Origin of the sequence: Shewanella sp. Isolate8 (genome assembly GCF_022398495.1) — a bacterium.
Classification (GTDB): Bacteria; Pseudomonadota; Gammaproteobacteria; order Enterobacterales; family Shewanellaceae; genus Shewanella; species Shewanella aquimarina.
Genome location: NZ_JAKEVI010000001.1, coordinates 173015 through 230685 on the forward strand (window position 1 = coordinate 173015; position 57671 = coordinate 230685).

Genomic DNA, 57671 nt, shown 5'->3' on the forward strand with positions numbered 1-57671 from the left:
GTCGAAGTCGGCAAAGCGAACCGGAATCATCACCGTCTCTATCTGGACCTTCTTGCCGTCGACGCTAAACTTGTAGCCGTCTAATGCGAGTGCAGTTAATCCCGAGGGATTGCTCTGATCTATGTGACGATCCAGGAAGAAGGGGTCGAAGCCGGTGAGCAGAATACGGATCTGGCTGTCCTCATCGAAGTGGATGTCGCTGAAGCCGCGGGAAGATTTCTCTACCGCCTTGAGTAATATGGTGCGCTGCCAGTCGGCCATGTTAAAGGCGGGCTTCGACTGCTTGAGCGTCTTCTTCATCGCCAGACGGCTCCAGTAGAGGGATCTGTCATCCTGTCCGCCTGATTGCACGTCTCTGACGGCCTGTTGCCATAGACGCTCGCCTTGGTGGGCCACCATCTGTGTCATGATGAGTTCATCTTTCTGCTGGCGATATTTCTCGTCCAGACTGTCGACCAGGGCTTGATAGCGATTGACGACGTCGGGCATGGCCTGTGTCGCCTTAGGCAGGCGCAGTTCTTCGAGATCCAGACTGGCGAAGGCGCTGGTACTCAGTAAGCTGGTCATCGCCAGGGCTATGGCTGTTTTACGCATGAGATGGTTCCTTTGCAAAAACCTCTTACCCTGACATTCAGCCAATGGCCGATGTTGGGCAATGATGGCTCAGGGCGGTTATCAATTTGAAATTATTATAGTCAACAACTGAGTATGCACGACATCTGCCTGCAAATAAAGACTTGAGATGGCTTGATAAAATGCCAGATTCTTGACACAAATCATCATGAGTTTGCCCGCTTGGCTATGAGATGACTTGCTAGACTTGAGCCTGGTAATCTGATGGGCCTGATGGTGAATTTTGGCTAACTGTTTTTTGGGGAGGAGGGGCGATGACAATGCGGGTTAGTCTAGGTCAACGGCGGGGTGACAGCCTGAGTAGTCGCCTTACTGGTGGCTTGAGTTATGGCCTGAGTAATGGCTTGGCTTATCGATTGATTTGCACCTTAAGTTATCTGGGGCTGCTCAGCTTAGGCCTGTTTATCTGGGCGGGTAGTGCGGCCGCGGCGTCTCAGGCGCAGGCGGCTTCACTATCTGTGTTCGAAAATAAGGTGGGCGAATATAAGGTGGTTGAACATAAGTCCGCCGAACATGAGGCGGCCGAGCCGATCGAGCTAGACGGTGAGATACAGGCGGCATTCGAAGCGCTCGGTGCAAGGGGCGTCCTGGTATTGATGGATGATAACAGGGGAGCCCTAAGCACCAACGATCTCGCCCGCAGCCGCCATGCCTATATACCCGCCTCTACCTTTAAGATCCCCCATAGCCTGTTGCTGCTCGAGGCGGGCATAGTGAAAGACGAGCATAGCCAGTTTGCCTGGGATGGGGTGAAACGCACCTATAATCCCTGGAATCGCGACCACAGCTTTACCGGTGCGATGAAGTATTCCGTGGTGCCCATCTACCAGAAACTCGCATTGCAGCTGGGGTCCGAGCGCATGGCCCAAGGCCTGGCTCATCTCGGCTATGGCAATGCCAATATCGGCGGCGGACTCGACAGCTTCTGGCTCGACGGTGACTTAGCGATTTCGGCCCTTGAGCAGGTGCACTTCCTGCGGCGCCTGTATCACAATCAACTGCCGGTGTCCGAGCGCAGTCAGCGTATCGTCAAGACTATGATGCTTAACCAGGCCAACGGCGAATGGGTGCTCAGAGCCAAGACAGGCTATGGCGTGCGCCAGGGACAGAAGCTTGGCTGGTGGGTCGGCTGGCTCGAGCGAGAGGAGAACACCTACTTCTTCGCCATGAATATGGATATTGCCACAGATAATGATCTGGCGTTACGCAAGCGCGTGGTGAAACAGCTCCTCACGGCCAAGGGCTGGATGTAAGGATAGGATGTGATGGCAGAAGCTAGGAAGCTGTTAAGGCTGCCAGATGTAAGACCATAAGCTACATCATCAAAGATTGCAGCGACTCGTGGCTGTTGAAGCGTTTGGTAAAGAAATCGAGGAAGACGCTGATGTTGGTGGCCAGCTGTCGTCGACTGGAATAGACGCCATACACCTTGAAGGGTTCCATGGGCCACTCCTGCAGCAGAGGCACCAGGCTGCCGCCAGCCAGCTCGTTCTTACACACTGAGTTAGAGAGCATGGCAATACCGAAATCATCCAATACTAGCTGTTTGACCATGATGGCGCTATTCACCCTGACCTTACGCTTGAAATTGACCATGGTCTTGCGATCGCCCTTGCCCAGGGGCCAGATGGGCGCCGAGCGTGAGGTCCCCAGCAGTATGCCGCTATGCTCCCTGAGATCTTGGGGAGTCGCCGGGGTACCTTTGGCCTTGAGGTAGCCTGGGCTGGCCACCAGTATGGGTTGGCGCTCAAACAACAGGCGGGCGACTAAGTCGGAGGATTGCAGCGGCCCGTACTTGATGGCGATATCATAGCCTTCGCCTACTAGGCCCACATCGCTATCGGTAAATTGGACATCGAGATCCACGTTAGGGTAGAGACGCATGAAGCTGCTGCAGAGACTGGCAATCAGCTCCTGGCTGAAGGAAACCGGGATGGCGATGCGCAGTGAACCCGATACGTCATTATGCGTATTTTCTATGGTCGCCTTGGCAGCCTCGATTTCATCGCTAATACTACTGCAATGCTGGTAAAAAAGCGCCCCAACCTGAGTCAGGCTAAGATTGCGGGTATCGCGCTGTAACAGGCGCACGCCGAGCTGCTCTTCGAGCTGAGCCACCTTACGACTAATGGTTGATTTTGGCATGCCCGTATTGCGGGCTGCCTGGGAGAAACCCTTGGCGCGAACGACGGCCGCAAAGAGCATCATACCGTTCAAATCTGGCATTATTTATCACTGTCTCAAATATGGAACAAAGCGTCTAAGCCAGTTTAATAGCATTTGACCCTATAACAAAGCTATATTTATGGGCTAAAAATTTTAGAGGCTAAAGCAGAGGATCTATTGATGACCAGCAACAATCAGCCCACAAACACGACTCAGGTTCAAACAGCCGATCCGCTTTTTCTTCAAGCTGAACATTTGGCACAGGATTTTTCTCTGTTTCCTAAGCATAGCAAGCAGAGTCTTTCACAGCAGATCAACGGTCTGCTCAGCGACGATGAAATACAAGCTAACTTAAAAGAGTTAGAACAGTTGGATGTTGACGGCTATGTGGCCAAAGTCATTCAACCTACCTTAGATAAGAGCCGCCCAGGCGCCAAGCGCGTGATTGCGGATCTGAAAGGCAAGTTAATTGTCGAAAAACATATGGGGCCTTTTTATAGTGCCGAGATCGAACTGAATTTTGGATCTCGCACTCGCCGCATCGGTTTTATCGCCCAGGAACGTACCACGAGCAATGGTGCCTGGATGCCAGAGCATCACCTGGCGGCCTGCACGGCCATTCGTCATTTTGCCGAACTTTCAATGCCTATCGTTTACCTCATCGACACACCGGGTGCCGATGCTGGTGAAATTGCCAACAGCCAGAACCAGGCGCACTCCATCTCTAAGGCGATTGCCGAGAGTGCTAATGTCGACGTGCCTACCGTAGGTATCGTTATCGGTGCCGGTTACTCTGGTGGTGCCATCCCACTGGCCGCGGCTAACATTCTGTTGTCCCTGCGCGACGGTATCTTCAACACCATTCAGCCACAGGGTCTGCAGAGCATCGCCCGCAAGTACAACCTCTCTTGGCAGGAGTGTGCTAAGTCGGTAGGCGTGTCGCCAGAGGAGCTTTACACCTCAGGTTGTATCGATGGCATCATCGACTTCTCGCCATCTGACAAGGATGAGCGTCAGCACAACCTACGCCGCGCCATCATCAGCAGTATAGAGGCGGTTGAGCAGGCGGCGGTTCAGTTCGTTCGCGAATCTAAGGATCTGCGCGAGCACTATGATCGCAGCCTTAACCGTTTCCTTGAGCCTTCAAAGAACCTGGAAGCGCTTGAGCATCACGCCGAGCTGTCGGTGGCCAACAACCCCACCATGCACCTCAACCTGTTTGGTAGCTCATACCGTTACCTGCGTTATCTGACGCTGCGTAGCCGTATCCATTCGATCTCTCAGGAGCAGTACGGTCGCCTGTCTAAGGTGAGTGTGCCCGAGGGTGACCTGCTGGCGCGTATTCAGCAGGAGCAGGACAAGGTGTTCCAGTCTTGGCTCTCTAGCCCAGACAAGCTGGTATACGATGAAGAGCTGAACAAGCTGTGGGGCAACTTCACCGCCAAGCGTGACGAAGTCTCTACCGAGCGTAACATGCTGACTCGCCTCATCTTGGGTGAGCCGAAGCAGAACTATAAGAAGGCCCGTAAGGCGCTGTTGTTTAACATCGGTTGGTCGCTGTACCACAGATGGAAGAGCAACGCCGAGAACAACTTCAAGGGGCTGATCCACTACCTTGAGAGCCTTCCAGACGAGGTGACTCAGGCAGACTGGCCTGAGCTGAACCAGCTGACAGTACTGGACGTGATCGTGCACGAAGAGCTGCGCGAAGACTTCATCTGGCAATGTCATAACATCCTGATCTTCAACGCGCTGTACGACAACGTCGTGGGCAACCTTGCCTCTATCGCGAAAGAAGCCATGATGTCTAAGAGCCTGTCGCGCGCCTCGGTTGACGGCCTGCTGCATGACTCTATCGACCGTGCTATCTCTAAGCAGGATACCGCGAACGACAAGAACAAGTTCTACAAGTGGCTGAAGTACTTCATGTCTCAGTCTAACCGCGCCGATCTGCTGACCAAGACTGAGCAGTGGAAGAGTGTTGGTTTCCCTCAGCTTAACGACTCTCTATTCGTTATCCTGACCTATTTCTTCGAGCGTCTGCTGCCAGAATACTTCGCCAGCGAAGAGGAGAGCAGCGAGTACACGGGTGCCATCAACCCAGTGCGTATCGGTCGTCGTAAAGACTTCTGGAACCGTTTGACCATGGGTTATCAGGATCTGCTGATCCAGAAGGTGCTGCGTGACGAGAAGCGCGCCGGTAAGATGAGCTGGGATAGTGTGATTGCCAAGTTCTTCACCGAGTTTGAAGAGCTAAACGGCGACAAGATGTCGGCTAACCTGCTGAACTTCCCTGGCTTCCGTCTCTCTATCGAAGACGCGCTAGACAAGGGGATTCGTCCTTGCGGCCTGATCACAGGTACCGCGGACTTCGAGCACAATGGACAAACCATGCGTGTCGGTGTCGCCGTGTCTAACACCGCCTTCCAGGCCGGTGCCTTCGATATGGCTTCTGCAGAGAAGTTCTCAGCACTGCTGATCGAATGTGCTAAGCGTAAGCTGCCGGTGATCTGCTTTATCAGCTCTGGTGGTATGCAGACCAAAGAAGGTGCTGCGGCGCTCTTCTCTATGGCGGTAGTGAACGACCGTATTACCCGTTTCATTCGTGACAACGAATTGCCGGTATTGATGTTTGGTTTCGGTGACTGTACCGGTGGTGCACAGGCGAGCTTCGTGACGCACCCGTTAGTACAGACCTACTACTTCTCTGGCACCAACATGCCGTTCGCCGGTCAGATGGTAGTACCTGCATACCTGCCGTCTACCTCGACCCTGTCGAACTATCTGTCTAAGGTACCTGGCGCCATGAACGCCCTGGTCACCAACCCATTTAGCGATACTATTGACGATCAGCTCAGCAGCATAGATCCACTCATGCCTAAGCCAACGGCCAAGGTTGTGGATGTGATTGGCAACGCCCTGTCGACCTTGGTGCCTGAGATGTTGATCACCGAGGAAGAGTTGGTACAGGACGATCCGCGTCAGCTGATGAAGCCGATCGACAAGGTACTGGTACACGCCCGTGGCTGTACTGCGGTGAAACTGATCCGCAAGGCTCACGACAACGACATCAAGGTGGTACTGGTGGCGTCAGATCCTGATATGACCTCGGTACCAGCCGACATGCTGAACGAAAACGACAAGCTGGTCTGTATCGGTGGTAACACCTCAGACGAGAGTTACCTCAATGCCTACTCGGTATTGAAGGTTGCCGAGTACGAGCAGGTCGACGCGCTGCACCCAGGTATCGGTTTCCTATCGGAAAGCCCGCAGTTTGCGGCTCTGTGTGTGAACAACGGCGTTAACTTCGTCGGTCCAAGTGTGCACTCAATGACGACTATGGGTAACAAGTCGAACGCGATCAAGACCTCGCAGTCGCAAAACGTGCCTGTAGTACCAGGTAGCCACGGTATTCTGACCAATGCCGAGCAGGCGGTGAACGTGGCTAACGAAATTGGCTACCCAGTGCTGCTTAAAGCGGTACAAGGCGGTGGCGGTAAGGGTATCCAGGTCGTTGAGCGTCCAGAAGATATGATCTCTCTGTTCCAGAAGACCTCTACCGAAGCGGCTGCGGCCTTCGGTAACGGCGACCTCTACCTAGAGAAGTATGTGACCTCACTGCGTCATATCGAAGTTCAGTTGCTGCGTGACAAGTTTGGCAATACCAAGGTACTGGGTCTGCGTGACTGTTCGGTACAGCGTAACAACCAGAAGGTGATCGAAGAATCTGGTTCAACCATGCTGCCTGAAGAGCTGAAGCAGAAGGTGATGGAATACACCCGTGCCCTAGGTGACGCGACAGACTACATGGGTGCAGGTACCGTAGAGTTCATCTACAACCTGGATGCCAACGAAGTCTACTTCATGGAGATGAACACACGTCTGCAGGTTGAGCACCCAGTGACCGAGGCTACCTCTGGTATCGATATCGTGAGCGCCGGCTTCGACATCGCCGCGGGTCGCTCTATCGAAGATCTCGAGCCACAAGAGATTGGCTACGCCATCGAGGTTCGTGTGACTGCCGAGAAGGCCGCGCTGGACAGCAACGGTGTGCTGCAGCTACTGCCGCATCCAGGTCTGATCACCGAGTGTGTGATCCCAGAACGTGACGATATCGAGATCATCTCTATCGCCGGTGAAGGCAAAGAGGTTTCACCATACTACGACAGCCTGATCGCCCAGATCATCTGCCGTGGTGAGAGCCGTGAAGATGTGATCAACAAGTTGCATGACTACCTGGCTAACCAGGTAGTGATCAAGGGTATCGCGACCAACATCCCACTGCTGACTCGTATCCTGAAAGATGGCACCTTCAACGAAGGCGTTTACGACACCAACTACCTGCCACGCTTCATGGCCGAGCTGGATATTCCGGCACTGATCGCCGAGATGGAAGCCGCCGCCGAGACAGTAGGTGTAGATACCGAGTCGCTGCGTGTGGGTGAGAGTAACGAGCTTAAGGTACTGGCTCAAGGTGCAGGTATCTTCTACACCTCTCCGGCACCGGGTGAAGCCGACTTCGTTAAGGAAGGTGACATAGTGACTGTGGATCAGACACTGGCACTGACCGAAGCGATGAAGATGTTCTCTCAGGTGACACTGGCTGGCTTCAACCGCCAGGGCGCCGTACTCTATCCAGAGGATAAGCAGTACCGCATCGAGCGTATCCTAAACAGCAATGGTCAGCAGGTTTCACAGGGTGAGCTGCTCTTCGTAGTCTCTCCTGTCTAACTTAAGACCCTAAATGCTAAATACCCGCCTGATGGCGGGTATTTTTTTGCCCGTGAGTTAGCGTCGGGTTTTAGACCCGTGTTAGCCATCCTTTCTAACCTCTTTCGCCAGTGCTAACTTGAGCAGCAAAGGCCCCGCCAGCGTGGTGATGGCGATGATCAGCACCAGCTCGGTGAACAGCTTAGGCGAGATGATCTCCATCTGCAGCCCCATCTCGGCAAACACCAGTCCCACCTCGCCCCGTGGCACCATGGCGCTGCCGACGATCGTTTTAGATCTCAGCGAGCCAGGCACTCTAAGACCGGCCATCATCTTGGTGATTATCGCCAACACGGACAGCATCAACAGGGTAAACAGGCCAGTCCAGCCTAGGTCTATCTGGCTCAGATCTAAGCTTATCCCCACATAGACGAAGAAGATGGGGGCGAAGATGTCTACCAGAGGCTTGGACTCCACCTCCATCTCGTGGGTGAAAGCGAAGGGGTTTTGCAGGTAACGATTGAGGGGCGAGATAAATTGGCGACTGAGCGCCAGGCCGACGGCGAAGCCACCGAGCAGGGCGGGGGCGTGCAGGGCGTGGGCCAGCCAGGCAAACAGACAGATGAGGATCATGGTGACGATCGCCTCATAGCCTGTCTCTTCCTCTCTGGGTTTGACGGCGCGAAACAGATATAAGAGCAGCCGCGCCATGGGCGGTGCCAGCAGCAGGAAGCCGACGATCTTGAGGATCAACAGGCCGCTCGAGATCAGTCCCACCTCGCCCGAGCTGGCAAAGTTAAACAGCAGGCTAAGTAGGATCACCCCGGCAATATCGTCGATCACCGCGGCGCCTAAGATGATGTGACCCTCCTGGCTCTGTGACTGATTGGCCTGCGCCATTACCCGTATCGATATGCCTATGCTTGTGGCGGTAAGGGCGCAGCCCAGATAGAGGGAGGTAAAGCCAGGCAGCTCCAGATAGAGGAGGCATACCAGGCCAATGACCACGGCGGGCAGGGCGATTCCAAGCAGGGCGACGCCGACCGCGCTGTTACCCGCCTGAAACAGACGCTTGATAGAGGTTTCGCAGCCGATAGAAAACAGCAGCAAGATCACGCCGAGTTCGGCCATCACGGCCAAGGTCTCGTTGGGGGCTATCCAGCCCAGCAGGCTGGGGCCGATGAGGATCCCGGCCAGGATCTCACCGACCACGGCGGGGAGTTGCAGCCGCTTAAAGGCCTCTCCGAGCAAGCGACCAAAGAGCAGAATCAAACACAGGGACAAGACGAAGTTATCTATGGCCATGGTAGGCGAGACTCCCCGGCAGTGGTGATAATGTGATCTTGATCATTTTGATGACCGAGATCAAGGCGTAACTCACGGAGTGTGACTAAGCTCAAGTGGATACTTGCCGACAGGAGATGACCATGGACAAGGTGTTTATTATTTCCCAGAAAGCCGAGCAGCAGGCCGATGCCATCGAGACGGGGATCGCCTTGGCCAAGAGGCTGAAGAAGGAGGCGGAGGTGTTTGCCTACAGCTACGAATCCTTTGCGGGTAAGGAGCATTACAACCCCAGGCTCGCGGCGGCGGCCAAGGTGGCGCTGATGCGCCAGCGTAGCGAGGAGATCGCCGCCAAGCTGAAACAGCTTAAGGCCGATGACGTTGCCGTACATAGCGTCTGGAGCAAAGATTTGTTCGAACACGCCTGTCATCACTCTATTCGTCATGGGTTCGACCTCATGGTTAAGGCGGTGCATCACAAGACCCATTATCTGCCGATGGACTGGCAACTTATCCGCCATGTGCGTATTCCCCTGATGATGTTATGCGACAACCCCTTGCAGCGTGCCCGAACCGTGCTGATGGCGGTCGATCTGGGTAGCGACAACGCCATCAAGCAGAAGCTCAATCAGTGCGTCATTCAACATGGCCAGCAGCTGGCAGAGGCCATGAATTGCCAGTTGCATCTGGCCTATATCATACGCGTGCCCAAGATCTTGCGAGACATGGATCTTATCGACACCCGCACTCTAGTGAAGGACGCCTATCACAGGTATCAGCCCCAGCTGGATGAGATAGGTCTGCATCAGGAGCATGTCCACTTCCTGGCGGGCGATCCCGATCTCTGCCTGTATGAGCTTTCCTGTCGCCTTAAGGCGGCCTATCTGGTGATGGGCGCCCGCCAGCGTAAGGGGCTGATGGGCATGGTCATAGGCAATACCGCCGAGGCCATGTTAAGTCGCATTCGCAGCAATGTGCTCATCATTCCAGCTGACGATCAGCTGTTGCCTGCCTAACCTTGGGTCTGTGCTGCTGACGCCAGAGACGCTTGTGATATTCATCGATAAACAGCAGCGTCGATGCCGCGCTCAGCAGTATCAGCCACTGTCCCAGCCCTATGGGGCTGATCCCCAGCGCCTGGCTCAAGCCGGGCGTATAACTGGCGCCTATATGGATCCCCTGGGCCAAGACGATACCAAACAGCAGCAGCGGGTTGCTCAGCATCGGCATACGCAGCAGTGAGTTGCGCTCGGAGCGGCTGTTGAGGGCATGCACATTCTCAAACAGCACCATCAGCATCAGGGTCAGGTTACGGGCGTCATTCTCACTATTGCCCATGGCCAGTACCAGGGAGAAGAGGCCGAAGGCCATTATCCCCATCCATAGGGCGCTGACGATAAGCCTTTCCAGCATCAGGCGATCGAAGATGGGCTCGCTGGGCTTGCGCGGCGGCTGGTCTATCTCATGGCCTTCCCCCGGCTCGAAGGCTAGCGCCACGTCCTGCACACCATTGGTGACCAGGTTAAGCCAGAGGATCTGCAGCGGAAACAGCGGTATAGGCTGGGCAAACAGCACGCTTAAGATAAACAGCAAGAGCTCGGCGGCGCCTGTGCTGATCAGCAGATAGATCACCTTGCGGATGTTGTTGTAGACGATGCGCCCCTCGATGATCCCCTTGACGATGGAGCTGAATCTGTCGTCGGTGAGCACCAGATCGGCGCTCTCGCGTGCCACATCTGTACCCTTGCGGCCCATGGCAATGCCCACGTGGGCATGCTTCAGCGCCGGGGCATCGTTGACGCCATCGCCCGTCATGGCGACAAACTCGCCCTGGCGGATAAGGGACTCGGTGATCTCCATCTTCTGTCTGGGTTGTACCCGGGCAAATACCCTGTGGTTGGCGATGAGGCTGTCGAAGTCGGTCAGACTCTGCTGCTGGGCCTGGGTGAGCTGCTCGCCTGTGATCACCCCATCCTGATCGTTGGCCAGCTTGAGCTGACGCGCCAGTGCCAGGGCGGTCACAGGGTGGTCGCCGGTGATCATGGCCACCTTGATCTGTGCCTGCTGACACAGGGCCACCGCCTCGATGGCATCTTCCCGCAGGGGATCGCTCATGGCCACTAAACCCAGAAAGTCCAAGCCGAGAAAATCCGGCTCTTGCACTAGATGGTGTGGGTCGCTGACCTCGCCGCTGGCTAGTGCTAGCACCCGGTAGCCATGCCTCGCCAGCCAATGGGTCTCATCCAGTACCGCCTGAGTCTGTTGCTCATCGAGTTGGCACATGGTCAGCAGCTTCTCCACCGCGCCCTTCACCGAGACCACAGAGCGCCCCTCTATCAGGTTGATGCTGGCGCTGAACTGGTTCTCCGATTCGTAGGCAAATAGTCGCTCCTGGGGCGGCTGCTTGGCCTTATCCATCTCGAGGTTGAGCTTATAGCCCAGGGTCAGGAAGGCGAGATCTACCCCGTCACCGTCGGCATGAATCTGATCCGCATGACCCTGCTCGGCCTCGAAGATAAGGTGGGCCTCGTTGGCCAGTACGCCGGTGAGTGCCAGGCGGTGCAACTGGGGATCGCGCCCGGCCGACACAGGCACCCCGTGGCCATGTTTATGCACCAGCCCGGTCGGCGACAGCCCTGTACCTGACACATGGTAGCGCTCGCCGCTCAGCAGACTGATCTGGCTGATGGTCATCTCGTTGACCGTCAGGGTGCCCGTCTTATCCGAGGCGATATAGGTACAGGAGCCTAAGGATTCCACCGCCACCAACTTGCGGACGATCACATTGGCCTGAGACATGCGCTTCATGCCGATGGCCAGGGCGACCGTGATGGCCGCCGGCAGCCCCTCGGGAATGGCGGAGACCGCCAGCGCGACACCCAGCAGGAACACCTGGGAGAGATCGGCGCCCCGCAGCAGGGTGAGGCCGAAGATGAGGGCGATGATCACTAAGGTGGCGATGGCGATGATCAGGGTGAAGCGCTCGATACGCTGCATCAAGGGGGGCTTGGCGCTGCCGCCCTGACGCACCAGTGCGGCTATCTGGCCTATCTGGGTGCGGGCGCCGGTGGCGACCACTTCGCCCTCGGCCCGTCCATGGGTGACCAGGGTGCCGGCGAAGGCGAGGTCTGTCTTGTTCACCGCCAGCGACTCGCCTGTGAGCGCCGACTCATCCACCTTAAACTGGTTGTGACGCTCGATGCGGATATCGGCGCCAATGCGATCGCCGTTTGTGAGCAGAATATAGTCGCCGGGCACCAGGCTCATGCTGTCGACCAGCTTGGGGTGGCCGTCGCGGATCACCTTGGTTTGGGAGGGCACCATCTTACTCAGGGCGTCGGCCGCCTGCTGGGCCGAGTATTCCTGCACTGTGCCTATGATGGCGTTGAGCAGCAGCACGGCGAAGATAAAGATGGCATTGAGTAACTGACCCAGCAGCAGACAGGCGATGAAGGCCGCGAGCAGCACGTAGATGAAGGCGCTCTTAAATTGCAGGATAAACAGGCGGACGAAGCTGAGTCTTGCCGGCTTGGGCAGGCAATTAGGCCCATGTTGTTCGAGCCGCTCGGCCGCCACTTGACTCGAGAGTCCTGGCCCGGCCACGGAAACTCCTTGTGCATTTAGGCTGAGGTGATGCTAGATCTATAGCTCATCTCAGCCCTCGCTGCCGGGAATCGGCCTAAGGTTTGATAGAGATCAACGGCTTGAGGGCGAGCAAAGGTCTGAATGGCCCGCCATGCTCAGGCTTAGGGTCATTCTTTGAGGGGGTGATCCTCGGGGAGCTGGCGATGGATCCAGAGGATCAACTTGTGTTTCATGTTGGGGCCATCTTCCTTATCCGTGGCCAGTGGCTGGATGAGCTTGTCCTGCACCAACAGGCGGTAGATGCATTCCACCTTGTCCTTGGGGGAGATGCCTTGACCAAAGTCGCTAAAGCCGCGTTTCTTGGCATAGCCTACGCCTATCTCCAGCGCCAGTTTTAACAGCTGTGCGTCGTGCTTACCGTGTTTCATCACCTATCTCCATGGAACCTGATAATGACAAGCTACGCCAATTTTGGGCTTAAGCCTACCGCCAATTACCCGGAGTGGGCGCTTGGCCAAAAATATTAGCTACAACTATTGGCCGAAACGGTTAGCCGAGACTAGCTCGCCACGACTGTCAGTGACAATTAGCGGCGGGCTATACTCATGGGGAGATAAACACAGGAGATAAGCAGAGGAGAGGCGACTATGTTAGCGATCTTGGGGATAGATCATCTGGTGTTTCGCACCACAGATCTGCCTGCCATGCTGGCCTTCTATCAGGGCGTGCTCGGCTGCCTCATCGAGCGGGAACTCCCTGATGAGGGGCTAACCCAGCTGCGGGCGGGCAAGGCGCTGATCGATATCGTCACCTGCGACAGCCCCCTGGGGCGACTCGGCGGTGGGCCGCCGCAGCAAGATGGCCGCAACGTCGACCATGTCTGCCTGCTCATCGAGGCCATGGAGGAACAGACCCTGCTGGATTATCTCAGTGAGCAGGGCATAACCACTCAAGGGTTTGCCAAAAGATATGGTGCCCAAGGGTTTGGGCGCTCCCTCTATATCAATGACCCCGAGGGGAATGTGGTGGAGTTGAAGTTGGCGAAAGGGGTAGCTAAGGAGTAGCTGAGACTCCTCATTCTCAAGTTGGGGATATTTTGGGTTTTAAACGACTAACCTGTAGCGTTAACCTAAGTTGTTTTGAATTGCTTGGCAGCAGGTGCAGTGCATGGATGCACCAATGTCGCGATTGCAGGAATGCAAAAGAGCGACCCTTATGTGCTTACACATTTGTGACAGATTGAATGAAGTGTTGGTTCATTTTGATGTTTTTGCATCTACCTGACTTAGGTACTTGGATGGGAGCTTTAAACCAGAGCTTCATGGTTTATCAATCGCCTGTCCGGTGGGGAATGTGCATGCACTGAGTTATCCATCTCTTCGATTTGGCCGGATTTGATATCCGAACGTATTGGATTTGCGATTGCCTTGAGAGGTCATTGTTTAATTGCAGCCGTAAGTTGTTATTGAAGCATCTACCTGACTTAGGTACTTGGGTGGGAGCTTTAAACCATAGCTTCATGGTTTATCAATCGCCTGTCCGGCGGGGAGTGTGCATGCACTCTTTTGGCACGCTGTGGATATATCCCTATACGCTCCACGGCGGCATCCATGCCGCCGAGGGCCAAAAGCGCGCATACACTGAGTTATCTGTCTCTTCGATGTAGCCGCACTTGGCAGCCATCATCTTCTAAAAGCTAAGTCCTTTTTGGACAGAAATGAGTTAGAACTTTAGATCTATTTCATCAGATTCGGATTCATTTATGTATGGTCAGCGGTTTGTTAGGTATTTATACTCAAGCAGGGTGACTTGCAACGCATCAACTTTTAAGTTGATCGACGCTCCAGTCACATCCTGTACTTTCACTTTCCATTCAGGATCAGAACTATCAAACCACTCTAAAGAAGTAACTAATTCCAATTCCGAATCATAAGTTTCAATCTCTGTGTCTTCAAGAAAATGAACTGTTATCGGGTACTTCGGCTCTCTAGTCATATTTAATTCACTACTACTCCTAAGAATACCAAACGCCGCATTAAGGTGTGAGCAACGCAATGCCAAAGCTCCCGCATACCACCTTAAACACTAAACGCAACGTATAGTAAAAATGCCACGCGTTGCGAATCACTCTTAAACAGATTGTTAGAAGATTTATGGCACGTCGAATATATCTTGCCAACTTGACGGAGAACCTGAGTAAAACATCTGTTCTTCAGAGCCTTCTTCATAATCGTCGGCATCCCAAGCACCAATGAAATCTTCAACCTGACCTTCTGTCATGAATAGCTCTAAATTTAACGGATACGGCTGCTTACGTCGTACATAGCCCATACGATGGCGATCTTCACCATCAAGGAACTCGAAACCTTCGATTTCTATATTACATACTTGCTCTGCATGTTTATTTAGCAGAACGTGATCATCCTTTGAAGTATTTTTCTTAACAGATGACTCGAGTAGTTCAGAGTTAAACTGTGCAACCTCAGCTAATAACGTTGCAAAATGTTCTATATCATAATCAAATCCAAGATTAGCATCCCCACTTGCAGGTGCTTTATAAGATATGAGTTCTCGCTGAGCTTTTAGCTGGTTACAAAAACTCTTAACTTCTTTAGCTTTCTCTTGATCAAACTTAGCAATCCAATCACAGGTTAATCTAATTGCTTTTGCGTGAGAAATTTCAATAAGCTTACCATCTTCCCAGTCTTTATCAGGAAGCATAAAAACCACACCACGAAGCAAAGACAAAATAGCATAATATTCAAGGTATGGAACAACCACGCGTAGATTCGACTTTTGTGCAAACTCTCGCTGCTTTAACAGTACAGTCGCATTGAGGATCATTTTGGTGGACAAGTAAGTTCGTGAGGTCCACTGTGAATTAAGGTCTTCGTTCCAAGATTTGGTTAGCAGCGCATAGCGGCTAGCAATATCATTGGACGCTTTTTTGAATTTTTTCTCGGTACCTATTGAGAATAACTCTCGGTAACTATAATACCAATTACGCCCTGCAAAATTCATAGCTTTATTTTTGCCCACCTTTGGTTGAATATTCTTCTGCAAAAACAGTCCATAAACCCAAAATTTTAATACTCTAACAATTCTAAGAAAAAACTTTTTTGCATTAAAAAAAACGAACACGTATCTAAACAATTTTTAGCCTTACTTAATTAGATCTTCTAACAACTTATTAGTGAGACCTTGCAAGATTCGCTACCTTGTAAGGTAGGGCTCCAAGCATGAAATAAATGGGGTCAGAGTTAACTTTTTGAGGGAGTTGATTGGCGTGTGGAGATTGGCTTTTTCATTCCCTGAATGGCTTGGTCGATGTTTGATTCGAGTTGGCCTAGCTCTGTCCTTGATTGGTTACACATTAAGCTATTTGTCAGATAGCAATCAACAAGCTCTGTCACATTTTTGTACGTTTTTTTCTTAAAAAGAATAACTTGTCTCAATGGCATTCAATTAGGTCAAATCGAAGAGACGTTGGATACCGAGTGTAAGCACACTTTTGGCTCTCGGCGGCATGGCCAAAAATGTTCCCGACATTTTTCGGCATTCGCTACATCCATGTAGGTCAGTACCGCCGTGAAGCCTCCAGGGACGGAACCTCGGCGTGCCAAAAGAGTGCTTGCACAACCCCCGCCGGGCAGGCGTTAGATTGCCATGAAGGTGCGACCTTCAAATCCACTTCGCCAATGACCATGAAGCTTTGCGCTAATATTCAGTTTCTCAGACACTAATTACAAGGTGTCTCCATATTCCCCCGCCGGGCAGGCGATAGATTGCCATGAAGGTACGACCCTCAAATACTTTCAATAAATTAAAATGCAGCCAAATTCGATTAAAGCAAATAAAGGGGGCCACCCTTTTACTTCAAATCTAGCCTTCCTTTGCGACCAGCAAAATATTCAGGCCCTCATCGTCAGTTGGCGGCTCAAAATATTGCGTCACTTGACGGAACACGGCTTCGTTATCGAAGCGGGCGCGCTCGGGCTGCTCCTGGCGTCGCTTGTCTATTTGAGCCAGGCACCGCTGATCGCTGAGATCCAGGTAGATGAGCTGATGCTCGCAAGCTAGCTCGTTGCAGAGCGAGACAAACCATTGCCGCTGCTTTCTGGTGTTGGCGGGAAAATCCATGACTACATTAGTGCCGACGTTTATCAGGCGCGCCACATGGTTTCTGATGAAGGGCTTGATGAGGATTGAATAGTGAATATAGTCATCAAACGATTCAATCTGATCGGGGAAGTGAGCCGCTAACCATTCATCTTCCGACAGTAACAGCGCCCCGTTTTCATCGGCGATGAGCCTCGCCTTGGTCGACTTTCCCGCGCCCATCTTTCCGCAGAAAAGAAAGAGTTTTCCCTTATGTGTCATCTGTTGCCCCTTTATTGTCCCTTATCCGTTTTAGGCCATTCTTACATGCTTATGCCACAGCCACACTAGACCACAGCCACACTAGGTACAGTCGCATTAGGTCACATCCACACTACGTACAGTCACATTAGGCTATCGCCATATACTTGGGATGCGCGGCGATGCGTTTGAGCCAGGCTTGAATTGCCGGGTAGTGAGTAAGGTCGAAACCGCCTTCGTGGGCCACATGGGTGTAGCCATATAGCGCAATATCGGCCGTGGTTAGTTGCTCGCCGGTTAAGTAGGGTGTCTTGAGTAGCTGGGTTTCCATTACTGCCAGCGCCTTATGGCCGCCCTGTTGTTTCGCCTCGTAGTCGGCGCGGCAATTGTCGGGCAGCCCGAGGTACTTAGCGATAAAGCGCGCCACGGCGATAAAGGGTTCGTGGCTGTATTGCTCGAAGAACTGCCACTGCTGCACCTTGGCAAGGGCAAAGCTGTCTTGGGGAAGGAGTTCGCTGCCGGCGGCGAGGTAGTTTAAGATGGCGTTGGATTCTGATAGGCATCGACCATCATCGAGTTCCAGTAGGGGGATCTTGCCGTTGGGGTTCTTGGCCAGAAACTCGCTATTGCCGGTATCGCCCGCAAGAATATCCACATGAATCCACTCATGTTCAATGCCCAGCAGGGCGCATAACAACTTCACCTTGTAGCAGTTACCAGACTGCAGATCGCCGTAGATTTTCACACATACTCCTTATGTTGTTTGTGCCTGCCAAACAGACGCTTTTTTGAATTCGCTAATTACAAAGCACCTGAGGGCGGCTCATCGCCAGCCGGGTCGCCAGACTCCTGATACCGTTTAATCTCTTCTTGTTTGATACGCTGCAGTTTCTTGATCTCAGTCGGCGGTATGGGAAACAGCGAAATCAGAGGAAACAGCGCCAAGGCGAGATAGGCCCCGGCGGGCATCCCCTTGGCCCAACGGATTAACCTTGCCAGCCCTAAAATCAGCAGGATAAACAGAGTACCCACCATAAAATAGCTTAGCAGCGGCTCCCAGCCACCTAATCGCCCAACAAAATCCATTTGCCTAACCTATCAATTCATCGTCTTAATTTAAATGGGTGTCAGATAGGAAAATCAAGTGGACTTACTGCCCTGGCAAACTCCAAGAGCACCCATAATACGAGTGCTAATCACTGGGCTGGTATTCATACTCAGAATAGTATTACCAATGTCACACTCGATTAGAGTGCGAGTCAGGTATGAGTTAGGGCTAAGAGTTGGGTGAGTAGAATCAGATGTCAATCTACCAAAAACACAGCTAAAGATCGCACCGACGACGTCGTCGACAAAGCTGCTGAAACTACATGACGCAGGAAGTCAGGTAGAGTAACTCTTAGAGTGAGAATAGAGGGCCACTCTGGTGTGAGCAACTCAGTAATCTAGGATTTTAGATTGGGGTTAATGGGGAATATGCACTCGATCTAGAACGCCGTCCAGACCTTCTATGTGGTGTAACTCTTGTACTGTGTCCCGTACTCATCTAATTACTCGGCTGTGCGAGTGGTGTTCTTTGGCTTTGAGTAACAATTCTGCATAATTAATTGGTAACAACTATACTGGCTACTAGCATTTTCGAAAAATTATTTAAGAAAATTATAGCATTATATAAAGGCTATGGACGGTAAGTAGATCAACAAGAATTGTGTACCTATGGAAACAACCGATCGGATAGGCAAGTCTAACCATTCAAAGAGTGATATATTTCCTTATTCAGCTTTAATATTAGGGGCGGTGCTTTTTTTTGCCATTGCCGCTCGTTTTTATGTGGCGTTTCGCTACGAAATAAACTGGGATGAATTTTATTTCCTTTCTTTTGTTCACCAATTTATCAATGGTGAAACAATCAGCAATATTCAGACCTTTCATATTCACTTCTTCACTTGGATACGCTATGTATCTAACAATGAAGTCGATCAAATCATTGTGGCCAGATTGGTTATGATCGCCTTTCAAATGGGTACAGGACTGTGTATATACAGGCTCTGTCGCCTCCAATGCAGTGTTTCGGGGGCTTTGTTTGCGGTACTTTCTTACTTTGCGTTTTCATTCAACGTCCGTATGGGGGCAAGTTTTAGAACTGACCCTATTGCGACTTTTTTGATAATGCTTTCTTTGTATTATGTCTTTAGTAATCAGCTTTCTTGGCGTAGCTCAGTTGCCGCGGGCGTTTTCACTTCAGTAGCGGCGTTAATCACACTAAAAGCCTCTTTATACATTCCAACCTTCTTGGCGATGGTGCTTGTTTCTTTTTATTGGGCAGAGGACCGAATGGGTTACGCCAAGCAAATCTTGATTTATGGATGCTCAATATTGGTCTCGTTTGCGGTACTTTACAGTTGGCATAACTTCACCATCAGTGGAGTTATTGGTGGCACAAATACCGGTGCAATGTTGGATGCAGCCGATAAAACGTTGAGCCAAAGACAGCTCTTTCCACGTTGGCATTACTTCCAGTATTCATTAGCGACGGATTTTGGCTATTGGTTTACGTTGGCATTGGGTATCGGCTTTGTTGTGTTCTCTTACTTCAAACAAACGCAATTTAGTCGTGAAATGTCGTTAAAGTTGTTTGGTATAAGTCTGCCGCTTGTAACGCTGTTGTTTTACCGGAATGCCTTTCCTTACTACTACACCTTTATGTTGGCCTCTGTCAGTGTGTTATCCGCCGTTGCATGGGATGGAGCACGAGGTTATTTGAATCATAGGATGTGCCGTTTCACCTTCTTCATTTTAGCAAGTCTCTTCACGGTTTCTATTGTGGCAAATGGTCTTGTTTTACCGACGAAAAGGTCACTTAACTATCAACGCCAATTCATCGATGAGGTTCACAAGGTATTCCCTGAGCCAGTAGCTTACATAGATTGCTGCTCAATGGTTTCTAGATATTCGAAGCAAGGCTTTTTTATGAGTACATGGGGCTATGAAGATTACTACACCAGAGGTATTCCTGTGATTCAGTCTGTAGTAGAAGAAAATACCCCGGTATTCGTCATCGCCAATAGCCATTATCTCAATGCATTAAATGGAGTGAATTCTAGTGACTGGTTATTGGAGCAAGATACCAAGGCACTTAAATCTAACTACATCCACCATTGGGCAGAGCTGTTTGTTGCTGGAAAAGTGCTAAAGTTTGTTAAAGGGGATAAAGAGCAAGCGATGCAAATTAGCATTGAAGGTGAGTACACATTAGAGGGAAGTTTCGATGTCGGGATAGACGGACATACTTGGAAAAGTGGCCAGGTTCGGTTTCTATCAAAAGGCTCATATCTAATGAGCGCTACAGATGTTGGAGAGGTAGTTATACGCTGGGGCAACCATTTGTATCGACCAGAAGCATTGATGCATTCACAAGCGTTGTTTACCGGATTTTGAACTTGGTTGAAGTATAAGAAGGGGATGAATTGATGAAGTTAATAGTCCAGATACCTTGCTACAACGAAGCGGATAATATCGCGGCGGTTATACAGGCGATTCCAAGAAACATTGAAGGCATAGATAAGGTGGAAATCCTAATCATAGATGATGGCTCGACGGATGGAACGGCAGAGCTGGCTCGAACTTTAGGCGTGGATCATATTCTTATTAACTGTAGCAATAAAGGACTGGCTTACTCTTTTCGTCAAGGGTTGGAAGAGTGTGTACGTCAACACGCGGACATTATCGTGAATACAGATGGTGATAACCAATACAAGGGGGAAGACATTGCTCTTTTAGTAAAGCCAATTTTAGAGCAGCGAGCTGAGATTGTGGTAGGAGATCGTGGTGGTTACAGCAATAAACACTTCTCTTTTTTTAAACGCTGTTTACAAGTGTTTGGCAGTTTTGTGATTGCCAGAGCGACTGCGCTTCCAGTGAGTGACGCCGTGAGTGGTTTTCGTGCTATCAGCCGCAGTGCTGCGCAACAAATCAATATTGTGTCTGACTTCAGTTACACCATTGAGATGCTGATTCAAGCCAGTGCGAAGCGTTTAAACGTGCTTTCTGTACCGATTAGAACCAATGAAAAAACGCGAGAGTCACGCCTATTTAGGAGTATCCCGCAATTTTTAAAAATGTCGGTTTCGACCCTAGCTCGGATCTACACTATGTATCGTCCTTTACAGGTGTTCTTGTTTATTGGGCTTGTTGCCATGGCTTGTGGTGTGCTTCCGATTGTGCGTTTCTTATACTTCTTTCTTCATGGGGCTGGCGATGGCCACGTGCAGTCTTTAGTGCTCGGCTCTACCTTGTTGATTTTAGGCTTTATTACTATTTTAATGGGGTTGGTCGCTGACTTAATTGGTTTCAATCGAAAGTTGACGGAGAAGGTACTGCATAGAATTGAAGTGTTGGAAGAAAAGTTAGATCAGAAAGAACATCTCATAGCTGCCCATGAATTGGAGCAGCGAAGCAAGAACGCTAGAAAAAGTGCATAAGGGTTAGGTTATGGGGTAGTAAATAGCTTATCTAAGTGCGACGCTATAGCCTCTGCGTTTACAATAGGCATAGCACGTGTTGCTTCAAGCATTTCATCTGGACATTCCGCGATACTCTCCGCCAAATTGTAAATACCATCTAGTAGTTCTTTATGGCTTCCTTCTCTTACTAAACGTACAGCGATATTCTTTTCTAGACATAAAGGTTTTAGGCCAGCTGTTCTAGCGCTTACAAATGGCTTGCCTGCTGCCATGATTTGATAAATCTTATTTGGAATCACACTCTTAGCTTTATTTGATGTGCCAAATATACCGAGACAAATATCGCAACTCTGTAGTAAGTTGTTAAGTTCTTTGTAATCAACCCATTCTAACCGACGAATGGAGGAGATATTTTCTTGGGCTATCCGATCATCAATCTGTTTAGATAATTGCCCTTTTCCTACGATTAACCAATTTATACGCTTATCATTGTCTAAATCGAGTTTTGCAGCATTGACTATGGTGTCCAGGCCGTGTAGCGGTATGAATTGTCCATAGAAAAGCACTTTTATGTTATTTAAGTCAATTTTAGGAAGGGCTGAATTACGATGAAAGTTATCAGCTTCGACCCCAACAGGAACCCAACTGATTTTTTTGTGTGTGAGCTTGTATATCGATCCGAAATACTCTGCATGAGCAGGTGTATCAAGGAAGCAAGATGTGGCAAGTTTACTCGCTAATAGCTCTATTCTGTAGAGTAGCTTGGCTAATGGATGGTGTTTAGAGATAATTTTTCTATCATTAACGACTGTATCGTAGAGAGATAAAAAAACATCCCAGTGAATTTTTGCATTTCGTAATTTGGACCAAGGCCAAAGTACAATGACATCCAAAAGGCCCAAATAAGGGACAACGATGTGCTTGTGTTTTGGGGTTCGCCAATATTTTACAATTAATATGGGGTATGCTAGTAACAGGTGCCATAAAACTTTCAGCTTCTTATTCCAGCTAGTAATCTGACTTTTATCCTCAACTCCCCGCCATACATGACTATGAACTTGTACGGTTTGATAGCCAAGCGCTTGTGCTGCTTGTACTAACAATCGAACGCGAGGTTTTCCTATATCATAGGTCCCCCAAAATATGATTTTATTCTCAGTTTGCATTTTTCTTTGCTACAACTATGAAACCATCACCTAATTCGGTGTTTCTGAACAAATACTGAGTTTTAAACGCAATGCGCATAAGTGATCTACCCAGCAGATTTGTCTGAAAACGATATAATTTACCTTCTGCAGTGCGCTCAACTCCACTTCGAGCTGTAGCTGTTCTTTTGTCATTTGATTTCTGTTTTAAGCTAGATCTTTTAATTAATGTTTTTAGCACAAACGAGCTAATGTTGGCCAGTGGGAACCCATATGTTTCAAAGTGAATGATGCTTAATCCAGACCTTTCTATTAGGGATATAAGTACGTCTTTATCATATCTCCGACAATGGCCAGCCCATTCGTCTGAAGGACCGAATTTTCTAGAGTGAGATGGGACCGTAATTATTGCGAGCCCACCAACTTTTAAGTAAGAGACCCAGCTTTTTAGAGCCGCTTTGTCATCTTCAATATGTTCTAAAACTTCGCACGATAAAATATAATCAAAATGGGCATTCCAGCTTTCAGATGGCCTCCCAGTTAATTGTACATTTCCCATTCCTTCAGTCATCAATTTGAAAATTTTGCGAGCCTCAGTTGCCGTTTCGTAACCTATACAACTGAATTCTTCTAAAGCTAAGTCCCTCATTAACGAACCAGCTCCAGGACCAATCTCAAGCAGCTTTCCTTTAGGATAAGAGGTTAACAAATTGAGTACTCTTTGGCGGCGCATTGCAAAGCGCGGAGCTGGGACCCAACTATCACTTATATAGCCCCCATAATCTTTGTCATTCTGAACAGATTTAGTCATATTTTTGTCCGTATTAAACTCTGTTTCTTTAAGATTCGATGAATGTAGAACGGAGTCAGTGAACCTGACACTGAAAATATTAACGTGCGATTTATTAGAGCGACCAATAGGGCATCGCTGACATTAATTGATATGTTTTTACTCAGAAAAACAGTACTTGCTTCCACTACCCCCAAAGCGCCAGGGGTTATGCTAGCGTGATACATAACATCTTGATTTCCTCCTAAGTAAAGTGCAGCGCCTAGTGCTTGCGGATTGTCTAAAGCGTAGAAAATAAGTGCGATGGAAGCCGTCGATAGCGCAGTATTAATAAAGGAAAGTAGGCCTATTTTTATAATGACAGTTCTATTTGCACGCAGTTTTTTCCAGCTATCGAGTACGTTTTTTAGTTTTTTTATTTTTTCATTATGAGTGTTATTTATTGTTGGTGACCAACATATAAGAGTGCCAAATATTAGTACTGCACTACTGAAAATAATCAACCCAAGTCGATCTATCTCATTCGTTTGTAAAAACAACCAAGTTAGCCCTGAAAGGCCTAATAAGGATGCGATAAATAGAGTGAGCAATGACTGCCATGCAAATATTGCGGAGAAGTCCGTTAGCGACAAGTTATGTTGCTGTTTTAGATATAATCCCCTTACCGCCGCACCTCCTTTCATAGGTAGAATAATATTTAAGCTTCGTGATACTACAGTGATTCCAAAGTAATCATGGAATGTTAATACAATGCCGTAAGGTTTTACCATTAATAAAGTAAAAAGACCTGATATCCATATTGAGATTAGTTGTATGAATATTAATAGCAATACGAGCGAAAGAGATAGTGAGAAAAGCTTAACGAAATCGTGAGGGTGAGTAGCGATATAATGAAAAGCCCAGGCAAAGAACAGTATAGGGATTCCGTAGGCTACACCTATTTGTAAATGCTTATTAGAGTAGTTGATATTCATTTCGCCTCTGGCTACTGACATTGTAAAAGTCCTACTGTACAAGGTGTTACACTGCTTCTTACTAGTCTAGAACAGAGTGAGAGATTTAGAGTGATTTCGTGTGATGGGGGAATGGATAAAATGATATGGCCTAATAAGACAGTGTCTGTATAAACCTCCTCTAAACTAGCGACATACCATTTTAGAGTTCTTCAACTAAGGCTGAGTAGAGAAGGAGAGCTCGCGATGAAGGAATCGCGTTACTTACAAATACAGAAGGTCAATACCTTAAAGCAGTGGAAGCGGGCCGTAAGGTTAATCAAGTGTGCCACGAATGCTGTATTTCAGATGCGACCCTCCATTTCTTGGGTAAACACCATAAAGATCAGATATCTAAAACCCTCAACACCAAGCGTCCCATTGCCGCCAGGTAATAAAAAACCACCCATTATCGGGTGGTTTTATGTTTCAGCGTCTAACGTTCAAGTCTGCAAGACCCGAACTTCAAGCCTTATTGATTCGAGAAGCTATTATCAACCAACTTCTGCTTGTTTTCCGCCTGTGGCACGTGGCACTGAGTACAGTTGAAATACTCATAGTTGAGCTTGCTGTCTGGCAGAATGTGCGATGAGTGGATCTGGGTCGCCTTCATGCGCTTGGCCTTTTCCGGGCTGTGGCAGGTCATGCAGCCATTTTTCTTGATGCTGATCTTATAGTCCGCTTTGTGGGGGATCAGCGGTGGCTGGTGGACGAAGCCGCGCTCAATTGACTGACCTTTCCTAGGATAGGTCGGCATCTCGTCGGCGGCGCGTACCGCGGTGATTTCGCCTTTTCCGAGTGAACTGATGTTCACGGGTTCGGCCGCAGGTTTAGTTTGCTGACCAGAACAGGCTCCTAGCGCCATCAGCGCGACTAAAGTGAGTACTTTTTTCATTGGTTGTTCTCCGCCTTTAGGGCAATTCGATTTTGATACTGGAAAACGCGTTGGGCGCAAACATCGATACATCGGCCGCACTGAGTGCAATCACTGTCGACTATCATGGGGTTGTTGCCCTTGAGGGCTGGCTTCAACACCTGCCGTTCGGGGCAGACCTCGAAGCAATCCATGCAGTTGTCGCATGCACTGGCATTGACCGCAGATATCTTGACCGGACTCGCCTTGCCCAGAAGGGCAAACAGGGCGCCTGTGGGACACAGGTGACCACACCAGGCCCGTTCACTGATAAAGAGATCCAGCAAGAAGATCATCGCCAGTATCCACAGGCCGCTACCGGCACCAAACAGCAGGGCGCGATAGAGGATAGGCACTGGGTTGACCCACTCCCACACAGTGATCCCAGTGACCAGGGGCAACAGCAGCACCAGGGCCAGCAGGTAGTAGCGCAGGTTCCTAGGCATCTCGGCGGTGCGTGGCAGACGCAGCTTGCGCCTTAGCCAGCTTGCACTGTCGGTAACCAGGTTGACCGGGCAAACCCAGCTGCAGAATACCCGTCCACCCGCAAGAAGGTAGAAGAGGGCGATCAGCAGCGCGCCGACAAGCAGCGCTGTCTCGGGTAGGTGTCCCGTCATCAGTACTTGTAGGGTCACAAGGGGGTCTGACAGCGGGATAGTGCCCAGCAGCTCGCTGGAAGAGAGATTGCCTTTGAGTACCCAGAGGCCCATCCAAGGGCCGATGGCAAAGGTGAGCAGCACACACAGCTGACTGGCACGGCGCAGGAACAGGAACTTGTGGGCGCGCCACCAGCCGAGTTCATCGATCGCCGCCTGAGCGAAACGTGTCTGAGCCGCACCTGGCGTCTTCATCTTCGTATTACTCATGCCGTTTGTCATAGTGTGAGCCCCTTGTTTAACATCTCAAGCGTGGTCTCTTCGGTATTGATATAGGTATCGTGTGTTGCCGTCTTACCGAGCGCGATATGGGCCGGCAGCACCTTGATCGTCGCCTCTTCCAACACGCAGGCATGTTCGCATTTACCACAGCCGGTACAGGTGTCGCTGTTGACTGTGGGCAGGAACATGGCGTGATGGTCGCTGCGTTGGTTGTGCTGCCGTTCGAGCGTGATGGCGTTGTCGATCAAGGGGCAGACGCGGTAACAAACGTCACAGCGCAGGCCCTTGAAGTTGAGGCAGTTTTTCTCGTCGATCAGTACCGCTATCCCCATCTTGGCCTCGTCGATATTGGTCAAGGCGTGATCCAGCGACCCAGAGGGGCAGGCCTTCACACAGGGGATATCCTCGCACATCTCACAGGGCACGGTGCGCGCCGTGAAGTAAGGCGTGCCCGTTGGCGCACCCTCAAACCAGCGTGCCAGTTTCAGGGTGTCGTAGGGGCAGGCCTGGACACAGAGTCCGCAGCGTACACAGGCCGACAAGAAATCTTGCTCATCTAACGCGCCAGGCGGTCGAATCGCCATAGGATCAAGGTGCGAGGATTGCTTGGCAACCCCACTGACGCCCAATCCCAAGAGGCCCATGGCGCAGCCCGCCTTAGCCGTAGTGGCTAAGAACTGGCGGCGATTGACCCCCTTGGCTTTGCTATTGCGATTGACCTGGCTCATATCTAGCTCTTCATATCTGATGTTTGACTCAAGCGATTAAAGGGTTCGATGAACCGCTTTAGGCTTTCATCACTTTTACCGGACACTTCTTGAAATCCGTCTCTTTCGAGAGGGGATCCGTGGCATCCAGTAACAACTTGTTGACCAGTTGGCGCGCGTCGAAGAATGGCATAAATACCACGCCTCGTGGCGGTTTGTTCCGGCCTTTGGTTTCAACACGTGTCTTGACTTCACCGCGAGGCGAGGCCACGACCACTTCATCACCACGCTTAAGACCACGGGCCTTGGCGTCGTCCGGATGCATGAAGATCTGTGCATCTGGGTAGGCGCGGTACAGCTCGGGTACGCGGGCGGTCATAGACCCTGTATGCCAATGCTCGAGCACGCGGCCCGTCGACATCCAGAGATCGTATTCTGCGTTAGGCTCCTCGGCGGCTGGCTCGTAAGGCAGGGCGAAGATCACCGCCTTACCGTCTGGCTTACCGTAGAAGTTGAAGCCTTCACCGGCCTTGACGTAAGGGTCGCTGCCTTCGACGAAGCGGCGCAGTGTCTCCTTGCCATTGACCACAGGCCAGCGCAGACCGCGGGTCTCGTGGTAGGTGTCGAAGTCGGCTAAGTCGTGGGCATGGCCGCGACCGAACTGAGCGTACTCTTCGAAGATACCCTTCTGCAGGTAGAAGCCGAAGGCTTCCGACTCATCGTTGAGATCACCCTTGCAGTCAGAGGTTGGGAACTTGTTGATCACCCCGTTGGCAAACAGCACCTCATAGAGTGTCTTGTCGGCGTATTCAGGCTTCTTGGCCACCAGCTCGGCCGGCCAGACTTCCGAGATCTTGAAGCGCTTAGAGAATTCGACCAGCTGCCAGAGATCTGACTTGGCGCCCTCGGGAGCCTTCACCTGTTGATGCCACATGTGGGTGCGGCGCTCGGCGTTACCATAGGCGCCTTCCTTCTCGACCCACATGGCGGTCGGTAGAATCAGGTCGGCCGCCATGGCGGTAACCGTTGGGTAAGGATCCGAGACAACGATGAAGTTGTCTGGGTTACGGAAGCCAGGGTAGATCTCATCGTTGATGTTAGGACCGGCCTGCATGTTGTTGGTACACATGGTCCAGTAACAGTTTAGCTTGCCATCTTTGAGCATGCGGCTCTGCAGTACGGCGTGGAAGCCAGGCTTAGGCGGAATCGTGCCTTCCGGCAGCTGCCACAGCTTCTCGGCAACCGCTCTGTGCTTAGGATTCTTCACAACCATGTCTGCTGGTAGACGGTGGGCGAAGGTACCCACTTCACGTGCAGTACCACAGGCCGAAGGTTGACCCGTCAGCGAGAATGGGCTGTTACCTGGGGTGGCTATTTTGCCGGTCAGCAGGTGAATGTTGTAGAGCATGTTGTTGGCCCATACACCGCGCACGTGCTGGTTGATGCCCATGGTCCACAGGCTCATGATCTTCACCTTAGGATCGGCGTAGGCCTTGGCCAGGGTCTCGAGTTTTTCAGGCTCGACGCCACTCATCTTGGCGGCATATTCCAGGGTGTAGGTGCTGACGAACTTGGCGTATTCGTCGAAGCTGATGGCGGTTGACTTGCCGTTGCCAGGGTTCTTGGCCTTCTGCTCCAGCGGATGGTCGGGACGCAGACCATAGCCGATATCTGTGGTGCCCAGGGCAAACTTAGTATGCTTGCTGACGAACTCCTTGTTTACCGCACCATTCTGGATGATGTAGTTGGCGATGAAGTTGAGGATCGCCAAATCAGACTGAGGGCGGAACACCATAGGGTTGTCGGCCAGGTCGAAAGAGCGGTTTTCGAAGGTCGACAGCACGTGCACGCGGCTGTTTGGCTTGCTCAGGCGGCTGTCTGACAGGCGTGCCCACAGGATAGGGTGCATCTCTGCCATGTTGGCGCCCCAGAGCACAAACTGGTCGGCGGCTTCTAGGTCGTCGTAGCAACCCATAGGCTCGTCGATACCGAAGGTACGCATGAAGCCACCCACGGCCGATGCCATACAGTGACGGGCGTTTGGATCTATGTTGTTGGTGAGGAAACCTGCCTTGTGCAGCTTAGACGCGGCGTAGCCTTCCCATACTGTCCACTGACCCGAGCCGAACATGCCGACGGCGGTTGGGCCCTTGGTTTTCAGTGTGTGTTTCCACTTCTCGGCCATGGTGTCGAAGGCCTTGTCCCAGCTGACCGGGGTAAACTCACCCTCTTTGTCGTACTGGCCGTTCTTCATGCGCAGCAATGGCGTGGTAAGACGATCCTTACCGTACATGATCTTCGACAGGAAATAGCCCTTAATACAGTTAAGGCCCTTGTTGACCGGACTTTCTGGATCGCCTTTGGTGGCAACGACTTTGCCGTTATTGGTGCCGACCAATACGCTACAGCCCACGCCGCAGAAACGGCAGGGGGCCTTATCCCACTTGATGTTGTCATTCTGCTCAGCGGCTTCAACTACTTTCACTGGCAGAGTGACGCCAACCGTGGTCGCAGCGGCAACTGCGGCGTTGGCTTTTAGAAACTCGCGACGGCTAATGCTCATGGTGTTTCCTCACTCTTTTCTTCTAATGGTTCAACTTGGTGATAGACAAGACTGCTTGATAACACCCCGCTAAGGGCGTTGATGGCTTCGACGTTATCGAGGATTGCACCCTGGGTGGCCCCCTCTAGGGTAATGATGAACTTACCCTCGTCGGTAATGGCGTGAATATCCGCACCCGCAAGGGCGTCGATATCCGCTGTAACTTTTGCGAGCTGGCCGGGGGCGGCGTGTACCACCAGGCTGGTCACATGATATTCCTGTGTCATGGGTTAACCTTTCTGTGGCGGCCTTGCTTCCCGGGATATTGGCGATATTTAGGGGTTGGCCGCATTAGGATAGGATTCAGTCTAATCCTTGCTTTTGATAGGGGTATACCTCTTGAGAGGTAACTGAGGTTTTTATAGATCGAGATCAAAGTTTTTCGTGTGACCTGCCTCTCAGTTCGAAATTTAAACAGTTTTTAGGGCTGGACATCTACGGTTTTCAAACACCTTAACCGTGGTTAATTTGCTCAATGTGGCATCGGGGCGTATAACCAAAAGAGGGGCAAAGGTGATATCTGCCCTTGCGGCGAAAGCCCAAGCTTAGTTGGGCTGGCGCTAATTTAGTGATTTGGGTTTTGCCCCGAGAGGAGACCGATATGACGCACGAAAATACGCGGGAGATCCCCGTATGGGATCTGTTTATTCGTCTGTTTCATTGGTCCCTGGTGCTGCTGTTTACCCTGACCTATCTCACCGAGGGTGAGGATGAATGGATGCTGGTGCACAGCTACGGCGGCTATATCATCTTAGGTATATTGGCGCTGCGCATTATCTGGGGGCTGGTGGGCACTCGATATGCTCGTTTTAGCAGTTTTGTCAGGCCACCGGCAGAGGCCATGGAATATCTAAAGCAGCTGTTTGCCGGCAGGTCAAAGGACTATCTGGGCCATAATCCCGCTGGCGGACTGATGATAGTGGCGCTGATCGTCTGTGTGTCGCTGACGGCGCTCACCGGCATTGCGCTCTACGCCACCACAGGTCATGGCCCCCTTGCGGGCAGCTTCATCGCCGCCTGGCCCGAAGGCGCGCTGGAAGAGGTGCATGAGTTCTTTGCCAACTTCAGCCTGACGCTGGTTGTGGTGCACATCGTGGGGGTGATTGTCGGTAGCCTGGCCCACAGGGAAAACCTGGTGAGAGCCATGTGGACCGGCAAGAAGCGCAGGCCTCTGCCTTAGCCGGTCTCAACTCAGTTCATATCCGGCTAGTAACCGGTCAGCTCCATATATCCCTGGCCTCGATGGGAGCCGCTAATCTGTATGGGGCCTTCCCAATAGCGCACGCTTAGCGGCATCAGGCTATCTGGATTGAGGGGGGCGATGTTTAGCTGCAACTGCTCGCTGGGGATACTTATCTGCCATCCCACCGGGTAGTTGGCCTCGTCTATCTGCCGCCAGTCGCTGGGCGTCATCGTGATGGCATGGCTCGCTATGTTGCGGCCGCTGCCGTCGGCGAACATGCGCCGTGCGCTGTAGAAGGGCTCAGCGCTTGATCTCAGCTGAAACAGCATCAGCGCCGAGCCATCATCGAGTCGCAGGGCGAACCAGTCCCAGCCTTGTTGCTGACGGGTGAGAAACTGCGAGCTCCACTCCCTGTCGAGCCAGCCCTGTCCCGTCACCTTGTGAGTTAAGCCCTCGAGTGTGACTGTACCCCTGATGTCGATGAAGGGCTGGCTGTAGTAGTAGGAGGCCACCTCGCCATCCTTACTCTTGATGCTGTAGCCCTCATCCCCCTGTAGTTGCTGTGGCGCCGTGCTTGTCAGTTGCAGTTGATAGCGAAAGTCTTCGCTGTTAACCGTTAGTGTCGCCGGAAACAGATCTTCTCCTTCGCTCTGCCAGCGCCAGTCATCCAGTGCTATGGTCAGGGGCGAGGCCTGGACGCCCGCAATTGGGTCTAGGCCGCGGGACCAAAGTTCACTCGCCTTGTGTGTGGTCGGGCTGGTTATGGCGCCGTGGGCCATATAGAGCTGGTTGGTCGCCCAGGGAGAGTCAGATGTTGGCGCCTCGGGCGAGAGGGCGATGCGAAACTGGGTCCATTGCAGCCCCAGCGGTTCGCCCGTGTCTGTGGTGAGATTGGCGGTGAGATACCACCACTCCTGCCTGAAGTCGTCGTGGGCCAGATGATCAGCAGGGAAGCTGAGCGTTCTTCCCTCGATGACCTCGGCGTAACCGCCGGTGTCTGCGCCCATGAGCTCGCCCATGCCGCCGCTCGACTGCTGCTGGGGCGAGTCGCAGCCCTGTATCAGTAGGGCGAAGAGAGTGAAGATTAGTATCCGCGTCATAGTACCTCCCGTTGCAGGCTGGATACCAAGGGGCGCCTGGTTTGCTGATAGAGGGGGAAGGCGACCGCCAGTGTGCTGGCCACCAGTGCCAGCCCCACCAGTTCCAGGTAGGCCAGCCAGTCCCACACCATGGCGATGGTCCAGCCGAAGGCCTGCAGGGTGACCTTATGGATCAGCAGATAGCCCAGCAGGGCGCCTGTGGGCAGGGCAACCAGACAGGTGAGCAGCACCATGAGCAGCATCTGACCTATGACCAGCCATATCAACTGACGACGATTTACCCCCAGGGCATAGAGGCGCGCGATGGGCGCCAGCCTCGCCTGGGTCAGCATATAGCAGGCGCTGAATAGGCCGATGGCGGCCACCATCAGCGTCAGGCTGTTAAGCACTTGGGTGATGGAGAAGGTGCGCTTGAACATGGTTATCGCCTGGGCCTTGATCTTCTCCTGGCTGTAGATCAGCGCATCGGGCAGGTCGAAGCGTGCCTTGAGTGTCTGGCTAAACTTGGCCACATCCGTGTTGAGGTTGAGGGCCAGGCTCAAGGGCAGCTCACCCAGACCGGCCTTGCGCCACAGGGATGGCGGGATGATCACCTCACCGTAGGGGTTGCCGTAATCATAATAGATGGCGCCTATGGTGAGATCTGTCTCTCCCAGCGCCGCGATCTGTATCTTATCCCCAAGCTGCTTGCCGTGTTTGATGGCGAAGGGCTCGCTCACCAGGGCGAGTGGCTTAGTCTCAGGCTCGGTCGAGAAAAAATCTCGCCACAGATACGGCCTTGCCTGCTTGATGATGGTGGTGTGCTCTATGGAGTAAGGGTCTCTGGTGAGCAGGAAGATGGGGGTCTGTTGATAATGACTCCTTAGCAGCCACTGCTTATACAGGCCGCTCACCTCGGGCGCATCGCTCAGCGCCTTCTCCACCTCGGCCATCTGATTGGCGGGGGGACGCAGATAGAGCTGGGCATGCAGCCTGGCATCCAGCCACTGCTTGAGGGTGATCTCGAAGCTACCCACCAGGCTGTTCATGGCGATGTTGGCGGTGAGCGCCAGTAACATGGCCATCATGGCTAGCGATAGCGGTGCCAGCAGCTCCCGGGTTTCACTCACCTGGTAACTCATCAGCCCTTTGGGACTAATTTTCTGTAGCAGGCCAATAAGCTGTCTCAGCAGATAGGGCAAGGCCAGCGGGATGGCGATAACCACCAGGCCGAGCAGCGCCATGGTGAGCCGGTAGTCCTGGCTTAGCGGCATCAGGATGAGGGCTATGGCGCCCAAGACACAGGCAAGGATCATGAGGCGGTTTTGCGCTTGCTGGCTGCTGCGTTGCAGGCTGAGCTGACCGCTACTCTGGGCCAGGGGCTGATTGAGCAGCTCCCTCAACAGGGAGGTGCAGGCCAGCAGGGCGGCGATCAGGGTCAGCAGGCTTGCCTGGGCCAGCCATTGCCAACGCCAGCGCCCCGGCAGTATGTTTGCGCCATAGAGCTGCTCCAGGGTGACAGACACCATAGGCTGCAACCAGTAGCTCAGCTGTAGCCCCAGGATGAAACCAATCAGCGAGCCTAGCAGCACCAGCAGGGTGAGCTCCAAAGTCAGAGATATCATGATGGCGGCGCGGCGCACGCCCTGTTGCTGCAGCTGGATGATCAGCCGCTTACGCTTGAGCAAGCTGTAACGCACACCGTTATAGGCGATAAACAGGCCGACGATGAAGGCCAGCAGGCTCATGGCGGTGAGGTTGAGGTGAAAGCTGTTGGTCAGGGCCTTCATCGCCTCGCCCTGGTCGCTCTCGATCAGGTTGCCGCGACCATCGAGCAGTGATGTGAGTCGTTGCTGACCTTCGCCGGGCGGGTCAAATAGGGCGATATAGCTGAGCTGGCCGGGTTTATCCAGCAGCTGCTGGGCCAGGGAGATATCCATCAATAGGCGATCGCCGAGGCGGTAACCCTCATCGACGGCCATCACCTTGAGACGCGTATCATTCAAGGTAAGCCAGGGCTCGGGGAGTAGACTCGCCTTTTGCTCACTCATCACAACTAGCGGCTCGCCCGCCAACATGGCCGCCAGGGGCAGCGGGCCCTTTAGCGGCATGTCGGGCTTAGCGGGAGCAGCTGCTGCCCGCTGGCCTGCGGAGGCTGGGGCTAAGGCTGAGGAGGAGGCGGCCGAGAGGGCGGCGATAAGATCGCTGCCGGTCACTTGCCTGCGTTGCTGGGTGTCGTCGACCGCCGTGCCCTCGAGAACTGCCAGGCTAGGATGGAATCCCTGGGCTCTCAGCTCGAAATAGAGCGATTCTAACAGTGGCTTACCCGGTAGCGGCGTGATCAGATGGCTTGCCTGGCCGCTCAGCAGTTCGCTGGCCTGGCCATAGCTTTCGATGGCGCTCTCGTTGGTGGCCCTGACGCCAGTCAGCAGGGTGACCGCCAGCACTATGCCTATGAGTATGGCGCCGGCCTGCAGCGGCGCCTTCCTATAGTGGGCGGCAAAGACTCTGAGGGTGAGGCGGGTGGCGCGCAGCAGCGCCTTCACGCCGTCGCTGGCCTGACAGTTAACAACTAGGCTACTCATGCACCCGCCCAAGATCCAGGTGCCAACGGCGCTGCATGAAGTCGGCGCACTCCATGGAGTGAGTCACCATCAAGATGCTGGTGTCGTGCTCGCCCGCCAGGGCACAGATCAGCTCCATCACCTCCAGGCTGGTGGTCTGGTCCAGGTTACCCGTGGGTTCATCTGCCAGCAGCAGGGCTGGCTTGTGGGCCAGGGCCCTGGCGATGGCGACTCTCTGCTGCTGACCACCGGACAGGGCATCCACATGGCGCTTGAGCAGGGGTCTTAGCCCGAGCGCGTCGGCGAGGTGATCGCACCAGGGATTCCAGTCATCTCCCTGCAGATGCAGGGGAAAGGCGATGTTGTCTGCGACATTGAGAGGGGTGAGCAGGTTAAATTGTTGGAATACCACGCCTAACTGCCGGTGCCTGAACTGGCTCCAGCGGCTGTCGTCCCAGCCTCGGGTATCTTGATCCAGCAGCGAGAGGGTGCCCGAGCTGGGGCGCTCGAAACCGGCGATGATATTCAGCAACGTGCTCTTGCCGCTGCCACTCGGGCCTGTGAGGGCGACCGTTTCGCCAAGGGCAAGCCTGAGGTCGAGCCTGTCCAGCACCAGGTGAAACTTATCGCCATCGTTGAAGCCCTTTGAGATCTCGCTCAGGGTCGCGACACTCGTCATTGCCCGTCCTTATCGTTTAGCTTGCCCAAGTGTAGGGAAACGCTCCTGGCACAATTTCCATTAAACCCATTGATAACCTTATCGATAGCAGATTGCAACCGCCAACCTAGCTCAATTGTTGGGTGATATCTGTTACTTACGCAGCGCCTCGATTAAAGGATCTTTCTGCTGTGACACCCCGGGGAATTTATGCCTGTGGATGACACCCAGAGGACTGATTAAATAGGCTTATTTTTATCTGTTTAGCGGGAGCCTTTCCCTAAAATAATGGATGCGAGAAGCAGGCGGGAAGGCTGGCGAGTCGGTCAAGAGCCATGACAGGCTTCATGACGGGCATCAGTGCAAGGTGATAAGGGCAAGGGGATTAGAGCGAGAAGATTTAGAGCAAGGGCATTAAGGTAAGGGATAGGCGCGCTGCATAGTGCCAAGACCGTGCATTAAAAAGTGCCAAGACTGTGTATTAAAAAAGGCGCCATGGGCGCCTTCTCGATTAAATCGGTTACTCTTCATCTAGCGAGTAGGGCAGCGGTACCAGGGTGAGCGCTGATGCCTCATCGCCCGCCACTCTCAGCTGAGCCGTTAACGACGTATCGTTGGGCAGTACGGCGCTCAGCAGCAGCTGATCGTCACGCTGCACCGCTTCCACAATGGTGCCGGCGCGGCGATAACCCTCATCGTCTTCTAGCTTGATCTCGAGTTGGCTGGTCGCATCGATAGCCACACTGGCCGAGCCCTTGGCGATATAGAGGGCGCGCTTATTGCCGCCACGATACTTCATGCGGGCCACGGTTTCCTGGCCCATGTAGCAGCCCTTGGTAAAGCTGATGCCATCGACCGCCTGCAGGTTACACATCTGCGGCACAAACTGGCTCTGATGACGGGCATAGATATTAGGCAGACCGGCGGTTATCTCTACCGCCTGCCAGGCGCTGGCATCATAGATGGGCTGATCTATCTTGGTCGCTAGCTCAGTCTGTGCCTCGGCCTTGACCGCTATGATGTAGCGCTCGCCGTCTCGCAGGATGACGCCAGCTGGGATGGTGGTGAGTTCAGCATTGAGCTCGCCGAAGTTCTGGCTCAGCCAGGCGCTGGCCTGCTCGCCGGTAACCCCCAGGAGGAACCAGTCGTCGCTGGCATCGACCAGTTCAGCCTTGCTGAACACGGCATATTTCTGCAGCTGCGGCAGGTCGAGCGCCAGCGTGTCTCTTGGCATCATCATCAGCAGGGCATCTTGATGAGCGAAGGTTCTAAAGCTGGCCAGCATCTTACCTTTAGGATCGCAGTGGGCGCCCCAGCGCCACTGGTCGTCTGTCAGTGAGGTGATATCTGTGGTCACCTGACCATGAATAAAGCTCCGCGCCTGCTCGCCGGTAACTGAGATAAGGCCGAGATGGGAGAGTTGGCTGAAAACGATGGCCGGTTGCGCCTCATTGAGGGGCCACTGAGGTTGAGAAACGGTAAGCGTCATATCATGTTCCTGGGCGATTGGGCAGAGGTTTGATTGTACCCTTAATGGGCTCATTGTCATCAATATAGGGGCGCGGGGAAAAATTTAAAGGGGCCAGGGGATGAATCTTTAAAATTATGATCCCTAAACGCTTTTGCCTTGGCGCTGTTAGCGAGAACGGACTGACAGAGAAGTTACTGAGCGAGTCGTCACTAGCGGCGATGGAAGATTCTCAGGCTCCACAGGCCAAACAGAATGATTGCCAGGCCCAAGAGGATGTCGCCGAGCTGCTGAAGTTGAACGCCCCTGATAAGCTGGGATTGGCGCGGATCGTCTGGATCGACATACACGGGTACCTGCTGACCTACGCCATAGGGAACCAGGCGCGCCTCGGCGTCTTCCTCGGTGCGATCGCCGCTGTAGTCCGGGTAGAGGAGCTGGCCATGGTATTTTACGCCCTGCCAGCGATAGCTATAGCTGATCTGGGCAAGATAGAAATCTGTGCCGTGACGGGCACCGCTGGGGTGAAACCGGCCGATATGATTGGTCAGCACCTTGGCCTGAGTCTCCTGCCAGCCGTAGCTGAGCAGACTCTGGTAGCTGTTGAGTCCGCCGCGGATCGAGAGCGCCGCCCCAAACAATATCAGCGCTGTGATCACCAGTGAGACTAACACGTGTTGCTTATCCATGATTGCTCGATTTCCGTTTATGAGTCCAAGATGAGCCCAAGTTGCAAGGCCGCCGACCGCGCGCATCATATCCTATGTATTGCCTGAGGTGCCAGATTCTGCCGAGCGGTCGAGAGACTGAATCGTGAAATAAAGCGCTGTTAAAGAAAAAGGCATCACAGAGTGATGCCTTTATATCGCGATGCTTTTTATCGAAAAGACGGGGGCCGTCTTAGTGCAGCAGACGGGTCCTGATGGTGCCGTCGATTGCCTTCATCTCTTCCAGGGCCTCATCGGCCTGGTCTGAGTTGACCTCCATCACCACGTAACCTATCTCTGCGGTCGTTTGCAGGTATTGTGCGGCGATGTTGATCCCCTTCTCGGCAAACGCCTGGTTAATCTTGATCAGAATACCCGGACGGTTGTGGTGAATATGCAGCAGACGCGAGGTGTCTTTATGCTGCGCCAGCGATACCTCAGGGAAGTTGACGGCCGTCATGGTCGAGCCGTTGTCTGAGTATTTCGCCAGCTTGCCTGCAACCTCGATACCGATATTTTCCTGAGCTTCCTGAGTGCTACCGCCCACGTGTGGGGTGAGCAGGACGTTATCCAGGCCGCGAAGTGGGCTGACAAACTCGTCGTCGTTCGACTTAGGCTCGACCGGGAAGACGTCGATGGCGGCGCCGACGATATGATCGCCGCGGATCGCCTCGGCCAGGGCGTCGATATCTACCACAGTGCCGCGTGAGGCGTTGATCAGAATGCTGCCCTGACGCATGGCCGCCAGCTCTTTGGTGCCAATCATGTTCTTGGTCTGTGGCGTCTCTGGCACGTGCAGGCTCACCACGTCGGCGAGGGATAGCAGTTGCTCCAGCGAGTGGATCTGCTGGGCATTACCCAGTGGCAGCTTGTCTTCGATATCGAAGAAGATGACGCGCATGCCTAAGGTCTCGGCCAGGATCCCCAGCTGAGTACCAATGTGGCCATAGCCGATCACGCCAAGGGTCTTACCGCGGGCCTCGAAGCTGCCATTGGCGCTCTTGAGCCAGCCACCACGGTGGGCCAGGGCGTTGCGCTGTGGAATACCACGCAGCAACATGATGATCTCACCCAGTACCAACTCGGCGACGGAGCGGGTGTTGGAAAACGGCGCGTTAAAGACCGGAATACCCATTTTTTCGGCGGCGGCGAGATCGACCTGGTTGGTGCCGATACAGAAGCAACCTATGCTGACCAGCTTTTCAGCTTTGCCCAGCACGGCCTTGGTGAGTTGGGTACGGGATCGGATGCCAACGAAGTGAGCATCTTTAATCGAGGCTAACAGCTCCTCTTCCCCCAGTGATGCCTTGTGATATTCGATGTTGTTGTAACCTGCACGCTTGAATACATCTACCGCAGATTGGTGGACGCCTTCCAACAGCAGGATCTTGATCTTATCCTTGTCCAGCGAATGTTTCGCCATGATTTAGGTACCCTCTTGCTCAATTGTTGCTAGGTGAGTATCGCTCTCGAGGACAATTTCTACTCGGCTTTCGCTCTGTGGCCTGATACCAATGAATCTTCGTCGTCTCGCTATTGGCCTGGGGCCAGAGACGATGAGCTTCTACGGATGGCAGGACGCTGAGCCCAGTCGGGCAAGGTTATTTGGATGCTATACGGTTTCCGGCTGACTTGTGTAGAATGACTACACAGAGCAAGCGTTTTAGCGCAAAGCCCTTTAAACCTTGGTAAAAATGCGCCCAGAAAGGTCTACAAGCCCTGTTCTTGTGGTGATTTTTATCTGTTGCCTGTCAATGCCTCCACAAAATAGCATCTTTTTTGGTCAGTGTGGAGGGCTAGATGGCTAAAGTTATTATTCTGATATTAAAACAATATCATCTAAGGAGTTCTTATTTTGAATAAAAGCACCGTGTGGCTCACAATTTTCTTCGCCGTGCTGATCTGGTCAGGGATAGAACCAAAAGATAGCTTTACCTGGTTTTTAGAGGTCGTCCCCGCGCTGATCGCCCTGCCTATCCTGTTTCTGACCCGTAAAAATTTCCCGCTGACCTCTCTGGCCTACGGCCTTATCTTGATCCATGCCATCATACTCATGGTGGGGGGACACTACACCTATGCCGAGGTGCCCCTGTTTGACAGTCTGGCCGACTGGATGGGCAGCGAGCGCAACAACTATGACAAGGTAGGGCACTTTGCCCAGGGCTTTATTCCCGCGCTGCTGGCAAGGGAGGTGTTTCTGCGGCTTGAGGTGGTGAAACAAGGCGCCTGGTGTCATTTCCTCGTGTGTTGCTTCGCCCTGGCATTGTCGGCTTTTTATGAGTTGATCGAGTGGTGGGTGGCGCTGGCAACCGGTGAAGATGCCGAGGCATTCCTGGGTACTCAGGGTTACGTGTGGGACACCCAGTCTGACATGGGGATGGCGCTAATTGGGGCCCTGGCGAGCGTGCTGCTTCTCTCCCGCTGGCATGACAGACTGCTGCTGAACCTGAAAAAGTAATAATAATCTGTAGCTTGCCTATCACATCAGAAGTATTATTATATGCTAATGATGTGATTATTCAGCTTTATATAACTAATAGTGATAACTATTCTCACTCGAGTTAGTTAATATAGCTGACATACTTTTTTACTAGTCATGGCTGAATAGATTCAGTGCTATCTATGGCTAGGAGGAATGAAGTTCATAAAGATCAATAACAGGGATAGCTTACTCACATATGGTTAATTGCGTTGAGGTGCTTTTCAGGGAGAGAAGCGTATGAGTAAAATTGATGAACTGGTTTTTCTACACCAAGATTCAACACCGTGCCATCTGGCCGTTCTGGCCGAATCCATCGGCTTAAAGACACGTATAGCACGTCAGGTCAGCGACCTGGACCCCGAGCGTGATCGCAACAGTTTCTACCTTATTGCCCAGAAAGGCGCGGCGCTTGACAGCAAGGGCGTGCCCTTGATCGTCGCGCGTCTATTACCCCATGTGCCTATCGCCCTCTATCAGGTCGAACGTGGCAGCCTGGAGCCTGAATCTGCCCTGCTGCTTGGGGTACGTGGGTTGCTGTTTTCCGATCAGCGTATGGATCTCTCGCTTACCGGCCTGCGTAAGATGGTGAACGATGAGCTTTGGTATGACAGGCCATTGATCTCTAAGGTGTTTCGACAGCTTGTTAGTCGCCAGGATAGTGGCGTCGAACTGACCCAGGATATGGTTGCCATGCTGCAAAAGCTCACCAGTCGTGAGCGCACCATCATACAGCTGGTCTCCAGCGGTGCCCGTAACAAGGAGATCGCCGATCGCCTTTGTATCAGCGAGCATACGGTCAAGGCCCATATCTCCTCTATCTTCCGTAAGACACAATCACGTAACCGGGTCGAGCTGCTGCGCTGGTCCCAGGCAAACGCCTGTCACTTCGAATTTTGTTAATCCATTTGGGATATTAAAGACAGTGAGTTAAAGCCCGGTGGATGCTGGGCTTAGCATTTGGCTTAGTTTTGGCACTTAATTGTCCCAATGCGTTAGGCGCTTGGCCGAAGCTGATTTGATTTTGAGCGCTATTCTGACCAACCCAGGTTGCGGCTTGTCACACTTTCGACATTTCACCTTCTCACCGTTAAAAAAGTTAAATTGACCAAAATTTAAAACCGCGGTTTGTAAATTCATTGAGTATTTATACTAATCAGGTCTGATGGTGAGCGTTTAAATGCTCAGACTTATCTATTGTTTTATTTGATATTCTCTGAACCTGTCACGAATGAATATCGACGGCCTTTACTTTTGTGCCGCGAAACCAATCGCTTAATCACAATTTACTAATATGTATGCCATCTCCTGTATAGATATTAACCGCATTTTATAAACATAATGTTCGCTATTTTGGAATGTGATCTATATCACAAATCGGCTTGGGCACTTCTGTAACAATCTCGCCGCACGTTAATAAAAATTAGCGGCATTATTATAAAAATGGGGTTGAACAATGGATAATGTTAAAAAGTTGTCAGTGCTCGCACTGTCAATAGCCGCGGCTTTGCCCGTTTCTGCGAAAGCCGACCTGCTCATCAGCGAATACGTTGAAGGCAACAGCAACAATAAGGCGATAGAGCTGTATAACTCAGGCGACGCCGCCTTAGATCTTACCGGTTACAAGCTGGTGCGCTACAAAGATGGCGCTACCAATGCCTTAGATATGGTCGCCCTAGACGGTCTCACCATAGATGCCAAAAAACTCAAAGTGATCGTACATCCAAGTGCCGAAATCGCCTTAGGTAGCGATGTCGACAGCAGCACGGGTAATCTTTATTTCAACGGTGGTGATGCCGTAGCACTGGTCAAAGACGGTGCCGTGGTGGACATCATTGGTGCTGTGCCAACGCCTAGTGGCTGGGGCATGAATACCACCATGCAGCGCAATACCGATGCTCTTAGCGCATCAAACGTCTTCGTCGAGAGCCAGTGGAAGGTGTTGCCTGTCGATACCTTTAGCGGCCTGGGTAATCTTGACGCCAGCAGCGCACCGACCGAACCTGAAGCGCCAGCCTTCACCTGCACAGGTGCCAAGATCACTCCTATCTACAGCGTACAGGGCGCCGGTAAGTCTAGCCCGCTGATCGCCGACGGCGAGTATGCTTCTAAAGAGGAAGTCACTATTCGCGGTGTGGTTACCGCTCGTGGTGATAGCCTGTTCAAAGGCTTCTACCTGCAGGAAGTGCAGGGCGACGGTTCGCCTTATACCTCTGACGGTATTTTTGTTTACCTGGGCGAAGCGGCCGGTGAAGAGATCCAGCCTGGCGTTGAAGTCTGTGTTCAAGGTCTGGTAAAAGAATACTATGGTCTGACTCAGCTCGATATTAAAGCCGACAAGAAGATGGAAGTGGGCGAGAACCTGGGTGCGCCAGCCGCAACGCCTTTCTATGTGGCTGACGGCGAAAATCTTGGCGATGCGCTAGAGCGTTTCGAAGGCATGAATGTGGTGCTCGATGCCGGTAGCGACATGAAGGTCAGCCGCACATTTAGCTATGATTATGCTGCGCGTCGTAACAACATGATGTTATCGCACAAGGCGCCGCTGATGAAGCCTACACAGCTTTATCCTGCCATGACAGACGAGGCTATTGCGCTTGAGAAGAAAAATCGTGCGAACCAGTTGTTCGTCGAGTCTGATTTTAAGGCGAAGAACGGTGAAGTGCCTTATTTCCCAACCTTCAATGCCGAGACTGGCTATATCCGTGTGGGCGATCAGCTGACTAACCTCGAAGGTGTCGTTAGCTACAGCTACAACGAATATCGTTTGGTTGCCACAAACGAGATCGTTGCTGGCGACTTTATTCGCGAAGACGATCGTGTCGACGCGCCAGAGGTAGCGACCAAGGGGGATATTCGTGTCGCCAGCTTCAACGTACTGAACCTGTTTACCAGCGACAGCGATGTGGGTGGTGCGTTAAATGCGTCTTGTAAGGATCAGGCCGATGCCGATGCTTCAAGAGGTTGTGGTCGTGGTGCCCATACCCTAGAAGACTACCTGTTGCAGCGTACTAAGATTGTCAGCGCGTTGACCGAGATGAACGCCGATATCATTGGCTTGATGGAGATCGAGAACAATGGCTTTGGCGAAGACAGTTCGATTCAGTACTTAGTCAATGATCTCAATGCTAACCTGCCAGCCGCCGATGCGTATAAGTTTATCGAGATTGCGGATGCGGATAAGTACAAGGGTGAGTATGTCGGCGGTGACGCCATCACGGTAGGCATGCTGTATCGTCCAAGCAAGGTTGAGCCAACGGGTGACGCCTTTGTTATCGAGACGCCTGAACAGCATGCGATGGAAGGCGTAGTAACACGCGGCGAAGGCGACAAGCTTGAGCTAAGCCCTGCGTTCGATAAGTACCAGCGTCACAGCTTAGGTCAAGCCTTTAGCGTTAATGGCGAGAAGCTGACCGTTGTGGTTAACCACTTAAAGTCTAAGGGTTCGGGTTGTATCGAAGACTGGGCTAACTTCGAAGACAGCAGCGATCCTGCGGATCTTCAGGGCAAGTGTAACGAGTTCCGTGTATCGGCCGCTAAGGTGATCGGTGATGCCCTGCAAGATGTTGAAGGTGACTTACTGGTTATCGGCGACATGAATGCCTATGGCCTGGAAGATCCTATCCGTGTGCTGACCGATTATGACGCGGCAAACTCGGATCGTGACATCATGACCGCCTCTTGGACTACGCTGGGCGGTAAGGTGTACGAGCGTGAAGGCAGTAAGATCGAGAAGGGCTACGGTATGGTCAACCTGAATACTCAGGTTCACGGTACTGCAACCTACTCATACAGCTATAACGGTGAGTTAGGTAATCTCGACCATGCGCTAGCCAACACTAGCCTGGCTGCGCGAGTGGTTGATATTCAAGATTGGCATATCAATTCAGTCGAGTCGAACCTGTTCGAATACAGCAGCAAGTACACAGGCGAGCTTGAGAAGTCTGAAAATGCCTTCTCTGCATCGGATCACGACCCAGTGATCGTGGCCCTAAGCTACCCTGCGCCTAAGCCAGAACCTAAGCCAGAGCCGAAAGAAAAGGATGACGGCGGTTCGTTAGGTTACCTAGGACTGATGTTACTTGGACTGGCTGGATTGCGTCGCCGCAACTAGTCTGCCGAGTCTCCCCAAAGCCAGCTGTTCTCCCCAGCTGGCTTTTTTTATGCCTGTTACAGATTGCATTCGCTTGTGTTTCATCTCTTTAGACGTAAGTTTAGCGTCTTGTTAGCGGTTCTCTTGGTTTGTGTAGCGCCGCCTTGCCATTTCTGCGGCTCAGGTAACGCCGTGATAATTTTCTGTTTTTCACTAACTCATCGGGCTTGTTAATTTGCGTTTTCAGGCTAAACTGTCGCGCGTTACCGGCCCAGCTTAAGTGCTGCGTCAGCGCCTTGATTTGGTGCGAGATTTTTACCAGTTACCCTAGGCCTTCATTCGTCACACAAACCCACTTGATGCGGCCATTTGGCGGCAAACGAGACTAATAATTCAGGGCGGATGAAGGCCACTCCCAGCATGTTGAATCATCCAATGCCCAACTTGCTGCCTAAATTCGCTGCTCTCCAGACGGACCATTTTCCCTGGGCATGTGCCGATCTCAGGCCTTGGTTCCCTCAGCTTATTCTCCTATATCTTATTGACCTGTGACCAAGTAGACTATTTGTTGATTTTTGTAAGCAGTGGAAAGAGACATGAGTATTTGGTTTAGACCCGTCACTCTGGAAGATTGCGCCAAGATGGACGCAGGCATGCACGGCAAAGGCACCCTGATGCAGACCCTGGGGATCTCCATCAGCGAAATTGGTGAAGACTACATGAAAGCCACCATGCCAGCCTCGCCAGCGGTGCATAATCCCCTGGGGATAGTTCATGGCGGTGCCAATGTGGCCCTGGCCGAGACGGTTGCCAGCTATGCGGCCAACTTCGTGGTGGATTTTGAGCACTACTATTGTGTCGGTCAGGAGATCAACGCTAACCATCTCAAGGCATCACGCAACGGTACCCTGACGGCGACAGCCAAGCCGGTTCACCTGGGCAAACGCAGCTCGGTGTGGGAGGTGTTGATCCACAACAGCGCCGGTGAGCTCTGCTGTATCTCACGTATGACGGCGGCCGTGGTTAAGCGACAGGCGATGGTCTGATGGCTGGACGCCAGGAGCTGAACGGCTCTGGCGTAAAGCTCGCATTCATCTGACATGCACCTGAATTGGTGAGATAATTTTGAAAGATTGGCTGCCAGCTGAGCAGCCTGGTGCCATAATTAGGGAAGATGTGTTTTAGGGTTAAGGAGTGCCTATGGATACGGCAACAATTTGGGAGTGGGTAGGCTATCTGGCCTCTGTGGTGGTTGCCATCTCCCTCATGATGTCAAATATCAAGAAGTTGCGTTGGTGGAACCTGATTGGGGCCGCATTGTTTGTCGCCTATGGCCTGGCGATTGGTGCCCTGCCGGTGGCATTGGTGAATTTCTTCATCGTGTTGATCGATGCCTTCTATCTGGTGAAGCTGTATCAGGTTTCAAAGGTTAAGCTCGACAAGGAGAGCTGAGCCTAAAGATGACGCCGGGAAAATGCGCTCAGCCTCTGGTTGTAGCCTGCCCGGCGAATACCACTGTCCTATTTATTCATCGATTTCTATTCATCGATTTCTATTCATCGATTTCTATTCATCGATTTCTATTTATCGATTACTGTTTATCTATGCCTGTTTATCGGTTCCTGTTTATCGATGTCAGCTTCTCTATTTTAAGTGACTCAATTCAGACGATTTATTCCACCTGACTTTCCCTCGCTCTTTTGGGCTATCCGCCTACTCCGGCTACATTTGTCTATTCTTGTTGCCTGTATCTGTTGCCTATTTCTGTTACCTATTCCTGTCCTGTCGGGTTTGAGTCGGCATTTATTGTAGGCTGCTCTACCTGTTTTTTAGCTCCCGACTTTAACCTGCTGTTTTCGAGTTAATTTCACACCTGCCATCTAGCGCGAAGGCGCTCGCCGAGATCGATTCGAGAGCATAGCGGCAAGGCTGGTTTTAACTTTAATCTATAAATTAGGTTAAGGTTATTTGTTTTAATCGTTTTAACTTAATCTGTCGCTCGCCTAATCTTACTTCATCGACAAGTTAAATAGCTAAGTGAAGCATCTGGTGCAAGGGCTTATCGCCGGCTTTGGAGTAAGCACTTAGCGGAGTAAACGCTATGGCCACAATATTTGATGTTATCGAAGATTGGTTGAGCTGATTCAAGGCTCAAACCAATCGCTAGCGCAAGACCTAATCTAACCCCGAAAACAAATGCCAGATAAGCTAAACAGGATGGAGCGAATTATGACAACCAACTACTTAACCAGCCAGAGCGGCGCCCCAATTGCCGACGACCAAAACTCACTCTCTGCCGGCGAGCGTGGCCCGCTATTAATGCAAGACTGGCATCTTATCGAGAAGCTGGCTCACTTTAACCGTGAGCGCATTCCCGAGCGCGTGGTGCATGCCAAGGGCACGGGTGTCTATGGCACCTTTACCCTGACCAAAGATCTGAGTGATTACACCATCGCCGACCATTTTAACGGTGAAGGCAAGCAGACTGAGACCTTCGTGCGCTTCTCGACCGTGGGCGGTGAGATGGGCTCGGCCGATGCCGAGCGCGATCCCCGTGGTTTCGGCCTGCGTTTCTACACCAAACGCGGCAACCACGACATAGTGGGTAACAACACCCCGACCTTCTTCTTGCGTGATGGCATCAAGTTTCCTGACTTCATCCACACTCAGAAGCGTAACCCGCTGACGAACCTGAAAGATCCACAGGCGATGTGGGACTTCTGGTCGCTTAACCCTGAGGCTATGCATCAGGTCACCATCTTGATGTCAGATCGCGGTATTCCCGCCAACTATCGTCAGATGCACGGCTACGGCTCGCACACCTTCTCCTTCTGGAATGCCAAGGGAGAGCGTTTCTGGGTCAAGTTCCACTTCAAGTCACAGCAGGGTGTGGTGAATCTAACCAACGAGCAGGCGGATAAGCTTAAAGGTATCGATCCCGACTCGTCACAGCGTGACATGGTGGCGGCGATACAGGATGGCAACTTCCCACGCTGGACGGTGAATGTGCAGATCATGCCCGAGGCTGATGCCAACAGCTATCATATCAACCCATTCGATCTGACTAAGGTGTGGCCACATGGCGACTACCCGCTGATCGAGATAGGCGTGCTAGAGCTTAACCGTCTGCCACAGAACTATTTTGCCGAGGTAGAGCAGGTGGCTCTGGCGCCGAGTAATCTGGTACCTGGGGTTGGGGCCTCGCCCGACAAGATGTTGCAGGCCCGCCTGTTTGCCTATGCCGATGCCCAGCGTTACCGCATAGGTGCCAACTATAACCAGCTGCCGGTTAACTACCCGCACGCCGCTCAGGCGAATCATCATCAGCGTGGTGGCGCCATGGCGGGGACTCAGTGTCCATTCAGTGGCAGTCAGACGGGCGGCGATGCCAGCGCCAACTATGGGCCGAACAGCATGCAAGATGCCCTGGTGGAGCCTACACAGTTTGCCGAACCACCGCTGAGACTCGATGGCGAAGCCGACCGCTACAGCCGTTACGATCAGGACGACTATACCCAGGCGGGCAACCTGTATCGCATCTTCTCTGAGGAAGAAAAGGCAAGATTGGCGGCGACCATCTCGGGCTCTCTGAGTCAGGCAAGCCTGGAGGTGCAGGAGCGCATGTTGGCCCACTTCTTCAAGGCCGATGAAGACTATGGTCAGCGCATCAAGCAGGGGCTAGGTCTTTAGGTCACTAGGTTCATAGCCTATTAGGCTGCTATGCAACTCGATTTATAACAGCCGAAAATAGAAAGCCAGTGATCTGAGTCACTGGCTTTTTGCTATCCAGCAGGGCTAACGTCCTGCGCCTGGCTGACTTAACTTAGTAGAGCAGGGTGGCTACGCCCAGCAGGGCAAATAGGGCGGCGCAGCCGCGGTGGATCCACTTGAGCGGCAGCTTCTCGGCGCTGAAATGCCCGGCGATCACCACAGGCACGTTGGCGATCATCATCCCCAGCGTAGTGCCCAGGACGACCAGCGGCAGGGCATCATACTTGGCCGCCAGCACGACGGTGGCCACCTGGGTCTTATCGCCCATCTCGGCGAGGAAAAACAGGATGAAGGTGGCGATAAAGGGGCCCATCTGATAGAAGCGGCTCTCCTCGGCGTCAACCTTGTCGGGCACCAGTACCCAGAGGGCGATGGCGAAGAAGGAGAAGGCGACGATATAGGTGGCCATCTCTGGGCTTATCCAGTTGATGGCCCATTGGCCTATCCAGGCGGCGGCAAAGTGGTTCGCCAGGGTAGATAGCAGTATCCCCAGGATGATGGCGGTCTTATTCTTGAATCTTGCGGCGAGGATCAGTGCCAGCAGCTGGGTCTTGTCACCTATCTCGGCAATGGCGACGGTGAAGGTTGAGGCGAGTAATGCTTCCATCATAGTTCCTAAGGGGGCAAAAAATCCAAGCACGATCCGCCGCCCCCTAATGAATGAACGGTAACCGTGCTCAGGTCTTGCAAAGTAAGAGGTGCTCCCCTTACCGTGAGTACCATGGCATGTGGCCAAGTATGTTGACACTCACTCAAGGCAAATTGTCTCGCCTTGTTAGCTACTCCCCTGAAGCAGTGGCGGCCATTATACTCAAATCCGTTAGCGGCGCAAGGCGCTGCCAACTCGCCTGGGGTGATCACTCTGTAGACAGCTTGTTTCGGGCCTTTTACGCCTTTGTACAAACTTGCATCCGATCATCTTGCATACCTTGTGCGCCGCCTGTGGCTCTGTTAATGTGCCAAACAGTCAAATTTATAGAGTAAAGGTAGTGATGAAACAAACCTATCGATATTGTTACCGATTTAGGCAGCCTCAGGGGCTTAGCTAGATCGTAAGATAGTAAAAGCTAAGCTGTTGAGGCCAACCCAACGCGTGCTAGGGCAGAGATCCTTAGTTCGGTTAGGAGGCTATCACTTAGCGTGTTTCATGACTAAATCCCGCCTTCGCAGTCGTTCTAAATCTGACCTTCCAAAAAGAGATAATAAATAAAGACAGGACTAATTTGTGAACTTAAAAATGCTTGGCTCTATTGCCATCGTTGCGGGTACCGCAATTGGGGGAGGCATGTTGGCCTTGCCTCTGGCAACGGCTTCTTTGGGGACGATTCCAGCCTTACTATTACTGGTAGCGATTTGGGCGGTGTCCATCTACACCTCGCTACTCATGTTAGAGATTAATTTACGTGCCGGGGTGGGGTTAAATGTTCACGCCATCACGGGCAAGACCCTAGGTAAAGTAGGACAGCTTATTCAAGGCGGCTCCTTCTTGAGCCTGCTATTCGCCCTGACCATGGTCTATCTGATGGGTGGCTCATCCCTGCTCAAATCCCGTTTCGAACCCTTAGGGATCGAGGTGAGTCATGAGGCGGCGGTATTACTCTTTACCTTTATCTTCGGTGGCTTCATCGCCATAGGTGTCTCTTGGATCGATAAGGTCTCTCGGGTACTGTTTACCGCCATGGTGGCCCTGTTTGTCATCGTGGTGCTCTTCCTGCTACCCGAAGTCAGCCCAAACTATATCCTGCGTGAATCGGCCACCGAACTCGTGTCTAAAGGCGAGCTGGGTAACCTCTGGCTGGCGGCCATCCCTGTGGTGTTTACCTCTTTCGGTTTCCATGTCTGTATCGCGACCATAGTGCGCTACCTGGATGGTGATGCCATGTCGCTTCGCAAGGTACTCATGATTGGCTCGACCATCCCCTTGGTGTGCTACATCCTCTGGTTGATGGTGACCCTGGGCACTGTGGGCGGTGCGACCGTGCACGGCTTCGAGGGTTCTCTGCCTAAGCTGGTCGCCGCGCTGCAGGGGATTGCCCACTCGAGCATATTGCAGCAATGTATCGACCTGTTTGCCAACCTGGCGCTGATCACCTCCTTCCTCGGGGTCACCATGAGCCTGTTCGACTATATAGCCGAACTGACCCGCGCCAGAGAAAACCTGCTGGGCCGTGTTCAGACCTGGCTGGTGACTTTTGTGCCGCCGCTGCTGTGCGCGCTCTACTATCCAGATGGTTTCATTAAGGTGTTAGGCTTCGCGGCCCTGCCGCTGGTGGTGATGATCATCTTCCTGCCTATCGCCATGGCGCTGGGACAGCGTAAGCAGAGCCTGGGCGGTTACCAGGTGACAGGTGGTCAGTTTGCCCTGGGTGCGGCGGCGCTGGTGGGGTTGGTGATTATTGCCGCTCAGCTCTGGGTCGCACTCTAAAAAGCGCCTGACAACGGTTGCTAAAGCGAAGGGGGAGGAGGCTGGAAATACCTGCTTACCTTTTCGCTGATTTGCTAAGCTGTTTGTTACTCAACAATTTATGATAAAGTCGGGCCATTGCCCGACTTTTTTGTAGGGATTTTAAGGCCCCAGCAACTGAGGCTTTAACAACCCATTGGGTATTATAAAAATTTTTATAACGATAAAACGGACTTAGCAAATGAAAAAGTTACTCGTGTCAGTGGCGCTTGCCGCTGCCTTCGGCGTCCAAGCCGATGAAGGGATGTGGCAGCCCTATCAACTGCCTGCCATGGCAGATGAGCTGAAGGCTAAAGGGCTGGAGATCGACGCCAAATCTATCTCTAAACTCACCGAATTCCCCATGAACGCCGTGATCAGCCTAGGTGGTTGTACCGCGTCTTTCGTGTCGCCAAAGGGCCTGGTGGTGACTAACCATCACTGTGCCTATGGCTCGATTCAATACAACTCGACGCCTGAGAAGAATCTGCTAAAAGATGGCTTCCTGGCCAAGAACTATGGCGAAGAGCTGCCAGCTACCCCAGGCTCACGCATCTATGTCACCGAGGAAGTTACCAATGTGACCGACAAGGTGAAGCAGGGGCTGGAAAACAAGGTAGGTAACGATTTCTATCAGGGCATCGAAGCCAAAGAGAAGCAGTTGGTTGCTCAGTGTGAGGCTGATGACGGCTATCGCTGTCAGGTCTACAGCTTCCACGGCGGCCTGGAATATTACCTGGTGAAGCAGCTGGAGATCCGCGACGTGCGTCTGGTATACAACCCGGCAGCCAGCGTAGGTAAGTATGGCGGCGACATCGATAACTGGATGTGGCCACGTCATACCGGCGACTTCTCTTTCTATCGCGGCTATGTCTCTAAAGACGGCAAGCCGGCCGATTTCAGCAAAGACAATGTGCCTTACGAGCCAAAGAGCTTCCTTAAGGTATCGGCCAAGGGCGTCAGCGATGGCGACTTCGTCATGGTTGCCGGTTACCCTGGGCGCACCAATCGTTACCGCACCGCCAACGAGGTGGAAAATCAGTTCGAGTGGGCCTATCCAGAAGGTAAGATGCTGCGTGAACGCTTCATCGAGATCATCAAGGAAACCGCGCCTGAGGGCAGCGACGAGCGCATCAAGTACGAGAGCCTGATCGCCGGTCTGGCCAACTATGCCAAAAACTTCACCTCGATGATCGAGTTCTATGGCAAGTCGACCATGCTCGACGATCGCAAGGCGCGTGAGGCGGCGTTGACCAGCTGGATAAACAAAGACAGCAAGCGTCAGGCTAAGTATGGCCAAACCATGGCCGAGCTGGACAAGCTGATCAAGGAGAGCCAGGAGCACCAGGCCCGCGACATCATCTTAGGTTATATCGGTTACACCACCATGCTGCCGACTGCCCGTAAGCTATACCGTCTGGCTAACGAGAAGCAGCTGGACGACATGGCTCGCGAGCCTGGCTACCAGGATCGCGACATGACTCGCTTCAAGTCGGGCCTCGAGCGTATCGACCGTCGTTATGCACCGAGTGTGGATAAGGCCGTGGTACTGGATCTGCTGACCCGTTACGCCAAGCTGCCTAGCGAAGAGCGTATCCCTGAGCTGGACAAGGCATTCGGCATCGGCAAGAAGTTCGACGCCGCCAAGCTGAGCAAGGTGCTGGACAAGATGTACGCCAAGACCGAGCTGGGCGATAAGGCGACTCGTCTTGCCTGGATGGACAAGTCGGTAGCCGACTTCAAGGCCTCTAAAGATCCTTTCATTCAGTTTGCCGTCGCCATGTATGACACAGATATGGCCCAGGAGAAGAAAGAGAAGGAGCTGTATGGCAAGCTGATGAAGGTGCGTCCTCAGTATATGGACGCCATCATCGCCTACAACAAGGAGCTGGGTAAGCCGGTGTACGCCGACGCCAACTCTAGCCTGCGTGTGACCGTGGGTCATGTGAAGGGCTACTCGCCACAAGATGGTCTGGTTGCCGTACCTTTCACTCGCCTGGAAGGCATAGTGGCCAAAGACACGGGTGAAGATCCGTTCGACGCGCCTAAGAAGCAGCTTGAGCTGATTAAGCAGAAGCAATATGGCGACTACTATGTGAAGTCTATCGACTCTGTGCCGGTGAACTTCCTGTCGACTCTGGATACCACAGGTGGTAACTCAGGTTCACCAACCCTAAACGGCCGCGCCGAGCTGGTTGGGCTGCTGTTTGACGGCGTCTATGAGTCAATCATCGGCGACTGGGGTTACGATACCGACACCAACCGCTCTATCCAGGTAGACAGCCGCTACATGCTATGGGTGATGAAGTATCTGGACAACGCCGATAACTTGCTGGCGGAAATGGAGATTGTTCACTAATTCTAGCGATTAGTGGAGGCGCTGGTTGGAAGCTTTTAGTATCTAGTCAGCGTTAAGATCAAAAGGGCTTAGATGAGAATCTAAGCCCTTTTTTGCGTTAAAGGGGTAACTTTTTTGGTGTTAACTCTTTGTATTTAGTTGAAATTCATTACCCTTGTTTTAGCGTTAGCCGTTACTGTTATCAATTGCCTGCGGCAGGCTTTATGTGCAAACATTCTTTTGGCACGCAGCAAGTCCATCCATGGATGCTCTGCGAAATCATCCCTGATTTCGAAGGCCAAAAGCATGTTTACACCGAGTTATCCATCTCTTCGATTTAGCCGAGTTTGGATCATCTGGTTAAAGAAAAATCACTTTCAGATAGAAACGAGTTAGATTATTTGATCAGTAACGCCCAAATCAGGTGCGCCGTAGGCGTCACCTGGATTTGCTTGTTAAGCGCATCCCTCAGGTAAAGCAGGGATTGATATAAAATTGATGGTAAAACTGCTTTCGTACGTTTTAAGCATTTTCAGAGTATTGATATCGTACATTCTGGTTTCGCCATTTTTTGCAATATTGCTTTGAGGTAAAAATACATAATCTCTTACACTTTCATCTAATCCCCACCACTCGCAAACATATATGTTTAAGAACTCGATTACAGCCTTTATGGCTATTTTTGCATCTGAAACTTGCCAATGCTCTGAGTCTGAAGAGATATTTTGTAAATTACGTTTCTTTGGCTCTTTCTCAATACTTTTGTGATGCCATGAAAAATCATCATCACTTTTTTTAGTTTGAATTTTTACGTCCTTGGTAAACACCTTTGGGTGAACGTGTTCATTCCTATGCTCTAGTAATGCCTTTACATTTTGATATTCAGGACAACCTTTATTCATCTTTTTATCAAGATGATGTTCAAGTCCTAATGTAAACTTCCCAAGAGTTGAATAATCTCTCTCACTCACTTTGGGCTCAACTGTCTCCAGAACGCTGTTTGCAGCAGCTTCCAAACTATATGCACAGGTGAGGATTGAAGATGTAATCAAGCAGTTTTTCAAAGTCTCATCATCGCATTTTTCAGCTTCATTCAAAAGCCGAAGAGATTCACCCAATAAGCTAAAGAAACGATTTTTTATAATGATTTTTTGTTCCACGATGCTGACCTTTTCGTAGTAGCGCTTAACGCTTATTAGCAAGAATGCCGCCTATGTAAATCACTTGCTACTAATGTACATCGCGGCAAACTTTTTTAAATATTTGAAATTTATATCAATAACAGCATTACATAACAAGGACAAAATAAGCAGCCCGAAAACAAAGCGAGACTTCATTTAACGAGACCTCCACCACTCCCTATTAAATGGCTGATGCTCAGTTTTTTACTGAATTTAATCAATTGGTTACGAATTTTCAAAAAACAAAGCGAGAACCGCAAGATTACATAGTAGGAAGCGAAAGGGGCGCTTTTTTGCAAAATCCCATTATACCTGTATAGATGCGCAGTCTAGCGAGTAGAGTTTGGCAACCTGCCGAACACTCATCTAGCCCTCCTACTCACATCAAACGAAGCCAAATCGAAGAGATGTTAGATACCGAGTGTAGATACGCCAGTGCGCTTCCGAAACAGGGATGTTTCGGCAGAGCCTAAAGGGACTTATTCACGGCGTCTCACAGGCGTATCTGCACAACCCCCGCCGGGCAGGCGATAGATGGCGATGAAGGTACGACCTTCAACTGCCTCTCCAACATCGATGCTGGCCAAAGGTGCACGCCGTGCCAAAAACGTGTTTGCACATAAGCCCACCGCAGGTGATAGATAGTCATGAAGATAAGGCCTTCATTTACCTCCCCAACATCCATTCAGGTCAGATTGCGCGTAGCGTGCCACAGGCGTATCTGTATATACGTCGTTCTTTCACATCTGACCCATAGGGATATGGGGAATGTAGGCCTGATGTAGGGAGCATCACTGACCCTGTGACCACAACATTGGTACTTCCATGTACTGCATCCGTCGGCAGGCGATATATTGCCATCAAGGTACGACCTTCAAATACCTACCAAATAAGCATTCAGTCTGATATTCGATCACATACCTCACATTCAAACCTCAAATCATAAACCCACAGCCTACTTATATAGGCTACTCACAAATGCATTGGTGGGCTCAGGTAAGAGAGCTTGAGGATGATCACCGCCGAAGCATGACAATCTCATGCTCGGTTAACTCCCTCATCTCGCCCTCGGGAAGATCGCCCAGGGTTAAGGATTCGATGGCGACGCGTTTAAGGTCAATCACGTGATAGCCGAGTGCCTGGCTCATGCGGCGGATCTGGCGGTTGAGTCCCTGGGTGAGGATGATTTCGAAGCTGTCTGGCCCCAGGCGTGTCACCCGGCAGGGCAGTGTGGTGACATCCTTGTAGCTGACGCCTGCCGCCATCTGAACCACAAAATCATCATCGAAGGGCCTGTCTAGCCTGACATGGTAGCGCTTGTGGTGGGCGAAGCTTGGGTGCATCAGCTTCTGGGTCAGTTCGCCGTCGTTGGTGAGTAGCAGCAGCCCCCTCGAGTCCTTATCCAGGCGACCCACGGGGTAGAGACGTGGCTGCGCTGGCAGCAGGTGTAGCAGGCTGGTTGTATCCTCTGCCAGGAGGCGGCAGTCTGTGCCTACCGCCTTGTTGAGTATCCAGTAGGCCTTGTCGGCAATGGGCGGCATAGGTTCGCCATCGACACAGACGCTAAGCGATGCCTGCTTGCCCGCAGGAGTTTGGATAAGCTCGACCCTATCCGTGTGATTGGCCAATCGCTCGCCCAGGCTGACTCGTCCGTCGCGGATCAGTCTCGACGCGGCGCGCCGAGAGCAGAGGCCGGTTAAGGCGATGTACTGGGCGAGGCGCATTGGTGCGCCTAGCCTTGGGCCGAGACTTGGCTGATCAGGTTATCCTGATAGCTGTGTTTGGCTAATTTCTTGATGGTGAGTGCCAGGGTGACGCACCAGATCATCACCAGATTGGTCTGGGCCCACATGGCCACGGCGACGCCGCATATCGAACCGTCCTGGTGATTGCAGGGAGCGAAATCGAGGAGCGCCCAGTCGATCATGAGGGCCAGGCTGCTTGCGGCGATGAGGCCTAGGCCGCTGACGATAAACAGCGGCGTCGAGCAGAGACCCTTATGATTGACCCTGGCCGAGAGGGTTAGGAAGTAGAGGACTATGGTGGCGATCAGGAAGATGGTAGAAAACAGCCTGTGCTCTTTGAGGTAGTTGATGGGGTAAATACCGATAAGGATGATGGTTATTCCCACCACAAAACCCGCGAAGGCGATATAGTTGCCAAAGTGTCCCAACTTGAGTTGTAACAGACCATACATGGCCAGCAGTATGCAGGAACCCGCCAGGATCAGCCCCATGTTGAAGATATAGGCCAGGGGGGAGTCGACATAGTTGCCCAGAAGATCGGGCCTATGGTTTAACGCCTCTAGTCCCATCACCTGAAACTTGGCGAACAGGGAGATAGAGATGCCCAGTGCAGAGATGAGCGCACCGGCTTGAATGGTGAAGACCACCATGCGTTGCAGGTCATAGTTTATGGGTTGGTGTAGGGCCATAGCGATGCCATTTTTTGTTATTTTTTGAATATAAAAAAGGAGCCCATCTTGTGGTACTCCTTTCGTCTCGACGCCTGGTTTATTTCAGTAAATGCTTAACCTACTTCACTGCGTCGCAATTATATCCCTATGCTATTAGTTTAAGTGAAAACCCCCATATAGTGGAACTGCTATAGTGAGGATTGTCACAAATTGATCCGTGCACCCAGGGATAGGGCGCACGAATTTGAGTTTAGTGGCGCTTGCGTAGTACCACTATGGCGATGGCCACGATGGCGAGAATCATACAGTACCAGGCGTGGGCAACCGCCTGTAGCGGGCTGATGCTGAAGGTGGAGGCGATAAGCAGTGCCTGAGCACCGTAAGGGATTAAGCCCTGAATGATGCAGGAGAAGATATCCATGATACTGGCGGCGCGCTTAGGCGTGACTTCATGTTTCTCGGCCAGATCTTTGGCGATATCGCCGGTCACCACGATAGAGACGGTATTGTTGGCCACACAGGTGTTGGTCAGGGCCACTATGCCCGCCATGCCCAGCTCAGAGGCGCGGGTCGAGGCCTCGCCTTTGGCGCTGGAGAAGCGAACGATAAGCTTCTCTATCTGCTTGCTGACAAATGCCAGTCCACCCTGTTGCTGCATCAGGGCCGCCAGGCCGCCGACCAGCATGGAGAGGATGAAGATCTCCTGCATGTTGCTAAAACCTGTGTAGATATCCTTACCAAACTGGATCAGGCCATAGTCCAGGGTGGCAAAGCCTGTAATGCCGGCCAGCAAGATCCCTACCGTCAGTACGACGAACACGTTCAGCCCGGCGACCGCCAGCACTAAGATGGTGAGGTAGGGGATAACCTTAAGAAAATCTATTTGTTGAGGAGCCACCTCGGCCTGACCCTGTCCTGCCAGGGTGAACACCACCAGGGTGATCAGCGAGGCGGGAATGGCGAAGATCAGGTTTTCTCTGAATTTGTCTTTCATCTCGCATCCCTGGGTGCGGGTCGCGGCTATGGTGGTGTCAGAGATGATCGACAGGTTGTCACCAAACAGGGCGCCTGAAATCACAGCCCCGGCCATCAGCGCCAGATCGATCTGCGCCTCTTCGGCGACGCCCAGTGCGATGGGAGCGACCGCGGCTATGGTGCCCATAGAGGTGCCCATGGCGGTGGCGATGAAGGCGGCGATCACGAAGAAACCGGGTAGCAAGAGGTTAGAGGGCACTAACGACAGACCCAGCGCCACGGTAGCATCCACGCCGCCAGTGGCCTTGGCGACCGAGGCAAAGGCACCGGCCAGCAGATAGATGAGACACATGGCGATGATGTTGGAGTGGCCGATACCGCCGATGAAGGTCTCTATGCTTTGATTTAGCTTCTCTTTCGAGATCACTATCGCCAGTATGATGGCGGGCAGGATGGCGATCACGCTCGGCAGTTGATAGAAGGCAAAGTCGACGCCCTGACTCTGAAAGTAGACGCCGGCGCCGATAAACAGGGCCAGAAACAGGAATAATGGCAGTAGGGCGATAAATGATGCCTTGGGGGCCGTGGTTTGTGTTGGTGTTGTCAAAACGCTCTCTCTTCTCACTAAACATCTCTATGGAGACGTGTCATTAAAACTGGATGCTCTTCCCTTGCCCTCCTAGCTGGAACATCTCGCCTGTGGCGAAATGGCACATCTCAATAGGTGAGAGGATATGAGATCGAAAGACGTCTGTCAATTTAGACGTCTAGATGTTTTTACTTCTAAATGTTTGGTTGCTGTTAAATCCTCTGACAGGCTTGTTAACATTCAAAATTAAGCATCTGCTTAACTTGCCTAGCTAAAGCCGAGAGATCAAATTTTTTATCTTGTGAAAACTGTCACTTAACTTATTACTCATGCTAGGCTTGCGCCTCATGTGGCTTAGCCTAAAACGGATTGGAAATCGAAAAATGATGTTAGTCGAGGTGGATAAGGCGCGTTATCGCCAGCACTTAAATAGGGTGATTGCGGTGTTTATTGCAAGTTTGGCCCTGCTGTCTCTGATATCTGGTCAGCTGTTGATCGCC

45 protein-coding genes (2 of these 45 running past the window's edge) are annotated in these 57671 nt (G+C 52.1%); 16 read left to right on the forward strand and 29 right to left on the reverse strand.

From position 1 onward, the window contains the following. On the reverse strand, positions 1-594 hold the 5' portion of the coding sequence (locus L1D43_RS00785) for a hypothetical protein (protein WP_239849556.1). Its footprint begins 555 nt before the window's first position; only the first 594 of its 1149 coding nucleotides appear in the window; its start codon is at positions 592-594; its stop codon lies off the left edge, out of view. Positions 595-887: 293 nt separating this feature from the next. Between L1D43_RS00785 and blaOXA the strand changes: the two genes are divergently transcribed. After that, positions 888-1886 carry a class D beta-lactamase gene (gene blaOXA, locus L1D43_RS00790; protein ID WP_239849557.1) on the forward strand — a complete coding sequence of 333 codons (999 nt, stop codon included), beginning with the start codon at positions 888-890 and terminating at the stop codon, positions 1884-1886. Positions 1887-1947: 61 nt separating this feature from the next. On the opposite strand, the gene L1D43_RS00795 is transcribed toward blaOXA, so the two are convergent. Then, positions 1948-2859 carry a LysR family transcriptional regulator gene (locus L1D43_RS00795; protein WP_239849558.1) on the reverse strand — a complete coding sequence of 304 codons (912 nt, stop codon included), beginning with the start codon at positions 2857-2859 and terminating at the stop codon, positions 1948-1950. A gap of 120 nt (positions 2860-2979) precedes the next feature. On the opposite strand from L1D43_RS00795, the gene L1D43_RS00800 reads away from it, so the two are divergent. Next, a complete protein-coding gene (locus L1D43_RS00800) occupies positions 2980-7530 on the forward strand; it encodes a biotin carboxylase N-terminal domain-containing protein (protein ID WP_239849559.1) in 4551 nt (1516 codons plus the stop codon). Between the two features lie 81 nt (positions 7531-7611). Here L1D43_RS00800 and L1D43_RS00805 read toward each other — a convergent pair whose 3' ends face one another. After that, complete coding sequence (locus tag L1D43_RS00805) at positions 7612-8814, reverse strand: cation:proton antiporter (RefSeq protein WP_239849560.1); 1203 nt, start codon at positions 8812-8814, stop codon at positions 7612-7614. A 122-nt stretch (positions 8815-8936) separates the two neighbouring features. Between L1D43_RS00805 and L1D43_RS00810 the strand changes: the two genes are divergently transcribed. Beyond that, positions 8937-9809, forward strand: a complete 873-nt coding sequence (locus L1D43_RS00810; RefSeq protein ID WP_239849561.1) for a universal stress protein — start codon at positions 8937-8939, stop codon at positions 9807-9809. Here the strand turns inward: L1D43_RS00810 and L1D43_RS00815 are convergent. Together L1D43_RS00815 and L1D43_RS00820 are read right to left on the reverse strand one after the other, a co-directional pair. After that, positions 9775-12396 carry an HAD-IC family P-type ATPase gene (locus L1D43_RS00815; RefSeq protein ID WP_239849562.1) on the reverse strand — a complete coding sequence of 874 codons (2622 nt, stop codon included), beginning with the start codon at positions 12394-12396 and terminating at the stop codon, positions 9775-9777. The two genes, L1D43_RS00810 and L1D43_RS00815, sit on opposite strands and share 35 nt — an antisense overlap. A 149-nt stretch (positions 12397-12545) precedes the next feature. Beyond that, positions 12546-12806: a DUF5062 family protein gene (locus tag L1D43_RS00820; RefSeq protein WP_239849563.1), complete on the reverse strand. Its 261-nt coding sequence runs from the start codon at positions 12804-12806 to the stop codon at positions 12546-12548. A 219-nt stretch (positions 12807-13025) separates the two neighbouring features. Here L1D43_RS00820 and L1D43_RS00825 point away from each other — a divergent pair, with 219 nt between their 5' ends. Then, complete coding sequence (locus L1D43_RS00825; protein WP_239849564.1) at positions 13026-13442, forward strand: VOC family protein; 417 nt, start codon at positions 13026-13028, stop codon at positions 13440-13442. A 706-nt stretch (positions 13443-14148) separates the two neighbouring features. Here the strand turns inward: L1D43_RS00825 and L1D43_RS00830 are convergent. The 5 genes from L1D43_RS00830 to L1D43_RS00855 all read right to left on the reverse strand — a co-directional run bounded on the left by L1D43_RS00830 (position 14149) and on the right by L1D43_RS00855 (position 17823). Next, a complete protein-coding gene (locus L1D43_RS00830; RefSeq protein ID WP_239849565.1) occupies positions 14149-14373 on the reverse strand; it encodes a hypothetical protein in 225 nt (74 codons plus the stop codon). Positions 14374-14529: 156 nt separating this feature from the next. Then, complete coding sequence (locus tag L1D43_RS00840; RefSeq protein WP_239849566.1) at positions 14530-15441, reverse strand: hypothetical protein; 912 nt, start codon at positions 15439-15441, stop codon at positions 14530-14532. Between the two features lie 819 nt (positions 15442-16260). Further along, on the reverse strand, positions 16261-16758 hold the full coding sequence (locus L1D43_RS00845; RefSeq protein WP_239849567.1) for an ATP-binding protein: 498 nt from the start codon (positions 16756-16758) through the stop codon (positions 16261-16263). A gap of 127 nt (positions 16759-16885) precedes the next feature. Further along, positions 16886-17482, reverse strand: a complete 597-nt coding sequence (locus L1D43_RS00850; protein ID WP_239849568.1) for a glutathione S-transferase family protein — start codon at positions 17480-17482, stop codon at positions 16886-16888. A gap of 56 nt (positions 17483-17538) precedes the next feature. Beyond that, the gene (locus tag L1D43_RS00855) at positions 17539-17823 is read right to left on the reverse strand and encodes a hypothetical protein (RefSeq protein ID WP_239849569.1); all 285 of its coding nucleotides are present in this window, start codon (positions 17821-17823) and stop codon (positions 17539-17541) included. Positions 17824-18453: 630 nt separating this feature from the next. Between L1D43_RS00855 and L1D43_RS00860 the strand changes: the two genes are divergently transcribed. Together L1D43_RS00860 and L1D43_RS00865 are read left to right on the forward strand one after the other, a co-directional pair. After that, a complete protein-coding gene (locus L1D43_RS00860) occupies positions 18454-20175 on the forward strand; it encodes a hypothetical protein (RefSeq protein ID WP_239849570.1) in 1722 nt (573 codons plus the stop codon). A gap of 32 nt (positions 20176-20207) precedes the next feature. Beyond that, positions 20208-21218, forward strand: a complete 1011-nt coding sequence (locus L1D43_RS00865) for a glycosyltransferase family 2 protein (RefSeq protein WP_239849571.1) — start codon at positions 20208-20210, stop codon at positions 21216-21218. A gap of 8 nt (positions 21219-21226) precedes the next feature. On the opposite strand, the gene L1D43_RS00870 is transcribed toward L1D43_RS00865, so the two are convergent. The 8 genes from L1D43_RS00870 to L1D43_RS00905 all read right to left on the reverse strand — a co-directional run bounded on the left by L1D43_RS00870 (position 21227) and on the right by L1D43_RS00905 (position 29454). Then, positions 21227-22366 (reverse strand): glycosyltransferase, encoded by a 1140-nt coding sequence (locus tag L1D43_RS00870; protein ID WP_239849572.1) that lies wholly within the window; start codon positions 22364-22366, stop codon positions 21227-21229. Continuing rightward, the gene (locus L1D43_RS00875; RefSeq protein WP_239849573.1) at positions 22356-23156 is read right to left on the reverse strand and encodes a class I SAM-dependent methyltransferase; all 801 of its coding nucleotides are present in this window, start codon (positions 23154-23156) and stop codon (positions 22356-22358) included. The genes L1D43_RS00870 and L1D43_RS00875 overlap by 11 nt, the downstream gene beginning before the upstream one ends. Next, positions 23153-24130, reverse strand: a complete 978-nt coding sequence (locus L1D43_RS00880; protein ID WP_239849574.1) for a lysylphosphatidylglycerol synthase transmembrane domain-containing protein — start codon at positions 24128-24130, stop codon at positions 23153-23155. The genes L1D43_RS00875 and L1D43_RS00880 overlap by 4 nt, the downstream gene beginning before the upstream one ends. A 469-nt stretch (positions 24131-24599) precedes the next feature. Further along, the gene (locus tag L1D43_RS00885; protein ID WP_239849575.1) at positions 24600-25022 is read right to left on the reverse strand and encodes a nitrate reductase cytochrome c-type subunit; all 423 of its coding nucleotides are present in this window, start codon (positions 25020-25022) and stop codon (positions 24600-24602) included. Next, entirely contained in the window at positions 25019-25918 is a 900-nt protein-coding gene (gene napH, locus L1D43_RS00890; protein ID WP_239849576.1) for a quinol dehydrogenase ferredoxin subunit NapH, read from the reverse strand. Before napH ends, L1D43_RS00885 begins: the two co-directional genes overlap by 4 nt. Then, complete coding sequence (napG, locus tag L1D43_RS00895; RefSeq protein ID WP_239849577.1) at positions 25915-26646, reverse strand: ferredoxin-type protein NapG; 732 nt, start codon at positions 26644-26646, stop codon at positions 25915-25917. The genes napH and napG overlap by 4 nt, the downstream gene beginning before the upstream one ends. 58 nt (positions 26647-26704) lie before the next feature. Next, positions 26705-29188, reverse strand: coding sequence for a nitrate reductase catalytic subunit NapA (napA, locus tag L1D43_RS00900; protein WP_239849578.1), 2484 nt, complete (start codon positions 29186-29188; stop codon positions 26705-26707). Further along, positions 29185-29454 (reverse strand): chaperone NapD, encoded by a 270-nt coding sequence (locus L1D43_RS00905; RefSeq protein ID WP_239849579.1) that lies wholly within the window; start codon positions 29452-29454, stop codon positions 29185-29187. Before L1D43_RS00905 ends, napA begins: the two co-directional genes overlap by 4 nt. A gap of 374 nt (positions 29455-29828) precedes the next feature. On the opposite strand from L1D43_RS00905, the gene L1D43_RS00910 reads away from it, so the two are divergent. After that, positions 29829-30407, forward strand: coding sequence for a cytochrome b/b6 domain-containing protein (locus tag L1D43_RS00910; protein ID WP_239849580.1), 579 nt, complete (start codon positions 29829-29831; stop codon positions 30405-30407). A gap of 26 nt (positions 30408-30433) precedes the next feature. Here the strand turns inward: L1D43_RS00910 and L1D43_RS00915 are convergent, their stop codons facing one another. The 6 genes from L1D43_RS00915 to serA all read right to left on the reverse strand — a co-directional run bounded on the left by L1D43_RS00915 (position 30434) and on the right by serA (position 38309). Then, positions 30434-31510 carry a lipocalin-like domain-containing protein gene (locus L1D43_RS00915; RefSeq protein WP_239849581.1) on the reverse strand — a complete coding sequence of 359 codons (1077 nt, stop codon included), beginning with the start codon at positions 31508-31510 and terminating at the stop codon, positions 30434-30436. Beyond that, a complete protein-coding gene (locus L1D43_RS00920) occupies positions 31507-34074 on the reverse strand; it encodes an ABC transporter permease (RefSeq protein ID WP_239849582.1) in 2568 nt (855 codons plus the stop codon). Before L1D43_RS00920 ends, L1D43_RS00915 begins: the two co-directional genes overlap by 4 nt. After that, positions 34067-34732 carry an ABC transporter ATP-binding protein gene (locus L1D43_RS00925; RefSeq protein WP_041510022.1) on the reverse strand — a complete coding sequence of 222 codons (666 nt, stop codon included), beginning with the start codon at positions 34730-34732 and terminating at the stop codon, positions 34067-34069. The genes L1D43_RS00920 and L1D43_RS00925 overlap by 8 nt, the downstream gene beginning before the upstream one ends. 499 nt (positions 34733-35231) lie before the next feature. Further along, entirely contained in the window at positions 35232-36200 is a 969-nt protein-coding gene (gene ygfZ / locus L1D43_RS00930) for a tRNA-modifying protein YgfZ (protein WP_239849583.1), read from the reverse strand. Positions 36201-36391: 191 nt separating this feature from the next. Continuing rightward, positions 36392-36868 carry a DUF3592 domain-containing protein gene (locus L1D43_RS00935; RefSeq protein ID WP_239849584.1) on the reverse strand — a complete coding sequence of 159 codons (477 nt, stop codon included), beginning with the start codon at positions 36866-36868 and terminating at the stop codon, positions 36392-36394. A gap of 211 nt (positions 36869-37079) precedes the next feature. Further along, positions 37080-38309 carry a phosphoglycerate dehydrogenase gene (serA, locus tag L1D43_RS00940; protein ID WP_239849585.1) on the reverse strand — a complete coding sequence of 410 codons (1230 nt, stop codon included), beginning with the start codon at positions 38307-38309 and terminating at the stop codon, positions 37080-37082. A 432-nt stretch (positions 38310-38741) separates the two neighbouring features. Between serA and L1D43_RS00945 the strand changes: the two genes are divergently transcribed. The 6 genes from L1D43_RS00945 to katB all read left to right on the forward strand — a co-directional run bounded on the left by L1D43_RS00945 (position 38742) and on the right by katB (position 47148). Continuing rightward, the gene (locus tag L1D43_RS00945; protein ID WP_239849586.1) at positions 38742-39344 is read left to right on the forward strand and encodes a DUF2238 domain-containing protein; all 603 of its coding nucleotides are present in this window, start codon (positions 38742-38744) and stop codon (positions 39342-39344) included. A gap of 261 nt (positions 39345-39605) precedes the next feature. Continuing rightward, positions 39606-40268 (forward strand): LuxR C-terminal-related transcriptional regulator, encoded by a 663-nt coding sequence (locus L1D43_RS00950; protein ID WP_041510027.1) that lies wholly within the window; start codon positions 39606-39608, stop codon positions 40266-40268. Positions 40269-40821: 553 nt separating this feature from the next. Further along, positions 40822-43479, forward strand: a complete 2658-nt coding sequence (exeM, locus tag L1D43_RS00955) for an extracellular exonuclease ExeM (protein ID WP_239849587.1) — start codon at positions 40822-40824, stop codon at positions 43477-43479. A gap of 575 nt (positions 43480-44054) precedes the next feature. Beyond that, the gene (locus tag L1D43_RS00960) at positions 44055-44504 is read left to right on the forward strand and encodes a PaaI family thioesterase (protein ID WP_239849588.1); all 450 of its coding nucleotides are present in this window, start codon (positions 44055-44057) and stop codon (positions 44502-44504) included. 154 nt (positions 44505-44658) lie between these two features. Continuing rightward, on the forward strand, positions 44659-44910 hold the full coding sequence (locus tag L1D43_RS00965; protein ID WP_041510030.1) for a YgjV family protein: 252 nt from the start codon (positions 44659-44661) through the stop codon (positions 44908-44910). Positions 44911-45687: 777 nt separating this feature from the next. Next, entirely contained in the window at positions 45688-47148 is a 1461-nt protein-coding gene (katB, locus tag L1D43_RS00970; RefSeq protein ID WP_239849589.1) for a catalase KatB, read from the forward strand. A 133-nt stretch (positions 47149-47281) separates the two neighbouring features. On the opposite strand, the gene L1D43_RS00975 is transcribed toward katB, so the two are convergent. After that, entirely contained in the window at positions 47282-47836 is a 555-nt protein-coding gene (locus L1D43_RS00975) for a TMEM165/GDT1 family protein (protein WP_239849590.1), read from the reverse strand. Between the two features lie 618 nt (positions 47837-48454). Here L1D43_RS00975 and L1D43_RS00980 point away from each other — a divergent pair. Both L1D43_RS00980 and L1D43_RS00985 read left to right on the forward strand, forming a co-directional pair. After that, the gene (locus tag L1D43_RS00980) at positions 48455-49654 is read left to right on the forward strand and encodes an aromatic amino acid transport family protein (protein WP_239849591.1); all 1200 of its coding nucleotides are present in this window, start codon (positions 48455-48457) and stop codon (positions 49652-49654) included. 220 nt (positions 49655-49874) lie between these two features. Then, positions 49875-52031 carry a S46 family peptidase gene (locus L1D43_RS00985; protein ID WP_239849592.1) on the forward strand — a complete coding sequence of 719 codons (2157 nt, stop codon included), beginning with the start codon at positions 49875-49877 and terminating at the stop codon, positions 52029-52031. A 434-nt stretch (positions 52032-52465) separates the two neighbouring features. Here the strand turns inward: L1D43_RS00985 and L1D43_RS00990 are convergent, their stop codons facing one another. The 4 genes from L1D43_RS00990 to L1D43_RS01005 form a co-directional block, all read right to left on the reverse strand. Then, a complete protein-coding gene (locus L1D43_RS00990; RefSeq protein ID WP_239849593.1) occupies positions 52466-53170 on the reverse strand; it encodes a hypothetical protein in 705 nt (234 codons plus the stop codon). Between the two features lie 1037 nt (positions 53171-54207). Further along, complete coding sequence (locus tag L1D43_RS00995; RefSeq protein ID WP_239849594.1) at positions 54208-54915, reverse strand: 23S rRNA pseudouridine(2604) synthase RluF; 708 nt, start codon at positions 54913-54915, stop codon at positions 54208-54210. Positions 54916-54923: 8 nt separating this feature from the next. Then, complete coding sequence (locus tag L1D43_RS01000) at positions 54924-55625, reverse strand: DUF998 domain-containing protein (protein WP_239849595.1); 702 nt, start codon at positions 55623-55625, stop codon at positions 54924-54926. A 232-nt stretch (positions 55626-55857) separates the two neighbouring features. Then, entirely contained in the window at positions 55858-57189 is a 1332-nt protein-coding gene (locus L1D43_RS01005; RefSeq protein ID WP_239849596.1) for a Na+/H+ antiporter NhaC family protein, read from the reverse strand. Between the two features lie 365 nt (positions 57190-57554). Between L1D43_RS01005 and L1D43_RS01010 the strand changes: the two genes are divergently transcribed. Continuing rightward, positions 57555-57671: the start of a DUF3087 family protein gene (locus L1D43_RS01010; protein ID WP_239849597.1), read on the forward strand. It continues 408 nt past the right edge of the window; the window shows 117 of its 525 coding nt (coding positions 1-117); the start codon lies at positions 57555-57557; the stop codon falls past the right edge of the window.

Excerpts from the sequence above, each read along its gene's own strand:
- blaOXA (WP_239849557.1), top strand. The coding sequence starts at position 888 with ATGACAATGCGGGTTAGTCTAGGTCAACGGCGGGGTGACAGCCTGAGT.
- L1D43_RS00795 (WP_239849558.1), bottom strand. The coding sequence starts at position 2,859 with ATGCCAGATTTGAACGGTATGATGCTCTTTGCGGCCGTCGTTCGCGCC.
- L1D43_RS00800 (WP_239849559.1), top strand. The coding sequence starts at position 2,980 with ATGACCAGCAACAATCAGCCCACAAACACGACTCAGGTTCAAACAGCC.
- L1D43_RS00805 (WP_239849560.1), bottom strand. The coding sequence starts at position 8,814 with ATGGCCATAGATAACTTCGTCTTGTCCCTGTGTTTGATTCTGCTCTTT.
- L1D43_RS00810 (WP_239849561.1), top strand. The coding sequence starts at position 8,937 with ATGGACAAGGTGTTTATTATTTCCCAGAAAGCCGAGCAGCAGGCCGAT.
- L1D43_RS00820 (WP_239849563.1), bottom strand. The coding sequence starts at position 12,806 with ATGAAACACGGTAAGCACGACGCACAGCTGTTAAAACTGGCGCTGGAG.
- L1D43_RS00825 (WP_239849564.1), top strand. The coding sequence starts at position 13,026 with ATGTTAGCGATCTTGGGGATAGATCATCTGGTGTTTCGCACCACAGAT.
- L1D43_RS00830 (WP_239849565.1), bottom strand. The coding sequence starts at position 14,373 with ATGACTAGAGAGCCGAAGTACCCGATAACAGTTCATTTTCTTGAAGAC.
- L1D43_RS00845 (WP_239849567.1), bottom strand. The coding sequence starts at position 16,758 with ATGACACATAAGGGAAAACTCTTTCTTTTCTGCGGAAAGATGGGCGCG.
- L1D43_RS00855 (WP_239849569.1), bottom strand. The coding sequence starts at position 17,823 with ATGGATTTTGTTGGGCGATTAGGTGGCTGGGAGCCGCTGCTAAGCTAT.
- L1D43_RS00860 (WP_239849570.1), top strand. The coding sequence starts at position 18,454 with ATGGAAACAACCGATCGGATAGGCAAGTCTAACCATTCAAAGAGTGAT.
- L1D43_RS00865 (WP_239849571.1), top strand. The coding sequence starts at position 20,208 with ATGAAGTTAATAGTCCAGATACCTTGCTACAACGAAGCGGATAATATC.
- L1D43_RS00870 (WP_239849572.1), bottom strand. The coding sequence starts at position 22,366 with ATGCAAACTGAGAATAAAATCATATTTTGGGGGACCTATGATATAGGA.
- L1D43_RS00875 (WP_239849573.1), bottom strand. The coding sequence starts at position 23,156 with ATGACTAAATCTGTTCAGAATGACAAAGATTATGGGGGCTATATAAGT.
- L1D43_RS00880 (WP_239849574.1), bottom strand. The coding sequence starts at position 24,130 with ATGTCAGTAGCCAGAGGCGAAATGAATATCAACTACTCTAATAAGCAT.
- L1D43_RS00885 (WP_239849575.1), bottom strand. The coding sequence starts at position 25,022 with ATGAAAAAAGTACTCACTTTAGTCGCGCTGATGGCGCTAGGAGCCTGT.
- napH (WP_239849576.1), bottom strand. The coding sequence starts at position 25,918 with ATGACAAACGGCATGAGTAATACGAAGATGAAGACGCCAGGTGCGGCT.
- napG (WP_239849577.1), bottom strand. The coding sequence starts at position 26,646 with ATGAGCCAGGTCAATCGCAATAGCAAAGCCAAGGGGGTCAATCGCCGC.
- napA (WP_239849578.1), bottom strand. The coding sequence starts at position 29,188 with ATGAGCATTAGCCGTCGCGAGTTTCTAAAAGCCAACGCCGCAGTTGCC.
- L1D43_RS00905 (WP_239849579.1), bottom strand. The coding sequence starts at position 29,454 with ATGACACAGGAATATCATGTGACCAGCCTGGTGGTACACGCCGCCCCC.
- L1D43_RS00910 (WP_239849580.1), top strand. The coding sequence starts at position 29,829 with ATGACGCACGAAAATACGCGGGAGATCCCCGTATGGGATCTGTTTATT.
- L1D43_RS00915 (WP_239849581.1), bottom strand. The coding sequence starts at position 31,510 with ATGACGCGGATACTAATCTTCACTCTCTTCGCCCTACTGATACAGGGC.
- L1D43_RS00920 (WP_239849582.1), bottom strand. The coding sequence starts at position 34,074 with ATGAGTAGCCTAGTTGTTAACTGTCAGGCCAGCGACGGCGTGAAGGCG.
- L1D43_RS00925 (WP_041510022.1), bottom strand. The coding sequence starts at position 34,732 with ATGACGAGTGTCGCGACCCTGAGCGAGATCTCAAAGGGCTTCAACGAT.
- ygfZ (WP_239849583.1), bottom strand. The coding sequence starts at position 36,200 with ATGACGCTTACCGTTTCTCAACCTCAGTGGCCCCTCAATGAGGCGCAA.
- L1D43_RS00935 (WP_239849584.1), bottom strand. The coding sequence starts at position 36,868 with ATGGATAAGCAACACGTGTTAGTCTCACTGGTGATCACAGCGCTGATA.
- serA (WP_239849585.1), bottom strand. The coding sequence starts at position 38,309 with ATGGCGAAACATTCGCTGGACAAGGATAAGATCAAGATCCTGCTGTTG.
- L1D43_RS00950 (WP_041510027.1), top strand. The coding sequence starts at position 39,606 with ATGAGTAAAATTGATGAACTGGTTTTTCTACACCAAGATTCAACACCG.
- exeM (WP_239849587.1), top strand. The coding sequence starts at position 40,822 with ATGGATAATGTTAAAAAGTTGTCAGTGCTCGCACTGTCAATAGCCGCG.
- L1D43_RS00960 (WP_239849588.1), top strand. The coding sequence starts at position 44,055 with ATGAGTATTTGGTTTAGACCCGTCACTCTGGAAGATTGCGCCAAGATG.
- L1D43_RS00965 (WP_041510030.1), top strand. The coding sequence starts at position 44,659 with ATGGATACGGCAACAATTTGGGAGTGGGTAGGCTATCTGGCCTCTGTG.
- katB (WP_239849589.1), top strand. The coding sequence starts at position 45,688 with ATGACAACCAACTACTTAACCAGCCAGAGCGGCGCCCCAATTGCCGAC.
- L1D43_RS00975 (WP_239849590.1), bottom strand. The coding sequence starts at position 47,836 with ATGGAAGCATTACTCGCCTCAACCTTCACCGTCGCCATTGCCGAGATA.
- L1D43_RS00985 (WP_239849592.1), top strand. The coding sequence starts at position 49,875 with ATGAAAAAGTTACTCGTGTCAGTGGCGCTTGCCGCTGCCTTCGGCGTC.
- L1D43_RS00995 (WP_239849594.1), bottom strand. The coding sequence starts at position 54,915 with ATGCGCCTCGCCCAGTACATCGCCTTAACCGGCCTCTGCTCTCGGCGC.
- L1D43_RS01000 (WP_239849595.1), bottom strand. The coding sequence starts at position 55,625 with ATGGCCCTACACCAACCCATAAACTATGACCTGCAACGCATGGTGGTC.